Origin of the sequence: Candidatus Pelagibacter sp. HIMB1483, assembly GCF_052048135.1 — a bacterium.
Taxonomy (GTDB): domain Bacteria; phylum Pseudomonadota; class Alphaproteobacteria; order Pelagibacterales; family Pelagibacteraceae; genus Pelagibacter.
The window spans coordinates 461374-517684 of the sequence record NZ_JBNAIM010000002.1 but is presented as its reverse complement, the minus strand read 5'-3'; the positions used below and the strand labels follow the sequence as shown (position 1 = coordinate 517684).

Sequence of the window (56311 nt, the reverse complement as noted above, 5' to 3'; positions counted from 1 at the left end):
ATATAAAAGAGGATAATGAATGATAATCCCATTGAAGATCCAAAGGGAATTTCAAAATTTTTGATGTTTCTACCTAAAATAGCATAATAAACAATCCCAATTACGGAAGATAAAACTAGAAAGTATAGTAATTTTTCAAAACCTAGCCAAGATCCAAATCCAGCAATTAAATACACATCACCCAAACCTAGAGCCTCAATATCTTTTAATTTCTTAAAGATAAACCTTAAACTAAAAAATAATATAAATCCTATCAATGATGAGATTAATGAATTTTTAATTGTGATTTCAAGTGGATTTAAGTGATTAAATAATAATGCAACAACTATCCCGGATATAATTATAGAATAATTAAATACATCAAAAATAATTCTTTCATTAAGATCTATAAAAATAATTAATATAGTTATAAAAAATAAAATATTTAAAATAATAGCTTGAGCAATATTAAAATTTAAATAGTTAAGTAAAAAAATTAAGGCAGTAAAAATTTCTACTATTATATATTGTGGATTTAGATTTTTGTTACAACATTTTGTTTTACCAAAAAGAAATAAAGATGAAACAATTGGTATATTCAAATGCCAAGGAATTTGTTTTTTGCATTTAAAGCAATAGGATCTTGGTGACACTATGTTTTGATTTTTTGGAAGCCTTAGAATTAAAACATTAGCAAAGCTTCCAAATAATGCTCCTAAAATAAAAAAGATTACTCCAAGCATTAAAGCTTAATAAAAAAACATTTTAAAAATACTGTCTAAATATAAATCAATTATTTTTAATCTATCAAGAATAACTAATCCTGTAAGAGTCATTATTAATCCAATAAGGATTAAATACAAAATATTTTGTCTTTTTTTATCTTTGTCTGTTAAACTATTATTTGAAATATCTATTTTTTCCTCATCATCAACATACTCAAGATGAATATCTTTTTCCATTTCTTCAAATCTTGATACAGTTTCTTCAATTTTTTCAAATCTTTTATTATAAGTATTTGTAGCAGCATTAAGTTTTTGGACACTATTTAGTAAATCATTAATACTCGTTTGAATTTCATCACTTACTCCATCACCAGAATTATTTTGAATTTTATTTTCTAGTTCTTCAACTCTATTTAACAAATCACCTGCGTTAGGTAAATTGTGACCTGTAGAAGGAGATGAGCTAGTGGATTGCATTAATGAGTTTTCATTTATTTTTTGTATTTCAGTTTTAATATCATCTAAAACATCTAGCTTTTTTAATTGTTCAGTCTCTTTATCAATTTTATCTTCTATTTTATTAAGCGTACTTTTTAATTCTCCAAAATTATGCTTGTTAAATGGATCTGGGTCACCAGTTAAAAGAGAAGCATTAGCTTCTGCTGTATCTTCAGCAGTAAACCTTTCTTGATTATCATTTTTTGTATTTGCTTCATCTTCATCTAATAAACTTGAATTATCACCTATTAACAAACTATTATCTTCCTCACTTGTTTCGCTCATTTCATCATTTTTAATATAAGATTCTAAATCTTTTGATTCTAAATCTGTCATATTTTTATCTTAATATAAAATTGAATTAATGTTTATTAAAAAAATTGTCTTATCCCCATTACACAATAATTCATTTATTGACTGTTAGAGATCTCAGAATATATTGTGGTTATGAGTTATCCTGAAAAAAATGAAAATAATATTCAAATAATTACTATAAAAGGTGATGTGGACCTTGAAAACTCTGATGGTTTAAGAGATCAAGTATCTGCTGCATTAGATATCAATACAGCTGTTGCTTTAGATATGAGTGAAGTGAGTTACATTGATAGTTCAGGTATTGCAGCTTTAATAGAAAATAGACAAAAAGCTGATGAAGCTGGAAAAGAGTTTAAATTATTTAAACCTAGTGAGTCTGTAATTTCGGTTTTAAAGATGGCTAAACTAGATACATTTTTTGTCATTGAAAATTAAAATCATTTTTTAATGAAATCCCAGAAATTTGACGCAACGATAGAAAATTTAAAACATATTAGAAATTTTGTTGAACAAATTTTAATCGATTTGAAGATCAATTCTAAAACAGTTTTAGAGATAAAATTAGCAGTCGGTGAGTCAATTGCCAATATTATTAAGTATGGTTATAAGGAGTCTGATTCTAAGAATAAAATTTTTGTTGAAGTAGATTTTAAAGATAATCTTTTTGAAATTCACATTTATGATAATGGAATTAAAGTAACAAAAGATATGATTAAGCACCGTGACATTGATGATGTTAAACCAGGCCAAATTGGAACTTATTTTATTAAAAATATAATGGATTATTTTGATTGGTCAGAAGAAAAAAGTGATTGGGTAAATCATTTAGTTCTCAAGAAAAAGATTCATTAAATTTTAATGAAAATCTTTAAAAAAATTATATTCATTTTTTTTGTTTTTTTTTCATCAAAAACATTTTCTGAAATTACTTTCGAACAGATTTTACAAGATCCTAATAATTTAGAATTGAATTTACAATATGCTAAAGAGCAAGAAGCATTAGGCAATTATAAACCAGTTATCGCAACGTTAGAGAGATTATCAGATATATATTCTGATAACTTAGATTTAAAATTATATTTATTATCTATTTCTTTAAAGATAGATTCAAAAGAGAGAACTAAAGATATTATTGATCAGATAAAGAGAAGTCCTGTTTTAACTAACGCTATAAGACAACGATTAGATGAAATTGTTAAAACACTTGAAGCTCAAGATAAGCAACAAAAAAATGAATGGGTACAGTTTATTGATATTGGTTATAACTCAACTTTAGATAATAATGTAAATACTAAAAGTGATAGTAGCACTCTTTATATAAGTGACAGTCTAAGTAATTATGCAGCTGACACTATTGATGATGATGATTTTCAAAATATTGTTATTAAATATGGAGCCTATAAACAGTTATCAAATACCTCGAATATAAATTTTAATGTTGGAAAAGGATTTACAAGACAAAATAGAGATAAAAATAAAGAAAACGATGCTCATTCATTATTTATAAATTACAATAAACAAATTAATAAGAATTATATCTCAACCTTTTACTCATTAAATGAAAATAATAATCTTCATGAAAGTGATTATGTGGTTCATTCATTCATTTTAGAAAATAGATATGGGTTTAGACCTAATCAAAATATTGTTTTATCTGGAAATTATAGCTTAACTGATTACAGAACAGATAGCGTGTTTACAGCTGCAGAAGATAAAAATAATGAAGCTCAAGGTCTAGCAGTTGGCTATGAGTATTTTATTAATCAAAATAATAATATCAAATTTAAATATGGTTTTAATGACTATAATGCAAAATTAGATAGCTACGGATATGATAATGAATATCGAAGAATAAGCTATTTTACACGTATTAAAAATATTAATTTTAACTTATCTCAAACAATTAATTATAATACATATGATAAAGCAGATACTTTTGTTAAAAGTGACGCCATTAGAGATGATAAAATTAAAACTAATTCTATTTCTATGAGTGGAAGTTTAGATCAACTTTTAAAGCTTGAATTTTTAAAGAATATCTTTTATTCAGTCTCATATTCTGACATAAAATCTAAGTCTAATATTTTAAATTATGATTATCACAAAGATATTTATAAATTTGGATTAACAAAAAGGATTACATTTTGAAAAAGATTGTTTCATTTTTAATATTTATTAGCTTTATAAATTTTTCTAATGCTTCAGAAATTATTGTGGGCAATATTGGACTTGCAATTGGAAATATCACTAATCAAAAAGGTGAGGTATTAAAAGCAGGAGATAAGATTTATTTTGGTGATATTATTAAAGCTGAAGATCAATCAAAATCACAAATATTACTATTAGACCAAACAGTAATAACTATTGGCGCAAAAACTTCAGTTACTTTAGATGAATTTGTTTATGATCCAAATAGTCAAAAGGGTAAAATTACAACTAACATCATTGAAGGTAGTGTTAAAGTTTTAAGTGGTAAGATTAGTGAAAAAAATCCTGATAATTTAATTGTTAAAACTCCAGCAGGTTCAATTGGCACAAGAGGAACAGAGTTTCAGGCAATTGTAGATCAAGATGAAGAAGTTAGTAAAGTATTATTGATAGGTCCTGGTCAAAATAATACTTTAGGTTTAAGACCAGGTGCAGTTGAAGTTTTTAATGATCAAGGATCTGTATTGTTAGACACTCCTTTTGCATTTACTGAATTTACAGCTAATCAAATACCAGCACCTCCTGTTACAATTACCAATGAACAGTTACAAGAATTTCAAAATTTTTTAGATGTAAGAGAAGCTGGACTTGAAAATGAAGAAGTTCAAACAGCTATTAAAGAAGGCTTATTTGATGACAATCAAATTCAAGGGAATGAAATAATAGGTGAAATTGTTCAAACAGCTCTTGATACTGCTGGAGGTGGATTAACATTTGATCAACTTGCAACAGTATTAGGAGTTTCACTTGAACAATTAATTGGTGAAGAGGGTGTTGAAGAAATAGAAAATGAAAGTGCAGAAAATCAAATTGCAATGGCAAATGCGGAAGGTGGTGACGGTTTAGCTTATATTTTAAGATATGGTGGAGAAAATTTAGGTGAAACAACTTATGGTGATTTTCAAGGAATAACTGCTGGCACTTACACTTACACAGCCAATGGAGTGAATATGGCTGCAACCACAGGAACCGGCTCAGGAACATTTGACGGTCAAACAATTGTAAATTTTGCAACTAAAGAAATTTCGAACACTTTTTCTGGAACAATTTCTTTAGATGGTAAAGATACAGTTGATTTTTCACATTCATTTTCGGTCGATTATTCAGGGGGTGGTGCTTCAACAAGTTTAGACAATGTAAACTTAGATCAATTTAGTATCAATAATGGAACAGGAGCAACAACCTCTGTTACTTTAAATTTACCTGCAGATTATGCAAATTATCAACCAGCTGACTCATTATATCTTGGAGAAGCTGCTACTAACTTTTTCAATGTTAAAATGAACGGATCATCAAATTCACCTACTGGCTCAGTTGGAACTTTAAGTTTTACAGCAACCCAATATGTTGATATAGGTGGTGATATTGCTAATAGCATCAATGGTCAGAGAACTGGGGTAATGCCAGCTAGAAACTAACAATAAATATTCTTTATATAAATTTTAAAAAAATTTGAATATCTCTTTCTAGAAGTTGAATTTAATTTATTGAATGCTTGATGAGGGGTATCTGATTTTAAAATTTTTTGTTTTTTAGATGATAAAATTATTATCAAATTAAATAACAATCTAAGCAAGTTTCTTTTATTGATTAACAATATCAATTTGAATAACTGGAATATTATAAAAGGTGCAAATATTAATAAGAGGTATTTATAATTAATTTTATTAATAAATTCGTCTCTAGTTTTTTTATCATACTCAATAAAACTAGTAGTCCATTTATAATCTAAATAAGTGAAATAATTTCTAGCATAATTATAAATTTTAAATGAAAATTGCTTATTCATATTTTCATTATTTTGATCTAAAAATTGATTAATTGAATTTTTAATTCTTGAAGGTGGAATAGCCGTTGTTGGATCAAAACGAACCCAACCTAAATCATCTAGCCAAACTTCAGTCCAAGCATGAGAGTCGCTTTGAGTAAATTCATAAAAATCACCAAATTCATTTTCTGTTCCACCATAATAACCAGATACAATTCTCGAAGGAATATTTGCTAATCTTGTAAGAATAACAAACATTCCAGCATAATATTCACAGTATCCTTCTTTAGAGTTAAAGAAAAAATCTGCATAATCATTTTTGGAAGTAACTTTTGGACTTAAGCTATAATAAAACTGATTTTGATTAAAATAATTCATCAAAAAAGTTAAGTACTCTTTATCAGATTTATTTTGTTTGTTTGCTTTAACCCAGTTTACCAAATCATTAGAGATAGAGTTTGGTAATTGAGTGTAAAATTTTTTTAAATCATCTCCAATATAATTAAGTTGCTCAAACTTTGTAAATTTTATAATTTTTTTCTTTTCTATTTCAATATAGTTTTGATGAGTTTGGTTAAAGAAACTATAGTAATGATTATTCAATCCATTAGTTACAGTATAATTTCTTAAACTTGGAACCCATTTTTTATTATGGTTCTCTAAGATAATATCATAACTATCATCTAGTAATTTAGGTTTTGATAATGTTAATTGTTGCTTAAAGTTTTTTAGTAAAAAATCTTCTTTTGAAGAAATCCAGGTTTTATCTACCGTTAAATAATCAAATGTTTTAACTCTAAAATATAAATCTTTTTGCTCAAATTTTTTAGTGTTTAAGGTGAATACTTTTTTGGTGCTATCAGCAAAGCTTTGAAAAGAACCAAGTCCAATTTCATCTGGAATTCCAAGATTAGTATTTGAGCTTTCTAAAATTTTAATATTGATCTCTGTTCTTGGAAAAATTAGATAAATAATAATTATTATTGGAAATATTAGAAAAGAGACACTTAATACTTTGATTAGATTTTTGATGTTTAAATCAATAATTTTATTTTGATTAATAAGATAAAAATTAATGATCGTTAGCGTTAAGATTGTTAATGAAAGAATGGAGCTTATGATATCTTGTGAATTAATAAGACTTACTACAGAAATAACTAATGCAATTAGTGAAAAGGAAAACAATTTCTTTTTTTGATTAAGATCTGAAAATCTTAATATTAATAATAATCCTAAAATATTAATGAAATAATCTTTTGAAAATATATAGTTTTCAATAACCAACTGCACATACAGCACTATCAATGAGATTATTGATAAAAATACTGCTTTAAATCTAAATTCTATTTTATTGAGATAAAAACAAATAAATATAATACCTAAGAAGAATGTTTTATTGATTAAATTTAATTCAGCCTGAAGAGACAGTGCTCCTAATAGCATAATTATTAAACATCTAAATTTTTTATCTAATAGATTAATTTTGAACATGACTTAGATATATAAGAATTTTGTTTAAAGAAGGTTTTTCAGTTGTTAATTTAAATAATTGATCTTTATGTTTTAGGGAAATCTCTTTTTTTAACTTAAAATGTTCCAAAAAAATAAATGTGACAGTGCTTAATAATTCCTCAAAATCAATATTTGGGTATTCATTTAAATCTAATATTTTTTGTTTTGAGTGATTGCTTTTAAATGATTTAATATATTTCTTATTTTTACCAATCGATTGTTTCCAGGCAATTTTACTTAAATTATCTCCAATTTTATACTGATCTATACCATTAAACTCTTCTTGATTTTGTAAACTATTATCAAGGTTAAACTTAGCAAGGAGCTCTAAATTTTGTTTTTTTGGTTTTGGGTAAACATAAATAGTATTATTTAATTTGAATTTTCTAATAGTATTTATGATACCAAATGGAAAATCTGATTTTAATTGTAAATCATTTATTGGAATTGAACCTCTTGTTTGTTTAAAAAGGTTTAAATTGATTGAATTGTTATTTAGTTCAAGATCAAAGTTGCCTTTAAATTTTTTATCAATATAAAAATCAATATTTAACTTTTGAATCTGAGAATTGTTAAATATATTTAATTGTATTGAACTTTCTCTGTTTGCTTCAATCAGTAATTCATTTGAAGAAACGTAATCAATATTAGTTAAATTTTGATTAGAAATAATAATTGAAATAAAAAAGATAAAAAAAATGATAATAGAAATTAAAAGAGCAAAGTTATTTTCATAAAAAACAGAAATTAAAAAACAAAAGAAAACAAACGCTCCAAGAATAAATCCTGATAAATTAGGATATATGATTATTTTCTCTCTTTTAAAATTATTGAAAAAAGGAATTAATTTATTTTGCAGGACTCCATTTAACATTATTTAGGAATTTTAATTTTATCTAAAATTTCTTTATTGATAAAATTTATCTTTTCTTTTTCATTATTTAAAAATCTAATTCTATGGCGTAAAATTGAAGGTAGGATTTCTTTGATATCTTGATGAGTAATATAATCTCTTTCATCAATCAAAGCCCAACCTTTAGCAAGTTCAGAGATTTGTTTTAAACATCTAGGAGAAATATAAAAATCTTTATTCAATTGATTAATAAAACTCTCAATATCTAAAATATATTCATATACATTTTCATTTACTTTTATTTGATCTTTTTGTTGTTTAATTTTGCTCCAATCAATGCTTGATTTATCAATTTTTTCAAAAGAAATATCATTCTTTAAAACTTGTTTCTTTTGATCACTATTTAATTCTGCTAATGAAAATGAGATCATAAATCGATCTAATTGTGAGTCTGGTAGTAAGAATGTCCCTGAACTATCCATTGGGTTTTGAGTGGCAATAACAAAAAAAGGTTCAGGTAATTTGTAAGTTTCACCGTCAATTGTTACATTTTTCTCTTCCATAGCCTCTAAAAAGGCACTTTGTGATTTTGCACTACCTCTGTTTAATTCATCAGCTAAAACAACATTTGTAAAAATAGGACCTCTTTGTAATAAACTTTGTTCTCCTTTAAAGAAATTGTAACCTAAAATATCTGCTGGTAATAAATCAGAGGTAAATTGAATTCTTTTAAAATTTAAGCCTAAATTATAAGTAATTGTTTTTGCAAAAGTGGTTTTGCCTGTTCCAGGATAATCTTCGATTAATATAGAGCCTTCAGAAAAGATAGCACTGATCGAAAGTTTGATATTTTTTTGATTGCCTACAATGGTTTTTGAGCAATTATCAAAAAAATTCTTTAAATTCATATGTAAGTTATAATTTAAAAAGTTGTTTTATATAAGCATTATAATTAGTACATTGTTTATAATTAATTATCATGATGAAAAATCAAAAATTACTATTTTTTTTTAGTCATTTATTTGTTTTAGCTGTTGGCTTTGGTCTTGGTGTTTATTTACTACCAATTCTCACAGCACCAAAGTCTTTAGAGATTTCAAAAATTGATAATTTGCAAAAAGAAGCTTTATATAAAACTGAATTTGTTAAAGATTTAAGAGGCAGTGACTTATTACACTGGGGAGAAGCAGAGGTGACTATATCTAATCAAATAATAACAATTAAAGGTTCTATAGCACCTGGACCTGATTACAAATTATATTTAACAAATGAATTTGTTGAACACGAAGATGAGTTTCTAGATATAAAAAATGATGCAAAATATATTGCAGAGGTCAAAACTTTTAAGAATTTTGTAATTGATATCCCCTCAAATATTGATATTAACAATTATAATACTGTCGTAATATGGTGTGAACGATTTGAGGAGTTTATTACTGCTGCAAAATATCAATAAGTTTATGAATGATTTAAAAAGTTTTTAAAATAAAAACACCTGGATTTTCTTTTATAAAAGCTTCTGTCTCTTTTAAATTTCGAATTGGTTTAGCCACTTTTTTTATGCCTTCGAATTCAAATCCTGTTTCTAATACAACATTCATAAAATCTTCCTCTGTAATTTTTCCTTTGGTAGGCACGCTGACAACAGCCAATCCTTGTTCCCACGATACAGTAATTGTTGCATCTGTTCCAAATTTTTCACTGAAGGCTTTCGACAATTTTTCTTGGCAAGCTATGCAAAACATACCATTTACACCAGCAACTATAGACTCTGCAGCTTTTAAAGCTGTAGTGTTAAATAGAATAAAGATGAAAAAAATAAAAAATTTGATATTATTCATCTTAAAAGTATATCTTTTATAAGATTAAAATCAATTAACAATTAACTAAAGATTTAATTTCTTAATTTGTTTAAAATTTTTATCAATATTAGAAATATTTAAATATTTTTGATACCCTTTTTTAATCTTTTTCCAATCTTTATCTATAATTGCATACCAAGAAGTATCTCTATTTCTTTTTTTATAGATTGTTGCTTGTCTAAATATACCTTCAAATTTAAAACCTAGTCTTAATGCAGCTTTATTAGATCTTTTGTTTAAGCTATCACATTTCCACTCATATCTTCGATAACCTAAATTCTCAAAAACATTTTTCATCATAAGATACATTGCCTCTGTTGCCTCAAATGTCCTTTGAAGATTTTTAGCATAAGTAATCCAACCTACTTCAATCGTTCCAATTTCCGGTTTAATTCTAAGATAACTTGCCAAACCACAATAAGTTTTAAGTCTTTTTGAATAAATTGAGTAAAAAAAAGGATTGCCTGATAACTTTTCTGTAGTTAAGTATTTTTTAAATGAACTAAAGGTTTTGTATGGTCCTGTTGGCATGTAAATCCAATCAATTCCTTTTTTGTCTAATGAAAAGTTTTTATACAAATCTTTAGCATGCTTTTTGGCATTAACTGGTTCTAAAAAACAATATTTACCAATTAATTTTTTTTTTGAAGGAAATTTTGCTTTTGTAAATTTTACAGTTGAGCCAATTTTCATTATTTTTTGTAAGTTTCTGAGACCAGTTGAGCAATTATTGATAAAGCTATCTCTGGTGCAGATCTCCCACCTAATTTAATTCCGATTGGTCCATGAATTGATTTAATCTGTTCGTCACTGAAGCCAGCTTCCTTTAACCTTTGACATCTGTTCTCATGAGTCTTTTTACTTCCAAGTGCTCCAATGTAATAAAAATTTTTTTTTAAGGCATGTTGTAATGCTGGGTCATCAATTTTTGGATCATGCGTTAAAGCAATTAAAGCCGTGTTTTCATTTGTGTCTATTTCTTTAAAAGCTTCATCTGGCCACTTATTGATTATTTTCATATCAGGAAATCTTTGTTCAGATGCAAAATAACCTCTGGGATCTATAATTGAAATTTCAAAGTTTAAACTTTTTGCAAAATCTACTAAGTATTGAGCAATGTGAACTGCTCCAACTATAATTACTTTTATTGGCAATATATAAGTTTCAACAAATATTTCAGAATTTTCAATAACACCATTTTTTTTAGATTTAAAAAATTCATTAATTTGATTGGAATAAATTTCCATTTCTTTACTTAAAGGTTTATCTTTTTCAAAAATTTCACTCTCCCCTGTTTTAAGATTGGTGATTATTGCAAATTCAGATTTATTTTTCTTTTTTTCAATAATTGATTTTAGTGTTTGTAATTTCATTAATTAACTTGTTCTAAATAGACAGCGATTTCTCCACCACAAGCAAGTCCAACTTCCCAAGCACTTTCATTTGAAACTTTAAATTCTATCTTTTTACAAGGTTTATTATCTTTGATAAGACCAATACATTCTCTAACAACTGAAGACTCTACACATCCACCTGAAACAGAACCCGAGAAGTCTCCATTTTCATTAACAATCATACGGCTGCCCACTTGTCTTGGAGAGGATCCCCAAGTTTGAATTACTGTTGCTAAAACAACTTTTTGATTAGCATTTACCCAATCCTGGGCTTCTTCTAGGATTTTTTCATCAAATGAGTTTTTCATTTGATGAAATATAAATCTTAACTAACAAGCTTCAACAGCTTTTTTTGCGTATAGTGACACAAGATTTGCTCTATACTCTGCCGATGCATGCATATCAGAGTTCATGCCTGAAGATTTAACATCTGTACCTTCTATTGCAGACACAGAAAAATTAGAGCTTAATTTTTTTGATAATTCTTTATCAATATAAACACAAGATTTTGCTCCTGTTATTGCAACATTCACATCTTTTTTGTGCTTAGCAACAAAAACTCCAACTATTGCATATCTAGATGCTGGATTTGGGTGTTTTTGATAATCAGCTTTTTCTGGAATTTGAAACTCAACTGCTTCTACAAGCTCGCCACTTTTTAAAGCTGTTTCAAACATTCCTGTAAAAAACTTTTCAGCATCTATTTTTCTTTTGTTTGTATGAATAATTGCATTAAGTGCCATACAAGCAGATGGATAACAAGCTGATGGATCATTGTTAGAAATTGATCCACCGATAGTTCCTCTGTTTCTAACTTGAGCATCACCAATGTTGCCAGCTAACTTAGCAAGAGCTGGTATTGCTTTTTTAACATCTTTTGAAGTAGCAACTTCTACATGTTTTGTTGTTGCACCTATAGTTACAGTTTTTCCACTAACCTTGATGCCTGATAGTTTTTTAATGTTTTTGATATCAATAACATCTTTATAACTTGCTAATCCAAGCTTCATTGAAGGAATTGTCGTCATTCCTCCGGCTAAAAAAGCTGAGCTAGAGGAAGCTAGTTTAGTGGCATCTTTAACATCTTTTGGTGCGTGATAATTAAATGATTTCATATTTTCCTCCTATGCTGCTTTAGCGTTAGATTTTTTCATTGCTTTACAAGCCTTCCAAACTTTTTCAGCTGTAGCTGGCATTGAAATTTCTTGTCCACCTAGTGCATCAATAACTGCATTCATTACCGTTGGTGGCGAAGCAATTGCACCAGCTTCTCCACAACCCTTAACTCCCAAAGGATTTGAAGTTGCATGAGTACAAGTAAATCCTAAATTAAATTCAGGAAAGTTATCAGCCCTTGGCATTGTATAATCCATATATGAAGCGGTCATCAACTGTCCTGTTTCATCATATTGAGTATTTTCGTGTAAAGCCTGCCCTATTCCTTGAGCAATTCCTCCATGAACTTGTCCTTCAACAATCATTGGATTTACTATTCTTCCAAAATCATCAACAGCAGTATATTTCTCAACTTTTACATTTCCAGTATCAGGATCAATTTCTACTTCACAAATATGTGAACCAGCTGGAAATGAGAAGTTTGCAGGATCAAAAAATGAAGATTCAATTAAACCTGGTTCATCACCCTCTGGAATTGGTGATTTCATTTCATCTCTTTGTCCTGGTAAATAACAAGCAAAAGCAACCTCACCTATTGTTTTCTTCTTATTAGATTTAAGAGCTACAAACTCTCCATCCTTGAATTCAATTTCATCTTCATTAACTTCAAGCATTTTAGCTGCAACTCTTTTGCCTTTAGCAACAATCTTCTTACAAGCATTAACGATTGCAATACCACCAACAGTTAATGATCTGGAACCATAAGTACCCATTCCAAATGTTCCTTTATCAGTATCACCATGAACCACATCAATATTTTCCATTGGCACACCTAACTCGTCTGCAGCTATTTGTGCAAATGTAGTATCATGACTTTGTCCGTGACTGTGAGCTCCTGTAAATACTGAAATTTGACCTGTTGGATTAAATCTGACTTCAGCAGACTCCCAAAGACCAACTCCACAACCTAAAGACATAACAGCAGCTGATGGTGCTATACCACAAGCTTCAAAATAAGATGAAACACCTATTCCTCTTAATTTACCATTAGCTTCTGATTTTTTTCTTCTAGCTTCAAAGCCTGCATAATCAGCCATTTGTTTTGCTTTTTCTAATCCAGCTACATAGTCACCAGAGTCAACTGTGTGAACTAATGTTTGCTTGAATGGAAACTGAGTTGGAAAGTTTTTCATTCTGATTTCAGTTTTATCCATTCCTAGTTCCATTGCTGCTTTTTCAACTAATCTTTCAATTGTATAAGTTGCCTCTGGTCTTCCAGCACCTCTATAAGCATCGACTGGTGCAGTGTTAGTATACACAGCTTTTACATTAGAGTAAGCAGCAGGAATTACATAAACTCCTGTAGCGCAAGGTCCAAATAAATATGTTGGAGTGACTGTTCCAAACACTCTTGCATATGCTCCTAAGTTTGCAATTGTTTCATTTTTGAAACCTAAAAACTTACCATCATTTGTAACCGCAAGCTCTGCATGAGTAACATGATCTCTTCCATGAGTATCTGTTAAGAATGACTCTGTTCTTTCAGCAACCCATTTAATTGGTCTTTCAATTTTTTTTGAAGCCCAGCTACAAACTATTTCTTCATTATAAACATTAATTTTAGATCCAAATCCACCACCAACATCAGGTGCAACAACTCTTAATTTGTTTTCTGGTGCCACATTACCAAATGCTGACATCACTAATCTTGATAAGTGAGGATTTTGACTTGTAGTATATAAAGTAATTTCTTCTGAGGCTAAGTTGTAGTCAACTACACAAGCTCTTGGTTCCATTGCGTTGGGAACTAATCTATTATTAATTAAATCAACTTTAATAATTTTATCAGCTTTAGCAAAAGCTTCATCAACTGCTTTTCTATCACCTAATAACCAATCATAACAAAGATTTTTATCTACACCGTCATGAATAGCCTCACTTTTCATTGCATCAGCTGGATCTACTACAGCTTTTAAAACTTTATAATCAACTTTTACTTTTTCAGCTCCTTCTTTAGCCTCATCTAAAGTTTCTGCAAAAACAACTGCTATTGGCTCACCAACAAAGTTAGCAACATCTTTTGCCAAAGGTGGATTTGCTGGAACTTTCATTTCAGATCCATCTTCACTTCTAATTGCCCAACCAGCAATTAAACCACCAATTTTATCTTCTGCTATTTCTTTTCCTGTTAGAACTCCAACTACACCCGATGACTTTAATGCTTTTGAAGTATCAACACTTTTAATCTTTGCTCTTGCATGAGGAGATCTTACAAATACTGCGTAAGTTTGATTTGCTATATTGATATCTGCCGTATATCTCCCTTTTCCTTGTAAAAATCTTCCATCTTCTTTTCTTTCAACTCTAGATCCAACTAAACTTGCCATTTTTTATTTTCTCCTTTTTTTTAAATTACATTTTTGTTGCAGCTTCTTTAACTGCAGCCACTATATTTTGGTAACCTGTACATCTACAAATGTTGCCTTCTAACCATTCTCTAATTTCTTGATCACTAGGATTTTTTTTAGTTTGTAGCAGATCTACTGCACTCATAACCATTCCTGGTGTGCAATATCCACATTGTAATCCATGTGTCTTTTTAAATGCTGCTTGCATAGGATGGAGTTTTCCATCTTTTGCTAAACCTTCAATTGTTGTTACTTTTGATCCCTCAACGTCTGCTGCTAAGGTAGAACAACTTTTTATTGATTTGCCATTAACGTGAACTACACAAGCTCCACATTGACTAGTATCACATCCAACGTGCGTGCCTGTTAAATTTAAATTATCTCTTAAAAAAACTGATAAAAGTGTGTGGTCTGGAACCTCTTTGCTGACCTTTTTACCATTTACTTCTAATGTTACTTTTGTCATCAAGCGTCTCCTTCGTGAATAATAATAAGTACATCATATGTAAAACTGAGAAGCAATTGTTAATTTTGTATAGTTTCTACTTCCACTAGAACTTAAGATATTATTTTTAAGATATTTCTTAATTTTTTAAAAAAATGAATATATCAAAATAGCAACAGCTACAGCGACAGCAGCATAAATTAAAATTTTTTGATTTTGTTTTTTTGACTTTGGTTGATCTTGTTTATCAATTTTTTCATTGCTTGAAATTTTATCAGATGAGACTTCTTCAGATGATATTAATTCTGAAAATTTACCAAAAAATATATCTGCCATTTTCTTAGCTGTCATATCTATCAATCTAGATCCAACTTGTGCAATCTTTCCTCCAACATTGGCCTCAACCTCATAAATTAGTTTAGTTCCATTTTCATTATCTTCTAATTTCACTGTTGCCTCTCCTGAAGCAAAACCAACTGGGGAATTGCCAGAGCCAGTTATTTTGTAACTGTTTGGTGGATTAAGATCTTTAAGTTCGACATCACCTGTAAAACTAGCATTGAAAGGACCAATTTTATTTGTAGCTTTTGCAGTAAACTCGGTATCAGAATTTTTAGTAAATTCCTCGCATCCTGGAATAGCTTGTTTTAAAATTTCAGGATCATTTAGTGCTTCCCATACTTTTTCTTTTGATAAATTAATTTGATAGGATCCAGAAAGTTTCATAATATATTTATATATAAAATTTTATGGATGATAAAACAAAAAAAGAATTACAATCTGCAGCTTTTGAAAGACTATTACAACATTTAAGAGAAAGAAAAGATGTTCAAAATTTAGACTTAATGAATCTTGCAGGCTTTTGCAGAAATTGTTTATCAAAATGGTATAGAGAGGAAGCTGAAAAAAAAGGAATCACTATTTCAGATCCTGATGCAAGAGAACATGTATATGGGATGCCTTATTCAGAATGGAAAGAAAAATATCAAAAATAATTATTTTTCTTTTAATCTAGGAAATAATTCTACAAAATTACAAGGCTTGTGGTTAACATCTAATTGATGTTTTAAAATTCCATCCCAAGCATCAGTAACACCACCTGATGAACCTGGTAAGGCAAAAACATATTTACCATTAGCTAGTACAGCACATGCTCTAGATTGAATAGCTGAAGTTCCTACGGTTTTTAAACTTATATTTCTGAATACTTCGCCAAATCCAGGAATATGTTTATCTGCAATTTCATCTAAAGCCTCTGGAGTTATATCTCTTCCAGTTAAACCTGTTCCACCAGTTGTTATAATGGCATCAATTTTTTCATTATTAAGCCAATCTTTAAGTATTAAAACTATTTCGTCTTTATTGTCCTTGCATATTTTTCTATCGATTAAATTGTGATCGGCCTCTTTAATTTTATTAACTAAAATTCCACCAGATTTATCATTATCAATAGTTCTGGTATCTGTTACAGTTAATAGTGCTATATTTACTTTCATAAAAAAATTTTTATATGATTATATTACCAATATTATTTTTTATAACAGCTATTTTATATTCTAGTGTTGGTTTCGGTGGAGGATCTACTTATCTAGCTCTTTTATTAATTTGGGATATTCCTTATTATATTTTTCCAGTTGTTGCTCTTGTTTGTAATATTATAGTAGTCTCAGGAAATTCTATTAATTATATACGTGCAGGAAATCACAATTTTAAGTTATTAATTCCTTTTTTAATAGGTTCTGTTCCTTTTGCTTTTTTTGGTGGAACTTTAAAAATTGATAAAGAAATTTTTGAAATTATTTTATTCTTTGTTTTATCTATTGCTGGAACATTGTTATTAATAAATAATAAATCATATCAAAACAATAACTTAGTCATAAAAAAAATAAGTTCTTTTATTAATCTTGTGATTGGTTCTGTGCTAGGCTTTGTTTCAGGAATAGTTGGAATTGGAGGAGGAATTTTTTTAAGCCCTATTCTTTTTTTAATAAAAGCAGAAAAACCAAAAGTAATTACTACAACAGCTTCATTATTTATATTAATCAACTCAATTTCTGGAATATTAGGACAACTTACTAAAGAAAATGTATTAACCGAACTACCAAACTATTTGTCTTTATTTATTTGTGTCCTATTAGGAGGATTAATTGGCAACTACTTAAACTTGAAAATTTTTACTGGAAGAGTGCTTGCAATTTTAACTTCTGTATTAGTGATATTTGTTTCTATCAGAATGGGCTATAAAATTTTATTTTAAATTCTATTTGATTATTTTTACATTTTTTATATAAAGAAATTGCCGATTTGATCCTATTGCGGGCATTAACTGCTAAAACGGAAATCCCCAATAATAAAATCAGCAAGCATTCAAAAAGTGAGATTAAAATGGATATTAATTTTTTTAAAGAAACAAGAATTTTAGATGGTGGAATGGGTCAAGAACTGCTTGCGAGAGGTATGGAGCCTAATGGAACATTGTGGAGCGCAAATGCATTATTAAAAGAAAAATATCATCAACTATTATTAGACACACATATAGATTTTATAAAAGCAGGTGCTGAAGTAATAGTTACAACTACGTTCACCACTAGAAAAATCAGATTAAGAGATAATAAAGTTGAGGATAAATTTGAATATTTAAATACAAAAGCTGGTGAAATTGCCCAAAAAGCAAAAAAACTTTTTCCAAAAACACTTATAGCAGGAGGATTGCCACCACAATACTTAACTTATGAAGCTGATACGAGATCAGAAAATGAAATTAAAGATGATTTTTACAGTCAAGCAAAAATATTAAATCCTTATGTAGATTTTTTTTATTTTGATGTTTTAAGCAGTGTAAGAGAGTTTAAAATTGGTATCGAATGTATTAAGGAGTTTGATAAACCCTATTTAATCGGAGCACATATTTCAGAAGGTACAAAACTACCAAGTGGTGAAAAAATTTCAGAAATAATAACCAAAATAGATCATGATAAATTACTTGGAATAATCCTATCCTGCATTTCACCAGAAAATTATGAATTAAATCTAAATGAGATTAAAAATTTAAATGTTCCGTTTGGATTTAAATTAAATGGTTTTGTTAAAACTAATCCAAAGCCAAATTATACTGGTGCATATAATAAAAGTAAGACAGGAAATCCAAATGAATTTTTAGGTCAACGTAAAGATTTAACTCCAACCAAAATGGCTGAACTGGCTAAAAAATTTAAAGATGCAGGTGCAACTATTATTGGTGGATGTTGTGAGACAAGACCAGCTCACATTGAGGCTTTTTCAAAACTTAAATAGTTTTTTTAAAATCTGCTTTTCTTACAAAGTAAATACCGATGCAAACAGCTATTAAAGAGACTAATACTCTAAAAGTTATTAATTCTTTTAAGAAAATATAACTTAATATTGTACCAAAGATTGGTATTAAATAAGATACTTGTGATTGAAAAATTAATCCATTATTAACTAAAATTCTAAATCTTAATAACCAAGCAATTCCAGTTGAAAATAAACCAAGATAAATAACTGAAATAGTTGAGTCTAATCTAGGGGTTAATTCCCATGGTTGTTCAATAAAACTTACAAAGGGTATTAAAATAATTGTTGCCCAGATTAAAATTGATCCTGTAACATTTTCGTTTTTCTTCTTACTAATTTTTAAAGTTAAAACTCCTCCAATAACATAACAGGTCGATCCTAATAAAATTAATAGAGCTGATGTAAAATTATTTTCATCAATTAAAAGATTGTCAGAAAATAAAAAAACAATGCCTGAAAATCCAATTAATATTCCAATTGTTTTTACAAAGTTAAATTTTTCATTTTTTGTATAAAAATGTGCAAGTACAGTTGAGCTTAAAGGTGTAGTAGACATTAAAATTGCTGCTAAATTACTTTGAACGGATTTAACTCCATAGGCTATTAGAAAAAATGGAGCTACTAAATTTATAAATCCTATCATTGCAAACCAATGCCAATCTTTTGAAAAGGCTTCTATTTTAATATTTTTAAAATAGCAAAGTAACAAAACTGGAATAGCTCCAAAAAAAACTCTTAAAAAAGCTATTGTAACTGGCCCATAAGAATAAGTTGCTATCTTTATATTAAAAAAAGCAGAAGCCCAAATTAGTGCTAATAATGTAAGTAATAAATAATCTAGTAATTTTGGCTGTCTCATTCAGTGATATCGTTAACTAAACCATTTGTAATTTTTTGTAGTTTTGCAAAATCAATTTTAAATACACAATTAGGATGTCCTGCTGCTGCGTATAAATTATCAAACCTTTTAAGTGAATTATCAATGTAGACATTAATTTTATTTAAATGTCCTATTGGTGAAACTCCCCCAATAGTAAATCCTGTTGTATTTTTAACTTCATCTGCTGAAGCCATTGAGGCATCTTTAATGTTTAAGCTTTTTTTAATCTTGTTTAGAGACGCTTTCTTATCTCCAGCAACTAAAAATAAAGTAAATGAATTTTCTGTTTTAAAAAGTAAGCTTTTAACTATAGCTCCTACCTCACATTTTAATGATGAAGCAGCCTCAATGGCTGTTCTTGCCGATGTATCTAATGAAATAATATTTAAATTTGCATCAAATTCTCTCAAATACTTCTCTACTCTCTTAACTGGCTCTTTTTCTAATAAAGACATATTTCAACTTTAAATTGTTTATTTTTATGCCGCAAAATACTCACTTATGTAAAAAATGCATAGGTGTTATTAATTAAAAGAGCATTATTTATCAGTCTTTATTTGATACTACAACCACGGAATTACATAGGAGAAAATATGAGTGCTAAAGATGTTTTAAAATTTATCAAAGATAAAGAAGCTGAGTTTGTTGATCTAAGATTCACAGACCCAAGAGGTAAACTTCAACATTTAACAATGGACGCTACAGCAGTTGATGATAGCATGCTTGAAGAAGGAGTATTTTTTGACGGATCATCTATAGCTGGCTGGAAGGCTATTAACGAATCCGATATGATTTTAAAGCCTGATCTATCAAGATTTTTTTTAGATCCTTTTACATCACATAATACTGTAGTTCTATTCTGTGATATTTTAGATGCTATAAAGAAAACTCCTTATGAAAGAGATCCAAGAGGAGTTGCAAAAAAAGCTGAAGAGTATTTAAAATCTTCTGGTATTGGAGACAAAGCATTCTTTGGTCCTGAACCTGAATTTTTTGTTTTTGATGATGTCAGAATTAAAAATGATATGAATGAGTGTGGATTCAAATTAGATAGTAAAGAAGGTCCTTATAATTCTGGAAAAGAATACGAAAATGGAAATATGGGTCACAGACCTCCGGTTAAAGGTGGTTATTTTCCGGTGCCTCCTGTTGACAGTGAACAAGATATGAGAGGAGAATATTTAAAAAATTTAAAAGAAGTTGGAATTAAAGTTGAAAAACATCACCATGAAGTTGCCCCAAGTCAACATGAGCTTGGAATGTATTTTGGCACTTTAGTAAATCAAGCTGATAACGTTCAATTATATAAATACATAGTACAGATGGTAACTCATTCATTTGGAAAAACTGCTACATTTATGCCTAAACCAGTTGCAGGAGATAATGGATCTGGAATGCATATTCACCAATCAATATGGAAAGGTGATACACCAGTATTTTCTGGTGAAGCTTATGCAGGATTATCTGAAACTGCATTACATTATATTGGTGGAATTTTGAAACATGCAAAAGCAATAAACGCTTTTGCAAATTCTACTACAAATAGTTACAAAAGATTAGTTCCTGGTTTTGAAGCTCCAGTATTGTTAGCTTACTCTGCTAGAAATAGATCTGCATCATGCAGAATTCCAATTACATTAAATAAAAAAGGTGCAAGATGCGAAATTAGATTTCCTGATGCTGCTGGAAACCCTTATTTGACTTTCGCAGCAATGTTAATGGCCGGATTAGATGGAATTAAAAACAAAATTCATCCAGGTGAATCTTTTGATAAAGACCTTTATGATCTTCCTCCAGAAGAAGTTAAAGCTATTCCAACAGTTTGTGGTTCTTTAAGAGAAGCTATGGAAAGTTTAGATAAAGATAGAGAATTCTTAACTCAAGGTGGTGTATTTACCGATGATCAAATAGATGCTTATATTGCCCTAAAGTTTGAGGAAATTCACAAGTTTGAACATGCACCTCATCCTGTAGAGTTTGAGATGTATTACAGTAGTTAATTATTAATTACTGTTTTGTTGTAGCAATTGAATCTTTATTAACGCCTTTTTTAACTACGTAATCTTGTGTGCCGTTAGCACCAGTTTCAACTTCTTTACGTAGATCTTTAAAAAATGTTTTTTCTTTTAAAGAGTCTCTTAGGCCTTTAACAAGATTTTTAAATTCAAACTTATTCATATGAATCTTATACACTAGATATGCATTTAACGCAATACTGCTATGCAACTTATGGGATACTATTATATCTAGCTTATTTTAAAGGATTCTCCGCATCCACAACGCTCTGTTTCATTAGGATTATTGAATACAAAGCTAGATGAAAATTCCTCTTTTTTATAATCCATTTCAGTTCCTAGAAGATACATTACTGCAGCGGAATCTATAAAAACTTTAACACCTTTATCTTCAATTACCTCATCATTTGGATTAATTTCTTTTGAATATTCCATTACGTAAGACATTCCAGCACAACCACCTGATTTAACTGAAACCCTTACACCTAATGCACTTTTCTCTGCACTAGACATAATTTCTTTTATTCTATTTGCAGCATTATCACTTAACTTAATTATAGGATTCATTATAAGTTTAACTCCAATTTAGCTGCATCTGACATCATATCTTTAGTCCAGGGGGGATCCCAAACTAATTGTAAATCGACATCATCTATCTCTTCAACTTGCATTGCACCTTCTTTAACTTCTTTAGGTAAACTTTCAGCAACTGGGCAATTAGGTGTTGTTAATGTCATTTTAATTTCAGCTTTTCTACCAACTATTTTTATATCATAGATTAATCCAAGTTCGTAAATATTTACTGGTAATTCTGGATCGTAAATTTTTCTAATTTCTTCAATAATTTTTTCTTTAATTTCCATAAATATTATTCTTCTGTACTTATTTGTTTCCCATCATTTTGCATTGCTGAAACTAATGTGTGCCATGATAATGTAGCGCACTTAACTCTCATAGGGTATTGTTTAACTCCTGAAAGACACATTAGTTTAGTCTTATCATCATCTTTTAATATTTTATTTTTTAATTCTGGATTTTCTTTTATCATTGCCAAAAAATCTTCAATAATTTCTTTTGCTTCATTATCTGTTTTACCTTTAATTAAATCTGTCATTATTGAAGCTGAAGCCATTGAAATTGCACATCCACTGCCTTCAAAAGATATATCTTCAACTTTTCTTTGATCATTTAATTTTAAATAAACATGAACATTATCTCCACATAATGGATTGTTTCCCTTAGCATCTTTGTTAAAATTTTCTGTCTTCCTTAAGTTTCTAGGGTTTTTTCCATGCTCTAAAATAATTTCTTGATATAATTCTTTTAAGTTCATTTTATTTCAAAAATTTTTTTACATTTATTTATTGACTCATTTAAGTGATCGAAATCTTCTTTAGTATTATAAACTCCTATTGAAGCTCTTGCACTTGCAGATATTCCTAATTTATCATGAAGTATTTGACAACAATGGTGGCCAGCTCTTATCGCAACACCATCTTCATCTAAAATAGTAGCTATATCATGAGGGTGAACTCCTTCAATTGTAAAAGCTAACACTCCACCTTTATTTTTTGGATTACCAATGAGTTTAACTGAATTATTTTTTCTTAGAATTTCTTGACCATATTCAATTAATTCTTTCTCATGTTTGATTATAGTTTCTATACCAATATTCTCTAAAAACTTAATTGATTGATCAAATGCTATAACTTGTGCTGTAGCCATTGTTCCAGCTTCATACTTATTTGGTAAATCTCCATATGTAATTCTATCTTTCTTAACCTCTTTGATCATTCCCCCGCCACCTTGATAAGGAGGAAGTTCTTCTAACCATTTTTTTTTACCAAATAAGATTCCTAAACCTGTAGGTCCATACATTTTATGACAAGAAATAGCATAAAAATCACAGTCAAGATCTTGCACATCAATTTTTAAATGAGGTGCGCCCTGACATCCATCAACTACAACTATAATTCCTTTTGAGTGAGCAAGTTGAGTGATTTCTTTTATTGGTAAAATTGCACCAGTAACATTTGATAAATGATTAACGGAAATTACTTTTGTTTTAGGCGTTATTAATTTTTCAATATTTTCTAATGGTACTTCTCCATCATCATTTATTTCAGCAAAATTAATTTTTATATTTTTTGATTTTCTTAGATAGTGCCAAGGAACATAATTAGAATGGTGTTCTAGTTCAGTTAATATGATTTCATCTCCCTCATTTAAGTATTTTTGACCCAGAGTATTTGCCACTAAATTAAGGGCTTCTGTGGCTCCTTTTGTAAAAACAATCTCATTTTTATCTTTTGCATTTATGTATTTCTGAACCGAAGATCTTGTGTTTTCATATAGATTTGTAGCTGCAACTGCTAAATAATGAACGCTTCTGCCGACATTTGAAAATTGTTTTGTATAAAATTCGTTTATTCGATCAATAACTACTTTTGGTTTTTGAGAAGAATTAGCACTATCCAAATAGACTAAATCATTATTTTGAATTTTATCATCAAATATAGGAAATTCTTTTTTTATATTGTCTATATTCATTCTTTAAATCCTATCATCTTCTTAATTAAATCTTTTATTTCAATATCTGTAATATTTTCAATTACCTCTAATATAAATCCATTAATCAAAAGTTCTTTGGATTGTTGATAGCTCAAACCTCTAGACATCAAATAAAATATTGAGTTTTCATCTAAACTACCAGATGCTGAACCGTGAGAACATTTTACATCATCAGCATAAATTTCTAATTCTGGTTTTGCGTTAAATTCTGAAGTTTCATCTAATAATATTGCCCTACTCAATTGATAACCATCTGTTTTTTGTGCTTTTTGATCAACAAAAATTTTTCCTTGATATGCAGCTTTAGAATTTTTTTCAAGCACGCTTTTGATTAATTGATAACTTTTTGTATTTTCAACTAAATGATTTATTGTAGTTCTAATTTCATGTTGCTGATTGTCTTTTATTGAAAATATACCATTCACAAAAGCTGAGGAATATTTACCATTTAGGTTAGAATTAATTTCATTTTTTAAAAAACTAGATCCAGCAGATAATAAAAAAGTTTCTGAGACACTATTTTCATCTTGATTGATATTATTAAAGGAGTATTGAATGTTTTTATTTTGTAATTTATCAAGTTTATAATTCTTTAAGATTGCATTTTTTTTTAGTTCAAAGTCATAGAAAGTGTTAATGAAGTTTTTTTCAGAGTTATGATTAAAAAAATCAATCAGTTTTAATGAACTATTTTGCTCTAATTGAAATTGTAATCTTAAATTAATATTTTTTGATTGAATTTCATTATTTGTAAGATGATAAACAATCAAAGGTTTTTTTAGAGAATAATCTTTTTTAACTAAAATTTTATAAATTTTGTTTATGAATGCATTGTTTAAATCAATTAATGAATTACTATTTTTAAATTTTTCTTCTAATTTTGAACTCTCGTTTATTTCAATTTTATCTTGATCTTCATATTTAAAATTAATTCTTTCTACCTTGCCATTGATAAAAACAATTTTATTGTGTTCTAAATCTTTTACAAAAACGGATTCATCTACTTTATTAATAGGTGAATAGTCATTAAAAAAACTTAATTCTCCAATATCTTTTTTGATAATTTGGCTAATGTCTAAAAATTTCCAATTTTCAAGTTTTTTGCTTGGGAAACCTTTGGTGATAAAGCTATTTAAAAATTTCTTTTTTAAACTAACATCACCTTCAGACAAATCTGAAGCTTGAATTGTTTTTTCAAAATCTATTTTAATTTGTTCTGTCATTAATTAAAATTTTCATATCCTTTTTTTTCTAGCTCTAATGCTAAATCTGGTCCACCAGATTTAATTATCTTTCCATTTATTAAAACATGTACAAAGTCTGGCTTAATATAATCCAATAATCTTTGATAATGGGTAATTATTAAAAATGAGTTATCTTTATTTCTGAGTGTATTAACTCCATCTGCAACAATCTTTAATGCATCTATATCTAAACCTGAATCTGTCTCATCTAAAATCGATAACTTGGGTGCAAGCATAGACATTTGTAAAATTTCATTTTTCTTTTTTTCACCACCAGAAAAACCAACATTTAATTGTCTGCTTAATTTTTCTTCATCAAATTTCAGTTCTTTAGCTTTTTCTTTTACAAGTTTTAAAAACTCAATTGCATCAAGCTCTTTTTCACCTCGTGCTTTTCTAACTGCATTTAATGAAGTTTTAAGAAAGATATTTGTATTTACACCAGGGATTTCCAAGGGATATTGAAAAGCTAAAAAAATACCTTTGTGTGCTCTTTCTTCGGTTTCTAAATCAAACAAATTATTGTTTTCAAACAATACTTCTCCGGTTACGTCATACCCTTTTTTTCCTGACAAAATATTTGATAAAGTACTTTTTCCAGATCCATTTGGTCCCATTATTGCGTGAACTTCACCCGGATTTACATTTAATGAAAAGCCTTTCAAAATTGATTTATTATCAATATTTGCATTTAAGTTATTAATTTTAAGCATTAACCAACACTCCCTTCTAAACTTATTCCCACAAGTTTTTGAGCCTCTACTGCAAATTCCATAGGCAATTGTTGTAATACCTCTTTACAGAAACCATTCACAATCAAGCCCACTGCTTCTTCTTGATTTAAACCTCTCTGTTGACAATAATGTAATTGTTCCTCACTTATCTTTGATGTTGTTGCCTCATGAGCAATATTGGAGTCAAAATTTTTGTTCTTAATATATGGCACAGTATGAGCTCCACAATTATTTCCCATAAGCAATGAGTCACACTGAGTAAAATTACTTGAATTTTTAGCTTTAGAATTTATGTCAACTAATCCTCTATATGTCATGTCAGAAAATCCAGCGCTAATACCCTTTGATATAATTTTACTTTTAGTATTTTTTCCTAAATGAATCATTTTCGTTCCAGTATCAGCTTTTTGGTGATTGTTTGTTATTGCTATTGAATAAAACTCACCAACTGAATTATCACCTTTTAGAATGCAGCTTGGATACTTCCAGGTTATAGCTGAACCAGTCTCAACTTGTGTCCATGAAATTTTAGAATTTTTTCCTTTACACAATCCTCTTTTGGTAACAAAATTATATATACCACCTTTGCCATTTTCATCTCCAGGATACCAATTTTGTACAGTAGAATATTTTATTTCAGCATCATCTAACGCAATTAATTCAACATTTGCAGCATGTAATTGATTTTCATCTCTCATTGGAGCTGTACACCCTTCAAGATAACTCACATAACTTCCTTTATCAGCAATTATAAGTGTTCTTTCGAACTGTCCTGTTTCAGATGCATTGATTCTAAAATAAGTAGAGAGCTCCATTGGGCATCTCACTCCCTCCGGAATATAAACAAATGATCCATCAGTAAATACTGCAGAATTTAATGTTGCAAAAAAATGATCAGTAGTTGGAATTACTGTTCCTAAATATTTTTTCACAAGTTCAGGATGTTTTTGTATAGCTTCAGACATTGAGCAAAAAATGATTCCTTGTTTCGTGAGCTCTTCTTTAAATGTAGTTGCAACCGATACTGAGTCAAAAACTGCATCTACTGCTATGCCATTTAAACGTGCTTGTTCTTGTAATGGAATTCCAAGTTTTTTATATGTTTCTAAAAGTTTGGGATCTAATTCATCAAGGCTTTTTGGCTTATCTTTCATACTTTTAGGAGCAGAATAATAATATAAATCCTGATAATTAATTTTTGGATATTTTGGTTTTTGCCAATTAGGCTCTTTTAATAATTTAAATCTTTCAAATGCTTTTAATCTAAAATCTAACATCCATTTAGGTTCTTTTTTTATTTTAGAGATAAACTTAATTACTTCTTCATTTAGACCTTTGGGTGCTTTAATGTTTTCTATATCTGTAGTAAAACCGTATTTATAATCTTTTAAATTCTCTATTTCTTTTTCTCTCGTATCCATTTAAATTCTTCTTTCAGAGTTATCTTTAACAAGATCATCTAAACTTTTTTCATCAAAAAAATTATTAATATGGTTTTCAAGTTCATCCCAAAGATTATGAGTTAAACATTTGGTAGACTTACCATTACATCCTTTTTTTGAATCTTTTTTGCACTGGACAGTTTTTACTTTTTCATCTACAGCGTCAAAAATATTTGTAAGTTTTATTTCTTTAGCTTTTTTGTTTAAAACATAACCACCCTGTGTTCCTCTCACACTTTGAACTATTTCTTTTTTTCTTAATTTTGAAAAGATTTGCTCTAAATAATCCAAAGAAATGCCTTGTCTTAGAGAGATATCTCTTAAAGAAACTGGATTAATATTATCAAATCTGGCTAGATCCACTAAAGCCATTACCGCATATCTACCTTTAGATGTAAGTTTCATAAATCCTTATTTTATGAGGGTATATATAAACCTGACTAAAATAGTCAAGTATCGATATAAAAAAAAACTAACATTTTATGACGCAGTTGTGATAAATGTAATTTTTTTTTGAGAATAGTAATCAATACTAATTATGGATAACAAAATATTAGAAATATTTATTCCAGGACCAGCTGGTAGGCTTGAAGCTAAATATTATAAAAGTAAAAAAAATACATCGCCTATTGCATTAGTTTTACAACCTCATCCTCAATATGGTGGAACAATGAACAACAAAGTTGTTGTAGAAACTTTTCACACCTTTATGGATAATGATTTTTCTGTTTGTCGAGTAAACTTTAGGGGAGTTGGTAAAAGTGATGGTGAATTTGATAATGGTCAAGGTGAATTGGCTGATGCAGCAGCTGCTTTAGATTGGCTAGAGAGAGAAAATTTTGACAACTCACAATGTTGGGTTTCTGGATTTTCTTTTGGTTCTTTAATTGCAATGCAATTATTAATGAGACGGCCAGAGATAAATAGATTTATTGCAATATCTCCTCAACCTAATGTTTATGATTTTTCCTTCTTGTCACCTTGTCCAACCTCTGGACTTGTGGTTTATGGAAAAAAAGATGAGCTTGTTCCTGTTGAACATACAAATGAATTAAATAAAAGATTGAGTGCACAAAAAGGAATAAAAGTTGAATTTCAAGCGGTTTCAGATGCAAATCATTTTTTTTCTAAAGCTGAAAGCGCTTTAGCAAAATCTTTAGATAAATATATAAAAAAAGAAACGGCACTTTATTAAAAATTTTTTACTATTTCTCCTCCAGTACAAGGCTCTTTACATCCAGTTGTTAATGGAAATGAAATTGGTAGCTTTAAAAAAGATCTAATTGCCAGATAAGCAAATGCTTGTGACTCTACATAATCGCCATCAATACCATAATCATCAATAGGTTGTATCACTATATTTTTAGGTGTAATGAATTCGATTTTTCGTATTAGAGAAACATTTTTTCTTCCTCCTCCACAAACCAAAACTTTCCAAGACTTTTCTCTTGCTTCATGTATTAAACTAAAAAGACTATCTGCAATTATTCTACCTGTAAAATCTGTTAAAGTTGCTGCTCCATCTTCTAAACTAAGACCTCTTACAAAACCTAGACTGAAATCTTTTGTATCAAAAGATAATATTTTTTTATTTGGTCTATTTTCAAAATTATCTAAAGCTTGATTTAAAATTATATCATTAGTTTTTCCATGTTTTGCGATTTCTCCATTTTTATCAAATTTAAATTTTGTGTTATTTCTAATCCACTCATCAATTAAACAATTTCCTGGTCCTAAATCTGAACTCTTAAAAATATTTTCTCCAATTACTGTAACATTTGCAATACCTCCTATATTTAAAACGATAACTGGCAATTCAATTTTTTTTTGTTTAACAATTAATTTATGAAATAATGGAGCTAATGGCGCACCTTCTCCACCATTTTTAATATCGTTTTGCCTAAAATTATAAATTACTGTTTTTTTAGTTAATTGAGATAGCAAATTACCATCACCTATCTGTTTGGAGATTTTCTCTATTGAATTATGATAAATAGTTTGACCATGAAAACCAATAAAATCAATTTCTTCATCTGCCAATTCTAAAATTTCGTTTACAATTTTTGCATGAAATAATGTTATATCAATCTCCAGACTATTAATTTCATTTTTATTTTTTAAAAGATCATTAGATTTTAAAATTTTATCTCTCAAATTATGAAGATTTTCGTATATTTTTTGGTCATATTTAAAATATTTATTTGAAATTTCCCTATATTGATTGATTCCATCTGAACTAATTATTGAAACATCTACCCCATCTCCAGAAGTACCACTCATCAAGCCTAAGGCTGTATATAACTTTCCCATTATTATTTTTTTTTAATTAAATTTGTATATTGTATTAGTATTATCTTATGAATAAATTTTTAAAAGAATTTAAAGATAGAGGTTATTTCTATCAATGTACAAATGAAGATGAGTTATCTGAATTACTAAATAAAGAAAAAATCAAAGGCTATATTGGTTTCGATTGTACTGCTGAAAGTCTACATGTTGGAAGTTTGCTCCAAATCATGTGTTTACGACTTCTTCAAAAACACGGTCATAAACCAATCGTATTATTAGGTGGAGGTACTACAAGAATTGGAGATCCATCAGGTAAAGACAAAACAAGAAAAATATTATCTGAGCAAGAGATAAATAAAAATATTAAAAGTATTGAAAAAATTTTAAAAAAATTTTTAGATAATGATAATCCAAAAATAAAACCAATATTCGTAAATAATTATTCATGGCTCAAAGATTTAAATTACATTTCTTTTTTAAGAGATATTGGAAAACATTTTACAATTAATAAGATGCTTACCTTTGAAAGTGTAAAAACTAGATTAGATAGAGAACAGTCATTAAGTTATATGGAGTTTAATTATATGATTTTACAAGCTTATGATTTTTTAGAATTGAATAAAAAACAAAATTGCTCTTTACAAATTGGAGGTTCTGACCAATGGGGTAACATAGTTAATGGTACCGAACTTATAAAAAGATATTCAAGCAAACATGCATATGGCTTAACAACGCCACTTATTACATTAGCATCAGGAGCTAAAATGGGAAAAACAGAAACTGGTGCAATTTGGTTAGATGAAAAATTATTATCATCTTACGACTATTGGCAATTCTGGAGGAATGTCGATGACAGAGATGTTATAAAATTTTTAAAGATATTCACAGATTTGAGCATTGAGGAAATCAACCAAATTAAAGATGATAATATTAACCAACTTAAAATTAAACTTGCTAATGAAGCAACTTCTATGCTTCACGGTAAAAAAGCAGCTCAAAACTCAGAACAAGCTGCAAAAGAAGCCTTTTCGGGAACTTCACTTGGTTCTAATTTGCCCTCTGTTAAAATAAAAAAAAAAGATTTTAAAGATAAATTAATGATTATTGATCTTATAATTTTATCTAAATTAGAAAAGTCTAAAAGTGAGATAAGGAGATTAATTCAAGGAAACGCTATTAAATTAAATGATAAAATTATCTCTGATGAAAAACTAATTATAGATAATCAATTTTTTAAAAATGATTATTTAAAACTTTCTGTTGGAAAAAAAAGGCACATTAAAATAGAGCTAGATTAATTTTTTTTAATTTTTTCTAAAGTTCTTGTTATAAATCTCGGTGTTAATGTTTTAATTGGATTTACCGATGTTTCTAAATTTTTTGGAGGACCTTTAATCTTAAAACTCACACCAAATACTCCCTCACCAGTTTTTGATCCTACTAATATTTTACCTAATACTGGTAAAGAACCAATAAACTTATTTATTGTTGTGGCAGGTACTAAGGTTCCTCTCAAGCTAATAAGTTTATTTTTTTCAACGTATCCATCCATTAAAACAGAAATTGCAGGTCCAATTGCATACACTTCTTCAATGGTCATTAAATTTCCTTTATTTCTAAAATTCATCTCAAATTCATTAAAACGTATTCCTTCACCAGATAAAATATCGGCAATACCTTGTAGTGATGCTAAAGTTAAAATTTTTGTTAATAATGGTAGTTTTTTGAGTTTAAAATCGTAAATTTTAAGTTGAGATGCAGACTCACCATTTTTTTTTGAACTATAGAAATCTAGAGATCCTTCCTCGAATCCTTTTATAAAATTATATCGTCTAACTATAGGCTTCGCTTTATCGATATATAAAGTTGTAATTTTTTCATTATCTAAAAAATTAATTGTAAAATTCAACTTCTTATTGTCGGAAAAATTTCCATTTAAATCAGCTTTAAATATTTCTTTATTTTTTATTATTAAATATCCAGAAAAATTTTGTAAATAATGCTCACTATCTAAAAGAATTTTATCAATATCTATATTTATTTTAGAATTGATATTTATATAACTATCTTTATCATTTTCAGATAAAATTTTATCGATTAAATTATTAGCATTTAATACAGAGCCAATTAAATGATATCCATCTTTTTTTTTTGAAAATTTAATTAAATTTTTTTGTTTTTCTTCGTCAGTATATTCTAAATTTAATTCATCCAATTTAGTTATTTCAAATTTTTCATTTATAGATAAGTTTTTTAAACTAATTTTATTTTTATTTTCAATTAAATTTAATGAATTTATAAAAATTTTATTTTTTTTGTCTTTTGATCCTTTGATATCAATTAATATTTTTTCATTTTCATTTTTTTTATAGTTCAAAAATTTAATTGTTAAAGGATTATCATTTATTTTTAAGGAAGTTTCGAAATTTAATTTTTCGTTTTTTTGAGTAAAATTATAATTTAACTCATCTTCTTTGTTCTGATAAATAATGTCTCCTTTTCCATTTACAATTAAAGCATTTTTTTTGTAACTAATATCCACTTTGTTATTTTTTAAAGAAATAATATTATTTATATTGGGAAAAAAATTTTTTAAGTCAAAATCATTCTTTACTGAAAGTTGCTCAATTATCATATTCGAATTTATTTCAAGGTTATCTATTTTAAAACCTTCTTTAATTTGGAGAGAAAAAGTATTTTCAGAGCTAAATACTGTTTTCTCTATACTAAAACCTGGCAAAAAAGGTTTAATAAACTGATCTATATTTTCTTCATTCATGTCAAATTTTTTATGATTTATGTCTCCTCTTATCAGAAAATCATTTTTAGTTTTTTTGACAATAATCTTCTCTGATTTAAAATCTAAATTATTTAAAGATAAAAACATCTCATCAATTTGAAGATCATCTTTTTTATAATTAAAAATAAAATTTACTTTTTGAAGAGAATATTTATTTAAGATATTTACTCTAGCATCCCTTACAAAACCATTAATCTCATAATTATCTTTAATTTTTCCTTTTTCATCAAACTCTAGTTTTATATTAGCAATTAAATAACCTTTTTTTACAGCTTTTTCTAAAATAAATAGCTCAGGCATGTTTCGGAAAGATCTGGAGAATGAAATAAAATTTTTAATTTCCAAAGATTTTGTTGAAATTTCTAAGTTTTCTATTGAAAACCTATTTTTAAAAAAAGAACCAAGTGAAATTAGAGATTTTATACTTTCAATTTCAATTAATTTATTCTGCGTCTTAAAATTTGCACCAACTGTTTTAACATTCAGTTTAAATTTAAATGGGTTTAAAACTAATTTAATTTTTTTTAATTCTACTTCGATGTTTTTATCATTTTCTTTAATCTTGTTTATTATTTGACTATTAAACCTTTCTGTCTCAAATCCAAATATACTTAGGTATGATATTGATATTAATAATAGGAATAATAAGGTGAGAAAAAATTTTGATATTACTCTCATTTAATTTGATACAGTGATTGTTCTAAAAATTCATCAATTTTTCCATCTAAAACTTTATCTGGATTTGTGCTTTCAAAATTAGTCCTATTATCTTTAACTAATCTATAAGGTTGCAATATATAAGATCTAATTTGATGTCCCCACCCTATTTCTGATTTTGACAACTCTTCGTTTTGGTTTTCTTTCTCTTTTTTTTTTATTTCATAATCATAAAGCCTTGCTTTTAACATATTCATACAAGTTTCTTTATTTTTATGTTGTGATCTTTCATTTTGACACTGAACAACAATTTTTGATGGTAAATGAGTAATCCTAACTGCACTGTCAGTAGTGTTAACATGCTGGCCTCCTGCACCACTTGATCGATATGTGTCCACTCTTAAATCCTTATCAAGAATTTCTATATTAATATTTTCATCTACTACTGGGTAAACCCAAATACTTGCAAAACTTGTATGTCTTCTAGCACCAGAGTCAAATGGAGATATTCTTACCAGTCTGTGAATACCTGACTCCTTTTTAAGCCAACCAAAAACATAATCACCTTCTATTTTGATCGTTGAAGATTTAATACCTGCTTCATCACCCTTATGTTCACTTATTAGAGTTGCTTTAAACTTTTTATCATCTGACCACTTTAAATACATTCTTCGCAACATATCGGCCCAATCCTGGCTTTCTGTACCACCAGCACCAGCATGAAATTCTATATAACAATCAAAAGAATCTGACTCATTAGATAAAAAACAATTTATTTCATTTTTTTTTACTTGCGATCTAAGTTCTTTAATATTTTCAAAAATTTCATTTTGTATGTTTGTATTATTTTCATCAATAGCGAGTTGATTTAAATCATCTAAATCATTTAATCTATTTATAGATAACTTATAAGAATTAATTAATTTTTCGTATAATTTTTTTTCTTTTAATATTTTTTGAGACTTAGATTTATTTTGCCAAAAATCACCTTTGAGCATACTTTGATTGTGATTTTGCAACTTTAAAAAAATTTGATTTTTATCAAAGATACTCCTTAACTCTTTGATTTATTTTTTCTATTTCTTTTTTAAAATCTGTATATTTATGATCCATTAGTAAAACTTTAGTATATTATTTGTATCTAATCTATTATTTTTTGAATACAGAATCACACCATCAACAACATTCTTGCTTTTATACGCTTCCAATATTGTATCTTTAGATGAGAATTTTGCTTTTTGTCCTGTTACTGGGTCAACAACCATCATTATAATTCCCTCAGCAACTTTAAAAGGTCTTGCATCAGATTTTTTTATAGCTTTTTCAATAAAGTTTTTAAAAATTGGTAATGCAGTTTTTGAACCTGTTTCAAATTTACCTAAAGGTTGTGGATTGTCCATCCCAACATAAACTCCAATTACTAAATTAGATGTAAAACCAATAAACCAAGCATCAGTATTCTTATTTGTTGTACCTGTTTTTCCAGCTAAATTTAAATTTAAATCTTTCAAATTTTTTCCTGTTCCCCTTTTGACTACCCCTTCTAATAAAGAAGTAATTTGATATGCAGTTTGTGAGGAAAATATTTGTTTATAATTACTTTTTATTTTTGGATAAGAATTGCTAGTAAATGAAATTTGATCGCAATTCATGCAAGTTCGTTTTTCGTTATTTAAAATAGTATTACCTTCACTATCTTGAACTCGATCAATTATAATTGGAGAAACTAATTTTCCTCCATTCACAAAGGCAGAGTATGCTGATGTTAATTTTAACAAAGTAGTTTCAGCAGAACCTAAAGAAATTGATAAAAGTTCCTCAGGATTGTCATATATTTCCAAATCTTTTGAAAAATTAACAACTTTATCAATACCCAGGTTTTGTGCAATTCTTACTGTCATAAGATTTCTAGACTTTTCAAGTCCAACTCTTAAAGTAGAAGGTCCATAAAATTTTTTTCCATAATTTTCGGGCTTCCACATTTTAAGATCAGAGCCTTGATCTAAAACTAACGGAGCATCTAAAACTAATGATGAAGGTGTATAATTATTTTCAAGTGCAAGTGCATAAACAAATGGTTTAAATGCAGAACCAGGCTGTCTTAATGCTTGAGATGCTCTGTTGAACTCACTATTTTTAAAACTAAATCCTCCACTTAAAGCAATGACTCTTCCGGTATAAGGATCCATTACAACAATGCCTCCGTTTATTTTTGGAACTTGCTTTAAACTGAATTTATTATCTTTTATTTTTTTAATATAAATTACATCACCTTCTTTTAACACTTTGTCTATTTCTTTCTTTGTCCAAGAAATATCGCTATAGTCTATAAATCCTTTAACCTTGCTTTTTGTTTCAATTTCTGCAGAAAATTTTGAAATTTTTCTTACAATTCCAATCTCCCAACCTATAGACCTTTCTAAATCATATTTTTCTAAACCTTCATACCAAATTTTTGAGTAAGTTTTGTTCAACAAAGGTCCACGCCATCCTTTTCTTTTATCATATTCAATTAATCCATTTCTTAAAGATTCTGTGGCAATTTTTTGCAGTCCTAAATCTATGGGAGTATTAATATTGAAACCCTGGTTGTATACTTTTTCATAAGACAATATTTCAATTATATTTTTTCTTACATCTTCAATGTAATATTGGGCATCCTCTAAAAAAATTCTTTTTGTCTTTTTTAAATTAATACTTTTTTCCTTTAAATTATTATACTCTTGATTTGTGATAAAATTATTATCAAATAGGTTTTTTAAAACTAAATTTCTTCTAAATTTAGCTAACTCTCTATCTCTGTAAGGATTATACTTGCTTGGTGCTTTAGGTAATGCTGCCAATAAAGCTGCTTCTTCATAATTTAGTTCTTTAATTGATTTGTCAAAATATTCTAAACTAGCAGCTGCAACTCCATAAGCACCACTTCCAAGATAAATTTGATTTAGATATAACTCTAGTATTCTCTCTTTAGATAATGCTCTTTCAATTCTAAAAGCTAAAATTGCTTCTTTGATTTTTCTATTTAAACTTACTTCATTAGTTAACAGAAAATTTTTTGCTACCTGCTGAGTAATTGTTGATGCACCTTCTAATCTTTTTGAGGTCATAATATTTTGAATATTATTGATAATAGCTCTTAGAACACCTTTAGCATCTACTCCAGGATGAGAGAAAAAATTTTTATCCTCAGCAGACAAAAATGCATTAATTACATTTTGAGGTATTGATCTGTAAGGCACAAAAATTCTTTTTTCTCTAGAAAAGTCTGCAACAACTTCCCCATTTCCAGAATAAACTTTACTTGAAACTGGTGGTTTATAATTCTTCAAAAATTTATAGTCAGGTATATTATTTGAAAAATTCCACAAAATAATCAAAACTAATATTATAGAAATCAGTGAAAAACTAATAAAACCAATAAATAAATTTTTAATTATTCTGTTCATTTTGATTCCATTATATATCGGAATTTGTTAAAGATAAGGCATAAGAATATAAACAAAATTTTAACTTTTTATGAAACAATTAAAAACAACATTATGGAAAAAAATTTATACATTGATGCATCGCATCCAAATGAAATTAGAGTTGTACTCAAGTCAGATGATAAAATTGAAGACTACGAATATGAAGGTTTAAAAAACAACCTAATTAAAAATAACATTTATTTAGGAAAAGTAAGTCGTATAGAGCCCTCTTTGCAAGCAGCATTTGTAGATTTTGGAAGGGAAAGACACGGTTTTTTATCTTTTAATGATATTCAGTCTGACTATTATCAAATACCAAAGAGTGATTTAGAAATAATTAAAAAAGAAGAAGAAAAAGCCCGTGAAGAATTGTCAAAAAAAGTTGAGGCTAAAGAAGAGGAAAATCTTGCAGAAGGCAAATTAGAAATAGAAGATCCTTTAGAGAAAGAAGATCCAATAGAAAAAAAAAATACAGAAGAAAAAGAAAATCTTGAATTAGAAAAAGAAAAAAAATATGAAAATAAATTCAAATTTAAAAGATATAAGATTCAAGAAGTAATAAAACCAAATCAAGTAATATTAGTACAAGTGATCAAAGATGAACGTGGACAAAAAGGTGCTGCACTTAGTACATTTATATCGATAGCTGGTAAATATATAGTTTTAATGCCAAACACTCCTAAAGGTGGTGGAATTTCTAGAAAAATATTCAACCCTGCTGACAGAAAAAAAATTAGATCGATATTGAATGAAATTGAAATACCAAAAGAAATGGGACTAATAGTTAGAACTGCAGGCAGTAATAAAACTAAAAATGAAATTAATCATGATTTGAGCACTCTAATAAATAATTGGAATCAAATTAAAGACAATGCTCTTGGATCTATAGCTCCGTCATTAATTCATCAGGAAAGTGATATTATAAAGAGGACTTTAAGAGATATGTATGATGAAAATACCAAAAATATTATAATTGAAGGAAATGAAGGTTATAAAAAAGCACAAAATTTCATGAAAATGATGATCCCTTCACATGTAAAAAAAATAAAAAAGTACAGAGGTAAAAAACCTTTATTTATTGAGGAAGGTATTGAACAAAAACTAAATCAAATTTTTGAATCTGAAATAAAATTAAACTCTGGTGGTTATTTAGTCATTAATCCTACTGAGGCATTAGTTTCAATTGATATAAATTCAGGAAGCTCAATAAAGCAAAAAAATGTAGAAAGTACAGCTCTTGATACTAATCTTGAGGCGGCAGACGAAATTGCAAGACAAATAAAGATCAGAGACTTGTCCGGATTGATCATAATAGACTTTATTGACATGTTAAGTTATGGAAATCGTAAATTAGTAGAAAGAAGATTAAAAGAAAAATGCAGATCTGATCGAGCAAGAATTCAAATTGGAAGAATATCTAATTTTGGACTGTTAGAAATGTCTAGACAACGATTAAGAGAAAGCGCTGTTAAATGGAAGATAAATCTTACAGATGAATCTTTTGCTCTTAAGATTCTTAAATTAGTAGAACTTAAAGCGGTTGAAAATAAAGCAAAATTTGTTGATCTTAAAGTTTGCAAAAAAATTTCTGATTTTTTAAAAGAAAATTTTATAGACGATTTAACTTACTTTGAAAAAAAAAATAAAATGAAAATCGATATAATTTCTGACAATAATTTGATTATTCCTGAATACGTAATTGATATTAAAAATAAGTCAAAAAAAACTTTAGAATTATTGGAGCATTATGAAAAGTTAAAAAATATAGATTTTCAAAATGCTAATAACAACATTGTAGAATTAAAAGATAAAAAAAAATTTAAAAAGAAACCTTATAGAAAAAAGAAATTTTACAAAAAAGCTAAATAATTCCTTTTTTTGGTGAGGATGGATTTCCCATTAAATTTTTTTCAATTCTTCCAGAAAGGTACGATAATCGACCTGCTATTACAGCATTCTTAAAAGCTAAAGCCATATCAAATGGTTTTTTTGCTTTAGCAATAGCTGTATTTACTAGGACACCATCACAACCAAGTTCCATAGCAATTGTGGCATCAGATGCTTGGCCAAGTCCAGCGTCAATGATTAAAGGCAACTTAGTTTGTTTTCTAATAATCTTAATGTTGATTTTATTTTGAATACCTAGACCTGAACCAATCGGAGCTGCTAAAGGCATAATTGCACATGCGCCAGCATTTTCTAATCTCTTAGCCATTAATGGATCGTCATTACAATAAACCATTACTTTAAATCCTTCTTTTGATAAAATCTCTGTTGACTTAAGTGTTTCAATCATTTCAGGAAACAAGTTTTTTTTATCCCCCAAAACTTCTAGCTTTACTAATTTCCAACCTCCTATTTCTCTAGCTAATCTTAAAGTCCTTAAAGCTTCTTTAGAATTAAAGCATCCAGCAGTATTAGGTAAATAAGTTATTTTCTTTGGATCGATAAAATCCATTAATAGAGGTTTTTTCTTATCTGTAATATTCACTCTTCTTACAGCTACTGTGACTATATCTGCACCAGAAAGCATTATTGCTTTTGCGCATTCATTCATATTTTTATATTTTCCAGTTCCAACAATTAATCTAGAATTAAATATCTTATTTGCGACTATAAATTTATCTTTTTTCAAATTAACCACCCCCTATGAAATGGACTATTTCAATTCTATCATCTTTTTTTAATAATATTTTATCTAATTTTTTTTTATCTATTATTTCTTGATTCACTTCGATTGCTACTTTTTTTATTGGTATTTTTAAATTTTTCACAAGATTGCTTAAATTAGTACTAGACTGCAAAGTTTTACTTTTACCATTTAACTTAATTTTTATTTTTTTTATTTTTTTCATCGTATATAAGAGCTGAATGAATAATAAAATTATTATTATCAATGGTCCCAATCTTAATCTATTAGGAGAGAGAGAACAATCACAATATGGGTCTATTACATTTGAAAAATTAAAAAAAAATTGTTTAGATAAATCAAAGGAACTAGGTTTAAATGTTAATTTTACCCAATCTAATATAGAGGGTGAATTAGTAAATATTATTCAAGAGTCCAGAAAAAATTTTGCTGGTATGATAATTAATGCTGCAGCATTTACACACACATCAGTTGCAATAAGAGATGCCTTAAGTCTGTTCAAGAAACCAATAATTGAATTACACATATCAAATATATATAAAAGGGAAGAATTTAGACAAAAATCATTAATAAGTGATATAGTTACTGGCGGTATTTTTGGGTTAGGTGCTGAAGGTTATATTTTAGCCATAATTTCTATGCAAAAGCTTTTAAAAAATGAAAATTGATAAAAAAATAATTAAAGAATTAACTGATTGTTTAGAGGAGTTTAACTTAACTGAATTAGAATATACAGAGAAAGATACAAAAATTAAAGTTTCTAAAAACAATGTATCTATAAATAACCAATCAATACCAATTCAAAATAAATCTACTATAGATGACAATCCTAAGGCTACTACCAGTATTAATTCTGGTATTGAAATTACATCTCCAATAATTGGCACTGCTTATCACGCTCCAGAACCAGGGGCTAAAAAATTTATAGAAGTTGGAAAAAAAATTAAAAAAGGTGACACTATTATGATTGTTGAAGCTATGAAAACAATGAATCATGTTCCATCAACTTCAGATGGTATAGTGAAACAGATTCTTGTCTCAGATGGGCAACCAGTTGAATTTGGTCAAGTCTTAGTTGTTTTAGAGTAATGTTCAAAAAAATTTTAATTGCGAACCGTGGAGAAATTGCAGTTAGAGTAATTAGAGCATGCAAAGAATGGGGCATCTCAACAGTTGCTGTTCATTCTGATGTTGACAGAGAAAGTATGCATGTCAGATTAGCTGATGAAAGTGTTTGCATAGGATCTCATCAACCAGCAAATAGTTATTTAAATATCCCAGCCTTGTTATCAGCAATTGACTTAACAGGAGCTGAAGCTGTTCATCCTGGTTATGGATTTTTATCTGAAAATGCAAACTTTGCAAAAATATTAGAGGAAAATAATATAAAATTTATTGGAGCATCCTCTCAACATATAAAAATGATGGGTGACAAAATTCAAGCAAAAAAAATTGCAAAAGAAAATGGACTGCCTGTAATTGAAGGTTCAGAAGGTGGTGTAAAAGATATTAAGGAAGCAAAAGAACTTTGTAATAAGATTGGCTTTCCAATACTAATCAAGGCCTCAGGAGGTGGAGGAGGAAAAGGAATGAAAATTGTGCATAAAGAGGAAGATTTTGAAACACTTTTTTCAACAGCAAAATCTGAAGCACAAAAATATTTTGGAAATAATGAAGTTTATATTGAAAAATTTTTTCAAAATCCAAGACATATAGAAGTTCAAATTTTAGCAGGGAAAAATAGAACTGTTCATTTGCATGAAAGAGACTGTTCTGTTCAAAGAAGGCATCAGAAATTAATTGAAGAAACACCTAGTCCTGTTCTTACCGATGAAATAAGAAAAGACCTTTTTGAAAAAACTGTCAATATGGTTAGCAAAATTGGTTATGAGGGTGCTGGAACAGTGGAGTTTATTTATGAGGATGGAAAATTTTATTTTTTAGAAATGAATACGAGAGTTCAAGTAGAGCATCCAGTATCAGAAATGGTAACTGGTATTGATATTATTAAAGAACAAATTCATATTGCATATACAGGAGAAACAGCTTTAAAACAGTCCGATATTAATCCAAGAGGACATGCAATTGAATGCAGGATAAATGCAGAGGATGCAAGCAAAAATTTCCAACCATCACCAGGTACAATAGGTATGTGTCACCAACCCTCAGGTTTTAGAACTAGAGTCGATGGTGCTATATTTCAAGGCTATAAAGTGACCCCTTACTACGATAGTATGATTTGCAAACTGATTTGTCATGGAAGAAACAGAGTTGAAGCAATTCAAAGAATGAATAGATCTTTAGATGAATTTGTAATCGAAGGTATAACCACAACTATTCCATTGCACAAAAAGCTATTAAATCACAAAAAATTTATTAATTCAGATTTTAATGTGAGCTGGCTTGATAATGAAAAAATAGTTTAATAACAACCAACTAGCCAAATATCGTAAACAGGATGATCAAAAGGAGCAATTGAAGGACTCGATGAAAACATCCATCCATTAAAAACAAAAACATCGTTTTTATCTTTATTAGTTAAATCACTGACTTGGATATATGCAGTAGTTTCAGGATTATCATCAAATTCTGAGTTTTTACATTTTAAGCTTTTAATTAACAAATCTTTGTATTTTGTATCTTCGCCATTTTTTAATTTTAATAAGATATTTTTTGATGAAATTTTATCTAAAATTTTTATGTCAGTAAAATTACCTTCTAGATTTTCATTAGATTGTAAGCTAGATGAGATAAAAAAAAATAAAATTAAGTAAAATATTTTTAAACTAATTTTTCCAGGTTTTATATTTTTTTTTAATAGCATCTTTGTTTTTATTTGGATAATAAGCTGAGTTTGTGCCTGTCAAATTAGGCTGATGAGGTTTTTGCCAATCATATTTTTTTAAATCATGATTTTTTTCAATTTTATTAGGTGTAAAATGAATCCATGAATACCACTCTACAGGTATCTTTGATGCATCAATTTCTTCTGCATAAATAACCCATCTTTTTCCATTTTTGCTCTCATAATATTTATTGCCAAAATGATCTTTTCCAACAAATTTTCCAAATAAAATAGTTTTAATTTTTGTTCCAAAGGTATCTTGATTCCACCAAATGAAAATTTTTTTTAAAAGTGTCAACATAAAAAGTTAAATTTTTTTCAATTCTAAATTGTATAAATTAAATTAGACTAAAATTTGTTTTTGTATATAAATTAATTGATTCATTATTCAAATTAATTTTAAAATAGTTGGGGTTAAATGGCAAAATATTTAGTAGAAACATATTATACATGCACTTTTAAAGTAAATCATTATTTGGATGATATAAACGAAACTGAACTTAAAAATCTAGAAAAAAGAGATGATGGAAAGTTTGAGATATTGGATGTCAAATTAGATAATAGAAAAACTAAAAGCCTAGATCCAAATAACAAAAAAATTGTTGATAGTAATGAATTAAATATATTGTCAGATAAAAAAGAGACTTCATCACAAAAAATAGAAAACATAATAAATTCTCAAAACAATAATCAAGAAAAAAATGGAAAAAGGCACAGCATGCCTGATAGACGAAAAGGCTATATTCAAAAAGCAACTATTGGAGATCATAAAGTTTATTTACACACTGGTGAATATGAAGATGGAAAAATTGGTGAAATTTTTATAGATACAAGTAAAGAAGGTGAATTAGTTAAAGCTTTAATGAATAATTTCGCAATCGCTGTTTCTCTTGGATTACAATATGGAGTTCCGCTTGATGAATTTATAAGCGCATTTGTTGGCACAAAATTTGAACCTTCAGGAAAAGTTTACGGGAACGATAGAATTCTGAGTGCATCATCAATATTAGACTATATATTTAGAGAACTAGCAATATCTTATCAAAATAGAGAAGATCTTGCTCATACACCTGCAATTGGAACTTCAGAAAACTCACATATAGAAGGACAAAATTCAGAAGATCAAAACCAATTATTAAAAATAGTTAAAGATATTACTAGTAAAGGGTTTGTGAGAAATAATTATAAGAAAAATTTAGTTGATTTATCTGATGTAAAAATCAGCCTTAAAGGAAAAAAATAGACTATTTTTTCACTTTCAAAGATAAGTTTAATTCTTTTAATTGATTTTCACTTACAGTTGATGGAGCATTCATCATCAAATCCTGTGCATTTTGATTCATTGGAAACATCGTCACTTCTCTAATATTTTTTTCATTAGCTAGCAACATTACTATTCTATCAATTCCTGGAGCTATTCCTCCATGAGGTGGAGCACCATAGCTCAATGCATTAATCATTCCACTAAATTTTTCATCAACTTGCTTTTTGTCATAACCAGCTACCGCAAACAATTTATACATTAATTCTGGAATATGATTTCTTATTGCTCCAGAAGATAGTTCTATACCATTACATACAATATCATATTGATAAGCTAGAATATTTAAAGGATTCTCAAAATTTATTTTTTCGATATCTCCTTGTGGCATTGAAAAAGGATTATGGCTAAAACCAATTTTATTTGTTTGATCATCTCTTTCAAACATTGGGTAATCTACAATCCAACAAAAAGCAAAAATATTTTCATCAATCAAATTTAAATCTTTAGCAATTTTATCTCTAGCTAGTGCTGTAATTTTTTCTAATTCTTTTTGTTTACTGCAAGCCAAAAAAATACTATCTCCTACCTTGGAATTTGTTTTATTCATTAGCTCTGTTAATGAATCTTTTGAAAAAAACTTTCCTATAGGGCCCTTGGCAAAAATTTCTTTATCTTTTTCAAACGTAAAATAAGCTAAACCAGATGCACCCTGATCTTTTGCCCATTTATCAATATTATCAAAAAAACTTCTTGGTTTATCTTTTGTGTTTTTAGTAACTATGCATCTTACTCTAGAGCCAGTTTTTACAAGTTTTTTAAAGATTTCAAATGACACGTCATCTCTTGAAAAAACTTCTGTTATATCATGAATTTCTAATGGATTTCTAAGATCTGGTTTATCAGTTCCATATTTTAATAATGCATCAGCATATGTAATTTTAGGAAACTTTTCGTACAATAATTTTTTATTTGAAAATTTTTTAAATGTATTAACTAATAATTTCTCTACTACGTTAAATACATCTTCTTGTTCAACAAATGACATTTCTAAATCTAATTGATAAAATTCACCTGGACTACGATCAGCTCGAGCATCTTCATCTCTGAAACATGGGGCAATTTGAAAATATTTATCAAACCCAGAGACCATTATTAATTGTTTAAATTGCTGAGGTGCCTGTGGTAATGCATAGAATTTTCCTGGATTCAATCTACTAGGAACTAAAAAATCTCTCGCACCCTCAGGACTTGATGAAGTAAGTATTGGAGTTTGAAATTCTAAAAACCCAAATTTATTCATTTCATTTCTTATGAATGAAATAACCTTTGATCTTAAAATTATATTTTCATGTATTTTTTTTCTTCTTAAATCTAAAAATCTATACTTTAATCTAATTTCTTCAGAATATTCTTGATCACTAAAAATAGGCATAGGTAATTCTTTACATGTGCCTAAAACAATAAAATTGTTTATTGAAACTTCTATTTCTCCTGTTTCAATATCTTTATTAATTGTTTCACTTGATCTGTTAACAACTATACCTTCAATTTGTATGACAGTTTCAAGTTGCATTTTTTCTAAATCAATGAAATTTTTATTTTCTTTATCTATAATGCATTGGGTGATTCCATAATTGTCTCTGAGGTCAATGAATAAAAGATTTCCATGGTCCCGTTTTTTATTGATCCATCCTGAAATCAAAACCTTGTTTCCAACATTTTTTTTTCTTAATTCATTACAATTGTGACTTCTATATTTGTTCAATTATTCCCCCAAAACTTCTTTGATTATTTTAAAATCAATTGATTTTTTTTTTTTTAAACTAATCTCATCAATCTTATATATAAAATCAATTATTTTTCCATATGATCTATCAATTCTTTTAATTATAAAATCAATTAACTTTTTATCTAACAATATTTGACGATCAGACAAATTTTTTAAAATTAAAGCAAATATTAAATCATCATCAGGTTTATCAATATTTTGTAAAAGAAAGTTTTTTGATCTTGATTTTAAATCATTTAAATTAAATTCCAAATTCACAATTGGCTGATTTGATGTAACAATTAAATACTTGTTATCCTGTTCAATAATATTACATAGTGTAAAAAAAAGCTCTTCATTAACTGCTGTATTCAAATTTTCCAAAACTATGTTTTGATGAATCTTAATTTTTTTTAAATCTTCATTTTTTAACAAATTTGATTCGATTTTTATGCCTTTAAATTTTTTTAAAAAAATATTAATTAAATGTGTCTTTCCTGAAAAGTTCTCTCCACTTATATTAAGAAAATTTTTTTCCCATTTAGGCCATCTATTTAATAAGTCAAAAATATGTTTATTGCTTTTAGATACATAAAAATCATCATCTTTAAAATTCTGATCATAGTCAAATTTAATTATTTCTTGATTTAAATCTTTCATTTTAAAACCCATGTTTTATTTTGGGTATTTAAATCAAAGCTCTTTTTTTTCATAAATTTTAAAAAATTATCTGGCGTCCCATTAAAAATAATATGGTAATAAATAAAATCTTTATCAAATTTCAAAATATAATAATCATAAATTAAATCAATTTCATTCAAAGTATTCTCAAAATTTGAAACTTTTAGATTATTATTTCCTTTAATCTTAATATAAATTGGAAACTTTAAAGAAGTATTAATTTTATTAAAATTTTTCCAATAATCTTCATACACAATTTTTAAATTACTAATCAAGTTTTCCCTATTTTGTTTGTTATTTAAATCTACATTAGAAAATGACAAATTTTTTAAAACTATATTATCGTTAACAGTAACCCTTGATAATATCCTAATATTATTTTGATTTTTAAAAATTAAAGTAATAATTGAGTCACTTAAGTTATATTTATTTACAATTTCTGCAAAATTGTATTTCTCAATTTCATCATAATTTTTTTTAATTAAATTTATATCCTCTAGATCTTCAGTTGGTAATAAGTAGTCAATAAGATAAAAGCTTTCTTTATAATCATTCCACTCATTAAATATTTTACTATCAGAAAATAAAGCTAAATTTTTTTTATCTTCATCAATTATAATTGGAATAAATAAAAAATTTTTTTTTTTAGGAATCGATGGAAATATATTATTATTTTCTAGATATTTAAAAATTTTTTTTTTATTGAAAGAAACACCTAAATTTACGTAATAAATTTCGTTTATAAATTTTTCTTCCTTAATTGTAAAAGACTCTATCATTCCTTTAATTTGGTTTAATCTTACTTTATTAATTACATTGTGATCTGAGGAAGTGGTTAACCTTAAAATCAGTTCTGAAAAAGCCTTAATAAATCCGTCATCTACAACCTTATTTTTATCAAAATTTATTTCAAAAGGCTTTGAAACTTCAATATTTTCAATATTAAAAGATTTTGCTTCAACTTTATCTGTGGAAAAAAAAAATAAAAATAAAGATAGAGTAATAAAAAAAATATATAAGATTTTTGAATATTTTTTAAATCTAATTACCATGCCTTATAATAATGAATAAAACTAAATTTACATATAAAAAAAGTGGTGTTGATATTGATGCTGCAGATAAATTTGTTAATTTCATATCCTCTATCTCTACAAGAAAAAAAGGCAAAAAAAAGTATAACAATATTGGCGGGTTTGGCTCCATTTCAAGTATACCAAAAAATATAAAAAGACCTAAGATAGTTGCATGTACTGATGGAGTAGGAACCAAAATTGAAATCGCAAACTTAATTAATAAATACGATACTATCGGAATTGATTTAGTTGCAATGAGTGTAAATGATTTGATTGTTCAAGGTGCTAAACCTCTTCTTTTTTTAGATTATGTATCAATAAATAAAATTGATTTACCTAAACTTAAATCAATAATTAGAGGAGTAATAAAAGGATGTAAAATTTCAAATTGCGAATTGGTTGGTGGAGAAACTGCAGAGATGCCAGGGACTTATGAAAAAGGTAAGTTTGATATAGCTGGATTTGCTGTTGGTGTAGTTGATGAACAAAAAATTTTAAATAAAAATAAAATTAGAGAAAACGATTTAATCTTAGCTATCCCATCAAGTGGTCTACATTCTAATGGTTATTCTTTAGTAAGAAATATAATAAAAAAGAAAAAAATAAACATACATAAAAATATTTTTTTAAAAAAAGAATTGATCAAACCAACAAAAATTTATGTAAAAGAAATATTAAATTTACTTAAAAAAAATTTAATTAATGGTTGTGCAAATATCACTGGAGGTGGATTACCAGACAATATAAAAAGAATAATTCCTAAAAATTTTTGTGCAGAGATTGACTTAGATAAAATTAAAGTTCCAAAAATTTTTAAATGGTTAAAAAATAATAATATTAACGATAATGAGATGCTAAGAACTTTTAATTGTGGTGTTGGTTTTTGTTTAATAATTAAACCAAAAAATTTAAATAAAATAAATAGATTTTTTTCAAAAACTTATAAGCCTTATATCATTGGAAAAATATCCAAAGGTAATAAAGAATTTAAATTTAATGGCAAAATTGATTGGTCTTAAAAAAGTAAAAACTGCTATTTTTATTTCAGGTACTGGAAGTAATCTTGAAAGTCTTATAAAATTTTCTTTATCAAAAAACTCCCCTATAAAAATAAATCTAATCGTCTCAAATAATTCAAAAGCAAAAGGACTTGAATTAGCAAAGATATTTAAGATTAAAAAAAAAATTTATAATTTTAAAAACAAGTCTGTTTCAGAAAAATTTATCCTTAAGGACTTAAAGAATAATGAGATTAGATTAATTTGCCTTGCAGGCTTTATGAAAATTTTATCAAAAGATTTTATTAAAAGATTTAAGGGTAAAATTTTAAATATCCATCCCTCATTGTTACCAAAATATAGAGGTTTAGATACTCATGCCCGTGTAATCAACAATAAGGAAAAATACTCAGGTTGTACAGTTCATTATGTTAACTCAAAACTTGATGCTGGAAGAATAATTTTACAAAAAAAAGTAAGAGTTTCAAAAAGAGATAATGCAGAATCTTTAAAGATTAAAATCCTAAAACAGGAACATAAATTATATCCAAAAGCTGTGATAAAAATATTAACTAATCTCTAAAAAAGAAATCGATTTCAATTTTTGCATTTTCAACACTATCTGAGCCATGAACAGAATTTTTATCAATTGAAATACCATATTTTTTTCGAATAGTACCATCTTTTGCATCTTTTGGATTAGTAGCTCCCATAAGATCCCTATTTCCTAAAACAGCATTTTCTTTTTCAAGTATCATTACTACTATTGGACCAGATGAAAGATATGCACATAAATCATTATAAAACGGTTTAGTTTCATGAACTTTATAAAAAGTTTCAGCTTCTGATTTTTCTATTTGTATTTTTTTTTCTTTAATTATTTTAAAACCATTTTCTATAAACATTTTTTTAATTTCATTTTCTAAATTTCTTTCTACCGCATCTGGTTTTATAATTGATAAAGTTCGTTCTAAATTACTCATAATGATCCTCTACTAGTTGATTTAATAATCTCACTCCAAATCCAGTAGCACCTCCAGAATTTAATGCTCCTCCATATTTTGAAAAAGCCATTCCAGCTATATCAAGATGTGCCCATGGTGTTTTATTTAAAATGAATCTTTGTAAAAACTGAGCAGCAGTAGTTGAGCCTGCCCCACCTACGTAGTTTATATTTTGCATGTCGGCATTTTTAGAATTTATTAATTTATCATAATTTTTATGGAGAGGCATTCTCCAAACTTTTTCTCCAACCTTTTGACCAGAGTCAAAAAGTTGTTTAGATAATTTATCGTTATTTGAGAACAATCCTGCATATTCAGAACCTAAAGAAACAATAATTGCACCAGTTAATGTTGCTAGATCAACAATAAATTCTGGTTTAAATTTTTTTTCTGTAAAAGTAAGAGCATCTGCTAAAACTAATCTACCTTCAGCATCTGTATTCAAAACTTCTATTGTTTTGCCACTATAAGATTTTACAATATCTCCAGGTCTTTGAGCATTGCCTCCAGGCATGTTTTCTACTAGACCAACGACACCAACAGCATTTACTTTTGCTTTTCTTATTGCAAGATTTTTCATTAGTCCGACAACAACTGCAGAACCAGCCATATCATAAGTCATATCCTCCATAAATTTTGCTGGTTTTAGAGATATACCTCCAGTATCAAAACATACTCCCTTCCCAACAAAGGCTAATGGTTTTTTTTTAGATTTAATTCCATTCCATTCTAAAGTTACTAAATATGACCCTCTAATACTTCCTTGGCCAACTCCTAATAAAGCATTCATTCCAAGTTTTTTTAATTTTGTTTCGTTATAAATATTTACTTTTAAACCAAATTTTTTAAGTTTTAGTAACCTTTTTGCATATTCATCTGGATGTAGGATGTTTCCAGGTTCAGAAACAAGATCTTTTGTAAAATTAGTTCCTTCAATTAAAGACTTAAATCTTTTATTACTACTAAATTTAAAAGATTTATTTTTATTGATAACATCTATTTCAAATATTTTATTTTCTTTTTTAGACTTATATTTATTGAATTCATAAGACTTTAACTCCAGACCATGAATAAACTCATCAAAAAAATATTGATTATCAGAACTGACATTTCTAATATTAACTTCATAAAATGTTGTTTTAAAAAACGAATTAGATTTTAAATAGCTATAGAAATCAGCACCAATTTTTTCAATATCCAGAGAAGTTTGATTATTCTTAATTTTTATTAATAAGATTTTTTGTGTAGGTCCAATATCAAATGATAAAAAATTCTTATCATCAAATTTATTAGAGCTAATTGATTTTTTTATAAAATTAGAGTGTTTGAACACCGAAAGTTTATTAAATTCAGCGATTTTAAAATCTTGGTTTGTAAAAAAAACATGGTTTTTGACAAGTTTTTCATCAAAACTATTTTTAAGCCTTATTTTTATTGACATTTTTTATATATATGTACTTTGAGTTGTATTTAAATTGTAAACTATTAGTTGAAAATATATATGTATTATTTTGATAGATTTCAATGAAAAAAATATTATTTAGGAAATTATTATTTGACTGTCTAGTCTTTTTTTTAATTACTCTTTTTTCTGTAGGTATAATTATATGGGTATTTCAAGCAGTTAATTTTTTAGACATTATTGTTGAAGGAGGGCGAGACTATTTTGTTTATTTAAATTTCTCATTACTAAATTTTCCAAAAATAATAAGTAAACTTATACCTTTTGTTTTATTTTTCAGTTTTTTATATGTAATAGCTAAATATGAATTAAATAATGAATTAATTATTTTTTGGAATTTTGGAATAAATAAGATTGAATTAATCAATTTTTTTATAAAATTTTCTTTTCTAATTATGCTAATCCAAATATTTTTAACAGTTTTAGTTGTTCCTAAAACTCAAGATTTAGCAAGATCTTTTCTTAGAACTTCTAATATAAATTATTTAGAGGGTTTTGTTAAACCTAGAGTTTTCAATGATGCTGTAAAAGGTTTAACGATTTATAGTAACTCTAAAGATGAAGATGGTAGTTTAAATGAAATATATTTAAAAAAAGGAACAGGAAATACTTTTCAAGTTACATATGCAAAAAAAGGTAAATTTAAACAAATTGGAAAAAATCAATTTTTAGAATTAAACTCTGGCGAAACTATAAGTGTAGTTGATGATAAAATAACTAGTTTTAGATTTTCAAAAACTGATTTTAATCTTAGTAATTTCGAAGATAACACTACTACTTATAAAAAAACGCAAGAAGTTGCCACCCTTGATCTTACTAGATGTTACCATAATTTATTAGAATTAAAATTTTTTAAAATTGATAAAACTTTTCAAGTAGAAAATTGTCGGATAGATAATATTGATAATATTTTAAAAGAGTTATATAAAAGAATGATTATTCCACTGTATATTCCAGTTTTAATTCTGATTTCTTTACTATTAATTTTTAAATCAAAAGAAAACACTAACTACGCAAGATATCGTGTTTTAATATTTTTAATTGGTTTAAGCACAATAATAATTTCTGAGATGACTATCAGACTTATAAATGAAGATATTTTTAATAATATTAAATTCTTTATAATACCGATAATTTTAATTGTAAGTCTTTATCTAATATATTTTTTTAAATTTAAATTTGTGAGATAAAAATATGAAAATACATATACAATTTTTATTAAAAAATTATTTATCGTCATTATTTAATGTTTTTTTTATATTTTTTTCTTTAATATTTATACTTAATTTACTTACAGAACTTGAGTTTTTTAAAAAGAGTGAGGTAAATACTTTTTTTCCACTTTATCTTTCCTTAATAAATACTCCAATGTTTGTATTTGAAATGTTTCCATTTATATTTTTAATATCAACTCAATTTTTTTTTAATAATTTGTTCAATAATAACGAAATTAATATATTTAAATACTCAGGACTTAAAAATTCAAAAATATTTTCTATATTAACGGTTACTACTTTTTTCACAGGTATTTTAATAATTTCAATTTTTTATAATTTGTCATCAAATTTAAAAAATTTGTATTTAGGGTTGAAATCAAACTACACAGAAGACAATAAATATCTTGCTGTAATTACAAATAATGGTTTATGGATTAAAGATATACATGATGAAAAAACTCTTATGATAAATGCCGGTTTAATAAGTCAAAATAAACTTCTAGATGCATACATTTCTGAATTTGATAAAAATTATGAAATAATAAGAAATATTAAAAGCAAAAAAATTGATATTACCAATAAAGAATGGATCATCGAAAATGCTGAAATATACATTCAAAATAATAAACAAATAATTGATGAATTAAAATTCAATACAAATTTTGATTATCAGATAATTCAAAATTTATTTTCAAACATGTCTTCACTCTCTCTTTTAGAACTTCTTGAAATGAGAAAAAATTATAAAAAATTGAGCTATTCTCTTACAGAAATAGATCTTCAATTGTTAAAATTGATCTCATTTCCATTTTATATTTGTTTAATGTTTATTTTTTCCGGGATAATTATGATCAATACAAAAAGTTTTAAAAGTAAATATTTAAAGATAACAATAGGTTTATTCTTATCAGTGGTAATCTATTACATAAATAACTTTTTTTATATATTGGGCACTTCAGAAAAAATCAGTGTTTTGAGCTCAATTTTTATTCCATTATTATTTTTTACTCTAATTAATTTAATCTTCATGAGAAATTTGAATGCTAAATAAAATATCAATTTTTATTATAATAATTTTAAGTAATTTATTTTTTTCTAGTGTTTATGGTAATGATCAATTGAATTTCGATATTTCTCAAATAGAAATTCTTGATAAAGGAAATAAAATTGTTGGAAAAAAAAGAGGAAAAATTACAACAAATGACGGTATTACTATTGATGCCGATCAATTTGAATATGATAAGATCAAAAATATTCTTAAAGCCAGTGGTAATATAAGAATCAAAGACGAAATAAATAATTATGATATATACTCAGAAAATGTTCTTTATTCTAAGAAAAGTGAAAAAATTGAAATTAAAGGTAAATCAAACTCTACAATATACTCAAATTATAACTTCAAAGCAGAAGATATAATAATTTACAGGAATGAAGGAATTATTAGTTCTAATAAAAATGTAACATTTATTGATAAAAAGAATCAAACACTTTTTGAAATAGGTAGATTTAGTTATTCAATTAACGAAGAAGTTTTGAAAGGTGAAGATTTTTTTATAAATACAAAATATAATCAACCATTCAGTGATAAGTATTTTTTTAAAACTGCAATTTTTAATTTAAAAGATCAAAGCTATATTGCCCAAGATATTGATATTAAACTGAAAAAAAACCTTTTTGGAAATAAGGATAATGATCCAAGATTCAAAGGAATCTCCTCAACTAGTAAAAATGACATAACCACAATTAGCAAAGGTATTTTCACAAGTTGTAAAAAAAATGATAGCTGTCCTCCATGGACTATTCAGGCAGATAAAGTAACCTATGATAAGAACAAAAAACAGATATATTATGACAAAGCAGTAGTAAAAGTTTATGATATACCAATTCTATATTTCCCAAAATTTTTTCACCCCGGCCCAACTGTGAAAAGACAATCAGGTTTATTAGTACCACATATTAATAATTCAAACATTTTAGGTTCATCAATTCAAGTGCCCTATTTTCATGTTATTTCTGAAAATAAAGATTTAACATTTAAGCCAACTTTTTTTGATAAGGATATATTAATGCTTCAAAATGAATATAGACAACAAAATAAAAATTCTTTTTTTATAACCGATTTTAATATTGTTAATGGATACAAGGCTGAGACAACTAATAAAAAGAAAACACTTACACACTTTTTTACTAAGTATGATGCAGATTTAAATTTTGAAGATTTTATAGAAAGTTCATTAAATATTTCTGTTCAAAAGGTGAATAATGATACTTATTTAAAGGTTTTTGATACAAATATCGTTGATGCTGATTTGAAGCCTGAAAGCTTTGATACTTTAACTTCAGATATAAAATTAAATTTAGATCATGAAAAATTTGCTTTTGACACAGGCTTTATTTCATATGAAGATCTCTCAAAAGCAGAAACAGATCGTTATCAATATGTTTTGCCTTATTATAACTTTTCAAAAGTTTTTTTTAACGATAGTAATTTCGGTTCATTTAATTTTCTTTCTCACGGAGATAATATTTTAAAAGACACTAATAGTTTAAGATCAAGAATGATTAATAATCTTAATATCCAAAGTTATGATTTTATCACAAAAAATGGTTTTAAGAATAATTTTAATTATTATTTAAAAAATACGATCACAGCTGGTAAGAACAATTTAGAATATGACTCAAGTCCCCATCTAAAAATTATGAATATGCTTGAAATGCAATCGAGTTACCCACTTACTAAAATAGATGAAAACTATGTAAATCTTATAAATACAAGATTATCATTAAGAATTAATCCATCAGAAATGAAAAATTATATTACCGAAAATAGAAGAATAAATAATGATAATATATTTAATATAGATAGATTGGGTTTAATAGACACTATTGAATCAGGGCAAAATCTTACTTTGGGAATAGATTATAAAAAAGAGAAATTAAATGATATCAACAAATATTTTGAATTTAGTCTTGCAACTGTTCTAAGAACTAAGTCAAATAAGAATATTCCGTCAAATAGCACATTAGACCAAAAAAATTCAAATTACTTTGGAAAAGTAACAAATAATTTTAATGAAAATATTAAACTTAATTATGAATTCTCAATAGACAATAATTTAAAACATTTTCAATACAATTCTTTAGGCGCATCAATCTCAAAAAATAATTTTTTAACCACATTTAATTTTATAGAAGAAAATGGAGCTATTGGAAGTTCAAACATTTTAGAAAATACAACAAGTTTTAATTTTGACGATAAAAATTTTATTACATTTAGAACTAGAAAGAATAGAGAAATAGATTTAACTGAATATTATGATTTAATCTATGAATACAAAAACGATTGTTTAGTTGCTGGTATTAAATATAACAAGACATACTATAATGATAGAGATTTAAAACCAACTGAGGATTTTATGTTAAGTATTACCTTAATTCCTCTCACATCCATTGAACAAAAAGTTGCTAATTAATTTTATGAAAATGTTAAATAAATTAAAAAATTTATTAATAATTTGTTTATTTATAATAATTAATTCTAAAAGCTTAGAGTCATTTGAAAATAAAATACTTTTTAAAGTTAATAATGAAATAATTACAACAATTGATATTTATGAGGAGATTAAATTTCTTAAAATTTTTAATCCTGAAATAAATAATCTTAATGAAAAAGATTTATTAGAAATTTCAAAAAACACAATCATAAGAGAAAAAATTAAAAAAATAGAGATAATGAATTATGTTGAGGAGGTTAAAATAGAAGATAAATTTCTCTTGAAATTTATAAAAGATAAATATTCAAAGTTAGGTATAAATTCTCTAGATAGTTTTAATGAATTTTTAAAAAGTAACAATCTTGATGTTAAAAATGCAAAAGAAAAAATTGCTATTGAATTAATTTGGAATGATATAATTTTTCAAAAATTTAATTCAAAAGTAATTATCAATAAAGATCAGATCAGAAAGGAAATATTAAAAAATTCTGAAAAAAAATTGCAAAGAGAATTATCTCTTTCAGAAATTGTTTTTGATATAAATAAAAAATCTGAATTTAATACAAAATATGAAAAAATTATTTTGGATATAGAACAAACAGGATTTAAGAATGCAGCTTTAATCAATAGTATATCTGACACTGCATCAGTTGGTGGATTTATTGGATGGGTAAAAGTAGATAATCTAAATAATGTAATTAAAAATGAAATTAACAAATTAGAAATAGGTCAATATTCTAAACCAATTAGAACATCAGCAGGATTTTTGATTATTAAAGTTGAAGACATAAAAGAATACGAGATTGAATTTGACTTAGATAAAAAAATTCAAGAAGCGATTATGTTTAAAACAAACGAACAACTAAATCAACTTTCTAATAATTATTTTAATAAGATTAAAAAAGACTTAATTTTTGATGACTTATAAGCCAATAATTATTGTAGCGGGTGAACCAAATAGTATTTTTTTTGAAATATATTTTAAAGCTATAAGATATAAAAAATTTAGAAGCCCCATAATTTTAATTGCCTCATTTGAAATACTAAAACTTCAAATGAAAAGATTAAATATAAAAAAAAAAATAAGATTAATAGATTTTTTTAAATTAGATGAGTATAAATTTGATTATAGATACATCAATTTAATTAATGTAAATTATAAACAATCAAAACCATTTGAAAAAATTTCACATAAGTCAAATGATTACATAAAAGAATCTTTTAATTTAGCATTAAAAATTTTAAAAAAAAATTTTTCAAATAAATTTATAAACGGTCCAATTTCTAAAAAATTCTTTTTAAATAAAAAGTTTTTAGGAATAACAGAATATTTAGCTAATAAATCAAAATCTAAA

61 protein-coding genes (2 of these 61 running past the window's edge) are annotated in these 56311 nt (G+C 27.0%); 23 read left to right on the top strand and 38 right to left on the bottom strand.

Translation table 11 applies throughout. From position 1 onward, the window contains the following. Both ACTTAV_RS03385 and ACTTAV_RS03380 read right to left on the bottom strand, forming a co-directional pair. Positions 1-722, bottom strand: the 5' portion of a protein-coding gene (locus tag ACTTAV_RS03385) for a prepilin peptidase (RefSeq protein WP_440670210.1). The gene continues 4 nt to the left of window position 1, outside the view; the window shows 722 of its 726 coding nt (coding positions 1-722); its start codon is at positions 720-722; its stop codon lies off the left edge, out of view. Between the two features lie 6 nt (positions 723-728). Then, positions 729-1538 (bottom strand): hypothetical protein, encoded by an 810-nt coding sequence (locus ACTTAV_RS03380; RefSeq protein ID WP_440670209.1) that lies wholly within the window; start codon positions 1536-1538, stop codon positions 729-731. Positions 1539-1649: 111 nt separating this feature from the next. On the opposite strand from ACTTAV_RS03380, the gene ACTTAV_RS03375 reads away from it, so the two are divergent. Genes ACTTAV_RS03375 through ACTTAV_RS03360 form a run of 4 tightly spaced genes read left to right on the top strand, consistent with a single transcriptional unit; the run spans position 1650 to position 5143 of the window. Then, on the top strand, positions 1650-1952 hold the full coding sequence (locus ACTTAV_RS03375) for an STAS domain-containing protein (protein ID WP_440670208.1): 303 nt from the start codon (positions 1650-1652) through the stop codon (positions 1950-1952). A 12-nt stretch (positions 1953-1964) separates the two neighbouring features. After that, positions 1965-2369: an ATP-binding protein gene (locus tag ACTTAV_RS03370; protein ID WP_440670207.1), complete on the top strand. Its 405-nt coding sequence runs from the start codon at positions 1965-1967 to the stop codon at positions 2367-2369. A gap of 6 nt (positions 2370-2375) precedes the next feature. Further along, on the top strand, positions 2376-3665 hold the full coding sequence (locus ACTTAV_RS03365) for a tetratricopeptide repeat protein (protein WP_440670206.1): 1290 nt from the start codon (positions 2376-2378) through the stop codon (positions 3663-3665). Then, on the top strand, positions 3662-5143 hold the full coding sequence (locus ACTTAV_RS03360; protein WP_440670204.1) for a FecR family protein: 1482 nt from the start codon (positions 3662-3664) through the stop codon (positions 5141-5143). Before ACTTAV_RS03365 ends, ACTTAV_RS03360 begins: the two co-directional genes overlap by 4 nt. Here the strand turns inward: ACTTAV_RS03360 and ACTTAV_RS03355 are convergent. The 3 genes from ACTTAV_RS03355 to ACTTAV_RS03345 are packed head-to-tail and all read right to left on the bottom strand — an operon-like array spanning position 5140 to position 8766. Then, positions 5140-6984, bottom strand: a complete 1845-nt coding sequence (locus ACTTAV_RS03355) for a transglutaminase family protein (RefSeq protein ID WP_440670203.1) — start codon at positions 6982-6984, stop codon at positions 5140-5142. The genes ACTTAV_RS03360 and ACTTAV_RS03355 overlap by 4 nt on opposite strands. Continuing rightward, positions 6971-7879 carry a hypothetical protein gene (locus ACTTAV_RS03350; protein ID WP_440670201.1) on the bottom strand — a complete coding sequence of 303 codons (909 nt, stop codon included), beginning with the start codon at positions 7877-7879 and terminating at the stop codon, positions 6971-6973. The genes ACTTAV_RS03355 and ACTTAV_RS03350 overlap by 14 nt, the downstream gene beginning before the upstream one ends. Further along, complete coding sequence (locus ACTTAV_RS03345) at positions 7879-8766, bottom strand: AAA family ATPase (protein ID WP_440670200.1); 888 nt, start codon at positions 8764-8766, stop codon at positions 7879-7881. Before ACTTAV_RS03345 ends, ACTTAV_RS03350 begins: the two co-directional genes overlap by 1 nt. Positions 8767-8837: 71 nt before the next feature. On the opposite strand from ACTTAV_RS03345, the gene ACTTAV_RS03340 reads away from it, so the two are divergent. Beyond that, positions 8838-9314, top strand: a complete 477-nt coding sequence (locus ACTTAV_RS03340; RefSeq protein ID WP_440670199.1) for a DM13 domain-containing protein — start codon at positions 8838-8840, stop codon at positions 9312-9314. Positions 9315-9327: 13 nt separating this feature from the next. On the opposite strand, the gene ACTTAV_RS03335 is transcribed toward ACTTAV_RS03340, so the two are convergent. From ACTTAV_RS03335 to ACTTAV_RS03300, 8 genes are all read right to left on the bottom strand, one after another. Next, on the bottom strand, positions 9328-9699 hold the full coding sequence (locus tag ACTTAV_RS03335) for a hypothetical protein (RefSeq protein ID WP_440670197.1): 372 nt from the start codon (positions 9697-9699) through the stop codon (positions 9328-9330). Between the two features lie 45 nt (positions 9700-9744). Next, positions 9745-10413 (bottom strand): GNAT family N-acetyltransferase, encoded by a 669-nt coding sequence (locus tag ACTTAV_RS03330; RefSeq protein WP_440670196.1) that lies wholly within the window; start codon positions 10411-10413, stop codon positions 9745-9747. Then, positions 10413-11093 (bottom strand): XdhC family protein, encoded by a 681-nt coding sequence (locus ACTTAV_RS03325; RefSeq protein ID WP_440670194.1) that lies wholly within the window; start codon positions 11091-11093, stop codon positions 10413-10415. The genes ACTTAV_RS03330 and ACTTAV_RS03325 overlap by 1 nt, the downstream gene beginning before the upstream one ends. Further along, positions 11093-11422: an XdhC family protein gene (locus ACTTAV_RS03320; RefSeq protein ID WP_440670192.1), complete on the bottom strand. Its 330-nt coding sequence runs from the start codon at positions 11420-11422 to the stop codon at positions 11093-11095. The genes ACTTAV_RS03325 and ACTTAV_RS03320 overlap by 1 nt, the downstream gene beginning before the upstream one ends. Before the next feature lie 21 nt (positions 11423-11443). Continuing rightward, positions 11444-12229 carry an FAD binding domain-containing protein gene (locus ACTTAV_RS03315; protein ID WP_440670190.1) on the bottom strand — a complete coding sequence of 262 codons (786 nt, stop codon included), beginning with the start codon at positions 12227-12229 and terminating at the stop codon, positions 11444-11446. A gap of 9 nt (positions 12230-12238) precedes the next feature. After that, on the bottom strand, positions 12239-14617 hold the full coding sequence (locus ACTTAV_RS03310) for a xanthine dehydrogenase family protein molybdopterin-binding subunit (RefSeq protein ID WP_440670188.1): 2379 nt from the start codon (positions 14615-14617) through the stop codon (positions 12239-12241). Positions 14618-14642: 25 nt separating this feature from the next. Next, on the bottom strand, positions 14643-15104 hold the full coding sequence (locus ACTTAV_RS03305) for a (2Fe-2S)-binding protein (protein ID WP_075519391.1): 462 nt from the start codon (positions 15102-15104) through the stop codon (positions 14643-14645). A 126-nt stretch (positions 15105-15230) separates the two neighbouring features. Next, complete coding sequence (locus ACTTAV_RS03300; RefSeq protein ID WP_440670187.1) at positions 15231-15809, bottom strand: SRPBCC family protein; 579 nt, start codon at positions 15807-15809, stop codon at positions 15231-15233. A 23-nt stretch (positions 15810-15832) separates the two neighbouring features. Between ACTTAV_RS03300 and ACTTAV_RS03295 the strand changes: the two genes are divergently transcribed. Continuing rightward, on the top strand, positions 15833-16078 hold the full coding sequence (locus ACTTAV_RS03295) for a DUF1244 domain-containing protein (protein WP_440670185.1): 246 nt from the start codon (positions 15833-15835) through the stop codon (positions 16076-16078). Here ACTTAV_RS03295 and ACTTAV_RS03290 read toward each other — a convergent pair whose 3' ends face one another. After that, positions 16079-16579, bottom strand: coding sequence for a molybdenum cofactor synthesis domain-containing protein (locus ACTTAV_RS03290; protein WP_440670184.1), 501 nt, complete (start codon positions 16577-16579; stop codon positions 16079-16081). It abuts the gene before it with no gap. 14 nt (positions 16580-16593) lie between these two features. On the opposite strand from ACTTAV_RS03290, the gene ACTTAV_RS03285 reads away from it, so the two are divergent. Both ACTTAV_RS03285 and ACTTAV_RS03280 read left to right on the top strand, forming a co-directional pair. Beyond that, positions 16594-17340: a sulfite exporter TauE/SafE family protein gene (locus tag ACTTAV_RS03285; RefSeq protein WP_440670183.1), complete on the top strand. Its 747-nt coding sequence runs from the start codon at positions 16594-16596 to the stop codon at positions 17338-17340. A gap of 128 nt (positions 17341-17468) precedes the next feature. Next, complete coding sequence (locus ACTTAV_RS03280; RefSeq protein WP_440670181.1) at positions 17469-18377, top strand: homocysteine S-methyltransferase family protein; 909 nt, start codon at positions 17469-17471, stop codon at positions 18375-18377. Here the strand turns inward: ACTTAV_RS03280 and ACTTAV_RS03275 are convergent. Continuing rightward, on the bottom strand, positions 18370-19257 hold the full coding sequence (locus ACTTAV_RS03275; protein ID WP_440670180.1) for a DMT family transporter: 888 nt from the start codon (positions 19255-19257) through the stop codon (positions 18370-18372). The genes ACTTAV_RS03280 and ACTTAV_RS03275 overlap by 8 nt on opposite strands. Continuing rightward, a complete protein-coding gene (locus ACTTAV_RS03270) occupies positions 19254-19733 on the bottom strand; it encodes a YbaK/EbsC family protein (RefSeq protein ID WP_440670179.1) in 480 nt (159 codons plus the stop codon). Before ACTTAV_RS03270 ends, ACTTAV_RS03275 begins: the two co-directional genes overlap by 4 nt. 138 nt (positions 19734-19871) lie before the next feature. Between ACTTAV_RS03270 and glnA the strand changes: the two genes are divergently transcribed. Then, entirely contained in the window at positions 19872-21278 is a 1407-nt protein-coding gene (glnA, locus tag ACTTAV_RS03265) for a type I glutamate--ammonia ligase (RefSeq protein ID WP_440670178.1), read from the top strand. Between the two features lie 7 nt (positions 21279-21285). On the opposite strand, the gene ACTTAV_RS03260 is transcribed toward glnA, so the two are convergent. The 9 genes from ACTTAV_RS03260 to ACTTAV_RS03220 all read right to left on the bottom strand — a co-directional run bounded on the left by ACTTAV_RS03260 (position 21286) and on the right by ACTTAV_RS03220 (position 27689). Next, the gene (locus ACTTAV_RS03260) at positions 21286-21456 is read right to left on the bottom strand and encodes a hypothetical protein (RefSeq protein ID WP_440670177.1); all 171 of its coding nucleotides are present in this window, start codon (positions 21454-21456) and stop codon (positions 21286-21288) included. Between the two features lie 68 nt (positions 21457-21524). Continuing rightward, the gene (locus ACTTAV_RS03255) at positions 21525-21860 is read right to left on the bottom strand and encodes a HesB/IscA family protein (RefSeq protein ID WP_440670176.1); all 336 of its coding nucleotides are present in this window, start codon (positions 21858-21860) and stop codon (positions 21525-21527) included. Further along, a complete protein-coding gene (locus tag ACTTAV_RS03250) occupies positions 21860-22156 on the bottom strand; it encodes an iron-sulfur cluster assembly protein (protein ID WP_440670175.1) in 297 nt (98 codons plus the stop codon). The genes ACTTAV_RS03255 and ACTTAV_RS03250 overlap by 1 nt, the downstream gene beginning before the upstream one ends. Before the next feature lie 5 nt (positions 22157-22161). Further along, the gene (sufU, locus tag ACTTAV_RS03245; protein ID WP_440670174.1) at positions 22162-22626 is read right to left on the bottom strand and encodes a Fe-S cluster assembly sulfur transfer protein SufU; all 465 of its coding nucleotides are present in this window, start codon (positions 22624-22626) and stop codon (positions 22162-22164) included. After that, positions 22623-23843 (bottom strand): aminotransferase class V-fold PLP-dependent enzyme, encoded by a 1221-nt coding sequence (locus ACTTAV_RS03240; protein ID WP_440670173.1) that lies wholly within the window; start codon positions 23841-23843, stop codon positions 22623-22625. The genes sufU and ACTTAV_RS03240 overlap by 4 nt, the downstream gene beginning before the upstream one ends. Then, complete coding sequence (gene sufD / locus ACTTAV_RS03235) at positions 23840-25087, bottom strand: Fe-S cluster assembly protein SufD (protein ID WP_440670171.1); 1248 nt, start codon at positions 25085-25087, stop codon at positions 23840-23842. Before sufD ends, ACTTAV_RS03240 begins: the two co-directional genes overlap by 4 nt. After that, entirely contained in the window at positions 25087-25821 is a 735-nt protein-coding gene (sufC, locus tag ACTTAV_RS03230) for a Fe-S cluster assembly ATPase SufC (RefSeq protein WP_440670169.1), read from the bottom strand. The genes sufD and sufC overlap by 1 nt, the downstream gene beginning before the upstream one ends. Beyond that, positions 25821-27263: a Fe-S cluster assembly protein SufB gene (sufB, locus tag ACTTAV_RS03225; protein WP_440670167.1), complete on the bottom strand. Its 1443-nt coding sequence runs from the start codon at positions 27261-27263 to the stop codon at positions 25821-25823. Before sufB ends, sufC begins: the two co-directional genes overlap by 1 nt. Next, complete coding sequence (locus ACTTAV_RS03220; protein ID WP_440670166.1) at positions 27264-27689, bottom strand: Rrf2 family transcriptional regulator; 426 nt, start codon at positions 27687-27689, stop codon at positions 27264-27266. It lies immediately after the preceding gene. Between the two features lie 133 nt (positions 27690-27822). On the opposite strand from ACTTAV_RS03220, the gene ACTTAV_RS03215 reads away from it, so the two are divergent. Next, positions 27823-28479, top strand: a complete 657-nt coding sequence (locus ACTTAV_RS03215; RefSeq protein ID WP_440670165.1) for an alpha/beta hydrolase — start codon at positions 27823-27825, stop codon at positions 28477-28479. Here ACTTAV_RS03215 and ACTTAV_RS03210 read toward each other — a convergent pair. Then, positions 28476-29594 (bottom strand): anhydro-N-acetylmuramic acid kinase, encoded by a 1119-nt coding sequence (locus ACTTAV_RS03210; RefSeq protein WP_440670163.1) that lies wholly within the window; start codon positions 29592-29594, stop codon positions 28476-28478. The two genes, ACTTAV_RS03215 and ACTTAV_RS03210, sit on opposite strands and share 4 nt — an antisense overlap. A 47-nt stretch (positions 29595-29641) precedes the next feature. Here ACTTAV_RS03210 and tyrS point away from each other — a divergent pair, with 47 nt between their 5' ends. Next, a complete protein-coding gene (gene tyrS / locus ACTTAV_RS03205) occupies positions 29642-30871 on the top strand; it encodes a tyrosine--tRNA ligase (protein ID WP_440670161.1) in 1230 nt (409 codons plus the stop codon). Here the strand turns inward: tyrS and ACTTAV_RS03200 are convergent. Genes ACTTAV_RS03200 through ACTTAV_RS03190 form a run of 3 tightly spaced genes read right to left on the bottom strand, consistent with a single transcriptional unit; the run spans position 30868 to position 36479 of the window. Then, on the bottom strand, positions 30868-33051 hold the full coding sequence (locus ACTTAV_RS03200; RefSeq protein ID WP_440670159.1) for a hypothetical protein: 2184 nt from the start codon (positions 33049-33051) through the stop codon (positions 30868-30870). The genes tyrS and ACTTAV_RS03200 overlap by 4 nt on opposite strands. After that, positions 33048-34097 (bottom strand): peptide chain release factor 2, encoded by a 1050-nt coding sequence (gene prfB, locus ACTTAV_RS03195; RefSeq protein WP_440671027.1) that lies wholly within the window; start codon positions 34095-34097, stop codon positions 33048-33050. The genes ACTTAV_RS03200 and prfB overlap by 4 nt, the downstream gene beginning before the upstream one ends. A 45-nt stretch (positions 34098-34142) precedes the next feature. Beyond that, positions 34143-36479, bottom strand: coding sequence for a penicillin-binding protein 1A (locus ACTTAV_RS03190; RefSeq protein ID WP_440670158.1), 2337 nt, complete (start codon positions 36477-36479; stop codon positions 34143-34145). 93 nt (positions 36480-36572) lie between these two features. Between ACTTAV_RS03190 and ACTTAV_RS03185 the strand changes: the two genes are divergently transcribed. After that, positions 36573-38369: an Rne/Rng family ribonuclease gene (locus tag ACTTAV_RS03185; protein ID WP_440670156.1), complete on the top strand. Its 1797-nt coding sequence runs from the start codon at positions 36573-36575 to the stop codon at positions 38367-38369. Here the strand turns inward: ACTTAV_RS03185 and ACTTAV_RS03180 are convergent. Both ACTTAV_RS03180 and thiS read right to left on the bottom strand, forming a co-directional pair. Next, the gene (locus ACTTAV_RS03180) at positions 38362-39135 is read right to left on the bottom strand and encodes a thiazole synthase (RefSeq protein WP_440670154.1); all 774 of its coding nucleotides are present in this window, start codon (positions 39133-39135) and stop codon (positions 38362-38364) included. The genes ACTTAV_RS03185 and ACTTAV_RS03180 overlap by 8 nt on opposite strands. Before the next feature lies 1 nt (position 39136). Further along, entirely contained in the window at positions 39137-39355 is a 219-nt protein-coding gene (gene thiS / locus ACTTAV_RS03175) for a sulfur carrier protein ThiS (RefSeq protein ID WP_440670153.1), read from the bottom strand. A gap of 16 nt (positions 39356-39371) precedes the next feature. On the opposite strand from thiS, the gene aroQ reads away from it, so the two are divergent. From aroQ to accC, 3 genes are read left to right on the top strand one after another with little or no spacing between them, the layout of a single operon-like run. Next, positions 39372-39818: a type II 3-dehydroquinate dehydratase gene (aroQ, locus tag ACTTAV_RS03170; RefSeq protein ID WP_440670152.1), complete on the top strand. Its 447-nt coding sequence runs from the start codon at positions 39372-39374 to the stop codon at positions 39816-39818. Continuing rightward, on the top strand, positions 39808-40239 hold the full coding sequence (locus tag ACTTAV_RS03165; RefSeq protein ID WP_440670150.1) for an acetyl-CoA carboxylase biotin carboxyl carrier protein: 432 nt from the start codon (positions 39808-39810) through the stop codon (positions 40237-40239). The genes aroQ and ACTTAV_RS03165 overlap by 11 nt, the downstream gene beginning before the upstream one ends. Continuing rightward, complete coding sequence (gene accC, locus ACTTAV_RS03160; protein ID WP_440670148.1) at positions 40239-41576, top strand: acetyl-CoA carboxylase biotin carboxylase subunit; 1338 nt, start codon at positions 40239-40241, stop codon at positions 41574-41576. Before ACTTAV_RS03165 ends, accC begins: the two co-directional genes overlap by 1 nt. On the opposite strand, the gene ACTTAV_RS03155 is transcribed toward accC, so the two are convergent. After that, positions 41573-41974: a DUF2155 domain-containing protein gene (locus ACTTAV_RS03155; RefSeq protein WP_440670147.1), complete on the bottom strand. Its 402-nt coding sequence runs from the start codon at positions 41972-41974 to the stop codon at positions 41573-41575. The two genes, accC and ACTTAV_RS03155, sit on opposite strands and share 4 nt — an antisense overlap. Then, complete coding sequence (locus tag ACTTAV_RS03150) at positions 41937-42296, bottom strand: NADH-ubiquinone oxidoreductase subunit NDUFA12 family protein (protein ID WP_440670145.1); 360 nt, start codon at positions 42294-42296, stop codon at positions 41937-41939. The genes ACTTAV_RS03155 and ACTTAV_RS03150 overlap by 38 nt, the downstream gene beginning before the upstream one ends. 117 nt (positions 42297-42413) lie before the next feature. Between ACTTAV_RS03150 and ACTTAV_RS03145 the strand changes: the two genes are divergently transcribed. Further along, positions 42414-43238 (top strand): TSCPD domain-containing protein, encoded by an 825-nt coding sequence (locus ACTTAV_RS03145; RefSeq protein ID WP_440670144.1) that lies wholly within the window; start codon positions 42414-42416, stop codon positions 43236-43238. Position 43239: 1 nt separating this feature from the next. Here ACTTAV_RS03145 and aspS read toward each other — a convergent pair whose 3' ends face one another. The 3 genes from aspS to ACTTAV_RS03130 are packed head-to-tail and all read right to left on the bottom strand — an operon-like array spanning position 43240 to position 46760. Next, positions 43240-45024 carry an aspartate--tRNA ligase gene (aspS, locus tag ACTTAV_RS03140; protein ID WP_440670143.1) on the bottom strand — a complete coding sequence of 595 codons (1785 nt, stop codon included), beginning with the start codon at positions 45022-45024 and terminating at the stop codon, positions 43240-43242. Continuing rightward, a complete protein-coding gene (locus ACTTAV_RS03135) occupies positions 45025-45687 on the bottom strand; it encodes a DNA replication protein (protein ID WP_440670142.1) in 663 nt (220 codons plus the stop codon). Next, positions 45684-46760, bottom strand: a complete 1077-nt coding sequence (locus tag ACTTAV_RS03130) for a hypothetical protein (protein WP_440670141.1) — start codon at positions 46758-46760, stop codon at positions 45684-45686. Before ACTTAV_RS03130 ends, ACTTAV_RS03135 begins: the two co-directional genes overlap by 4 nt. Before the next feature lie 11 nt (positions 46761-46771). Here ACTTAV_RS03130 and purM point away from each other — a divergent pair, with 11 nt between their 5' ends. Both purM and purN read left to right on the top strand, forming a co-directional pair. Further along, positions 46772-47800 carry a phosphoribosylformylglycinamidine cyclo-ligase gene (gene purM, locus ACTTAV_RS03125; protein ID WP_440670139.1) on the top strand — a complete coding sequence of 343 codons (1029 nt, stop codon included), beginning with the start codon at positions 46772-46774 and terminating at the stop codon, positions 47798-47800. Continuing rightward, positions 47778-48362: a phosphoribosylglycinamide formyltransferase gene (gene purN / locus ACTTAV_RS03120; protein ID WP_440670138.1), complete on the top strand. Its 585-nt coding sequence runs from the start codon at positions 47778-47780 to the stop codon at positions 48360-48362. Before purM ends, purN begins: the two co-directional genes overlap by 23 nt. Here purN and ndk read toward each other — a convergent pair. Both ndk and ACTTAV_RS03110 read right to left on the bottom strand, forming a co-directional pair. Then, positions 48352-48762, bottom strand: a complete 411-nt coding sequence (gene ndk / locus ACTTAV_RS03115) for a nucleoside-diphosphate kinase (protein ID WP_440670137.1) — start codon at positions 48760-48762, stop codon at positions 48352-48354. The genes purN and ndk overlap by 11 nt on opposite strands. Beyond that, entirely contained in the window at positions 48755-50224 is a 1470-nt protein-coding gene (locus ACTTAV_RS03110; protein WP_440670135.1) for a leucyl aminopeptidase, read from the bottom strand. Before ACTTAV_RS03110 ends, ndk begins: the two co-directional genes overlap by 8 nt. Before the next feature lie 83 nt (positions 50225-50307). Between ACTTAV_RS03110 and ACTTAV_RS03105 the strand changes: the two genes are divergently transcribed. The 5 genes in view from ACTTAV_RS03105 to ACTTAV_RS03085 are tightly spaced (at most 4 nt apart) and all read left to right on the top strand, a layout consistent with a single transcriptional unit that may run on beyond the window. After that, positions 50308-51435: an LptF/LptG family permease gene (locus ACTTAV_RS03105; protein WP_440670134.1), complete on the top strand. Its 1128-nt coding sequence runs from the start codon at positions 50308-50310 to the stop codon at positions 51433-51435. Between the two features lie 4 nt (positions 51436-51439). Beyond that, positions 51440-52513 (top strand): LptF/LptG family permease, encoded by a 1074-nt coding sequence (locus ACTTAV_RS03100; protein WP_440670133.1) that lies wholly within the window; start codon positions 51440-51442, stop codon positions 52511-52513. After that, positions 52503-54935 carry an LPS-assembly protein LptD gene (locus tag ACTTAV_RS03095; RefSeq protein WP_440670131.1) on the top strand — a complete coding sequence of 811 codons (2433 nt, stop codon included), beginning with the start codon at positions 52503-52505 and terminating at the stop codon, positions 54933-54935. The genes ACTTAV_RS03100 and ACTTAV_RS03095 overlap by 11 nt, the downstream gene beginning before the upstream one ends. 4 nt (positions 54936-54939) lie before the next feature. Then, a complete protein-coding gene (locus ACTTAV_RS03090) occupies positions 54940-55884 on the top strand; it encodes a peptidylprolyl isomerase (RefSeq protein ID WP_440670130.1) in 945 nt (314 codons plus the stop codon). Next, positions 55874-56311 carry the beginning of a 4-hydroxythreonine-4-phosphate dehydrogenase PdxA gene (locus ACTTAV_RS03085; protein ID WP_440670129.1) on the top strand. Its footprint extends 531 nt past the window's final position, so 438 of the gene's 969 nt are visible here — the first part of the coding sequence; its start codon is at positions 55874-55876; its stop codon lies off the right edge, out of view. The genes ACTTAV_RS03090 and ACTTAV_RS03085 overlap by 11 nt, the downstream gene beginning before the upstream one ends.

What these genes read in the sequence shown, in the direction of transcription:
- ACTTAV_RS03280 (WP_440670181.1), top strand. Translation starts at nt 17,469, where the DNA reads ATGGATATTAATTTTTTTAAAGAAACAAGAATTTTAGATGGTGGAATG.
- ACTTAV_RS03335 (WP_440670197.1), bottom strand. Translation starts at nt 9,699, where the DNA reads ATGAATAATATCAAATTTTTTATTTTTTTCATCTTTATTCTATTTAAC.
- ACTTAV_RS03345 (WP_440670200.1), bottom strand. Translation starts at nt 8,766, where the DNA reads ATGAATTTAAAGAATTTTTTTGATAATTGCTCAAAAACCATTGTAGGC.
- thiS (WP_440670153.1), bottom strand. Translation starts at nt 39,355, where the DNA reads ATGAAAAAAATAAAAAAAATAAAAATTAAGTTAAATGGTAAAAGTAAA.
- ACTTAV_RS03095 (WP_440670131.1), top strand. Translation starts at nt 52,503, where the DNA reads ATGCTAAATAAAATATCAATTTTTATTATAATAATTTTAAGTAATTTA.
- sufU (WP_440670174.1), bottom strand. Translation starts at nt 22,626, where the DNA reads ATGAACTTAAAAGAATTATATCAAGAAATTATTTTAGAGCATGGAAAA.
- purN (WP_440670138.1), top strand. Translation starts at nt 47,778, where the DNA reads ATGGCAAAATTGATTGGTCTTAAAAAAGTAAAAACTGCTATTTTTATT.
- ACTTAV_RS03210 (WP_440670163.1), bottom strand. Translation starts at nt 29,594, where the DNA reads ATGGGAAAGTTATATACAGCCTTAGGCTTGATGAGTGGTACTTCTGGA.
- ACTTAV_RS03215 (WP_440670165.1), top strand. Translation starts at nt 27,823, where the DNA reads ATGGATAACAAAATATTAGAAATATTTATTCCAGGACCAGCTGGTAGG.
- tyrS (WP_440670161.1), top strand. Translation starts at nt 29,642, where the DNA reads ATGAATAAATTTTTAAAAGAATTTAAAGATAGAGGTTATTTCTATCAA.
- ACTTAV_RS03155 (WP_440670147.1), bottom strand. Translation starts at nt 41,974, where the DNA reads ATGCTATTAAAAAAAAATATAAAACCTGGAAAAATTAGTTTAAAAATA.
- ACTTAV_RS03290 (WP_440670184.1), bottom strand. Translation starts at nt 16,579, where the DNA reads ATGAAAGTAAATATAGCACTATTAACTGTAACAGATACCAGAACTATT.
- ACTTAV_RS03260 (WP_440670177.1), bottom strand. Translation starts at nt 21,456, where the DNA reads ATGAATAAGTTTGAATTTAAAAATCTTGTTAAAGGCCTAAGAGACTCT.
- ACTTAV_RS03375 (WP_440670208.1), top strand. Translation starts at nt 1,650, where the DNA reads ATGAGTTATCCTGAAAAAAATGAAAATAATATTCAAATAATTACTATA.
- ACTTAV_RS03150 (WP_440670145.1), bottom strand. Translation starts at nt 42,296, where the DNA reads ATGTTGACACTTTTAAAAAAAATTTTCATTTGGTGGAATCAAGATACC.
- ACTTAV_RS03130 (WP_440670141.1), bottom strand. Translation starts at nt 46,760, where the DNA reads ATGGTAATTAGATTTAAAAAATATTCAAAAATCTTATATATTTTTTTT.
- ACTTAV_RS03220 (WP_440670166.1), bottom strand. Translation starts at nt 27,689, where the DNA reads ATGAAACTTACATCTAAAGGTAGATATGCGGTAATGGCTTTAGTGGAT.
- purM (WP_440670139.1), top strand. Translation starts at nt 46,772, where the DNA reads ATGAATAAAACTAAATTTACATATAAAAAAAGTGGTGTTGATATTGAT.
- sufC (WP_440670169.1), bottom strand. Translation starts at nt 25,821, where the DNA reads ATGCTTAAAATTAATAACTTAAATGCAAATATTGATAATAAATCAATT.
- ACTTAV_RS03340 (WP_440670199.1), top strand. Translation starts at nt 8,838, where the DNA reads ATGATGAAAAATCAAAAATTACTATTTTTTTTTAGTCATTTATTTGTT.
- ACTTAV_RS03100 (WP_440670133.1), top strand. Translation starts at nt 51,440, where the DNA reads ATGAAAATACATATACAATTTTTATTAAAAAATTATTTATCGTCATTA.
- ACTTAV_RS03295 (WP_440670185.1), top strand. Translation starts at nt 15,833, where the DNA reads ATGGATGATAAAACAAAAAAAGAATTACAATCTGCAGCTTTTGAAAGA.
- ACTTAV_RS03370 (WP_440670207.1), top strand. Translation starts at nt 1,965, where the DNA reads ATGAAATCCCAGAAATTTGACGCAACGATAGAAAATTTAAAACATATT.
- ACTTAV_RS03355 (WP_440670203.1), bottom strand. Translation starts at nt 6,984, where the DNA reads ATGTTCAAAATTAATCTATTAGATAAAAAATTTAGATGTTTAATAATT.
- ACTTAV_RS03090 (WP_440670130.1), top strand. Translation starts at nt 54,940, where the DNA reads ATGAAAATGTTAAATAAATTAAAAAATTTATTAATAATTTGTTTATTT.
- glnA (WP_440670178.1), top strand. Translation starts at nt 19,872, where the DNA reads ATGAGTGCTAAAGATGTTTTAAAATTTATCAAAGATAAAGAAGCTGAG.
- ACTTAV_RS03110 (WP_440670135.1), bottom strand. Translation starts at nt 50,224, where the DNA reads ATGTCAATAAAAATAAGGCTTAAAAATAGTTTTGATGAAAAACTTGTC.
- ACTTAV_RS03365 (WP_440670206.1), top strand. Translation starts at nt 2,376, where the DNA reads ATGAAAATCTTTAAAAAAATTATATTCATTTTTTTTGTTTTTTTTTCA.
- ACTTAV_RS03300 (WP_440670187.1), bottom strand. Translation starts at nt 15,809, where the DNA reads ATGAAACTTTCTGGATCCTATCAAATTAATTTATCAAAAGAAAAAGTA.
- ACTTAV_RS03200 (WP_440670159.1), bottom strand. Translation starts at nt 33,051, where the DNA reads ATGAGAGTAATATCAAAATTTTTTCTCACCTTATTATTCCTATTATTA.
- ACTTAV_RS03325 (WP_440670194.1), bottom strand. Translation starts at nt 11,093, where the DNA reads ATGAAATTACAAACACTAAAATCAATTATTGAAAAAAAGAAAAATAAA.
- ACTTAV_RS03145 (WP_440670144.1), top strand. Translation starts at nt 42,414, where the DNA reads ATGGCAAAATATTTAGTAGAAACATATTATACATGCACTTTTAAAGTA.
- ACTTAV_RS03320 (WP_440670192.1), bottom strand. Translation starts at nt 11,422, where the DNA reads ATGAAAAACTCATTTGATGAAAAAATCCTAGAAGAAGCCCAGGATTGG.
- ACTTAV_RS03380 (WP_440670209.1), bottom strand. Translation starts at nt 1,538, where the DNA reads ATGACAGATTTAGAATCAAAAGATTTAGAATCTTATATTAAAAATGAT.
- ACTTAV_RS03310 (WP_440670188.1), bottom strand. Translation starts at nt 14,617, where the DNA reads ATGGCAAGTTTAGTTGGATCTAGAGTTGAAAGAAAAGAAGATGGAAGA.
- ndk (WP_440670137.1), bottom strand. Translation starts at nt 48,762, where the DNA reads ATGAGTAATTTAGAACGAACTTTATCAATTATAAAACCAGATGCGGTA.
- ACTTAV_RS03135 (WP_440670142.1), bottom strand. Translation starts at nt 45,687, where the DNA reads ATGAAAGATTTAAATCAAGAAATAATTAAATTTGACTATGATCAGAAT.
- ACTTAV_RS03105 (WP_440670134.1), top strand. Translation starts at nt 50,308, where the DNA reads ATGAAAAAAATATTATTTAGGAAATTATTATTTGACTGTCTAGTCTTT.
- aroQ (WP_440670152.1), top strand. Translation starts at nt 39,372, where the DNA reads ATGAATAATAAAATTATTATTATCAATGGTCCCAATCTTAATCTATTA.
- ACTTAV_RS03255 (WP_440670176.1), bottom strand. Translation starts at nt 21,860, where the DNA reads ATGAATCCTATAATTAAGTTAAGTGATAATGCTGCAAATAGAATAAAA.
- ACTTAV_RS03350 (WP_440670201.1), bottom strand. Translation starts at nt 7,879, where the DNA reads ATGTTAAATGGAGTCCTGCAAAATAAATTAATTCCTTTTTTCAATAAT.
- accC (WP_440670148.1), top strand. Translation starts at nt 40,239, where the DNA reads ATGTTCAAAAAAATTTTAATTGCGAACCGTGGAGAAATTGCAGTTAGA.
- ACTTAV_RS03315 (WP_440670190.1), bottom strand. Translation starts at nt 12,229, where the DNA reads ATGAAATCATTTAATTATCACGCACCAAAAGATGTTAAAGATGCCACT.
- sufD (WP_440670171.1), bottom strand. Translation starts at nt 25,087, where the DNA reads ATGACAGAACAAATTAAAATAGATTTTGAAAAAACAATTCAAGCTTCA.
- ACTTAV_RS03185 (WP_440670156.1), top strand. Translation starts at nt 36,573, where the DNA reads ATGGAAAAAAATTTATACATTGATGCATCGCATCCAAATGAAATTAGA.
- ACTTAV_RS03285 (WP_440670183.1), top strand. Translation starts at nt 16,594, where the DNA reads ATGATTATATTACCAATATTATTTTTTATAACAGCTATTTTATATTCT.
- ACTTAV_RS03305 (WP_075519391.1), bottom strand. Translation starts at nt 15,104, where the DNA reads ATGACAAAAGTAACATTAGAAGTAAATGGTAAAAAGGTCAGCAAAGAG.
- sufB (WP_440670167.1), bottom strand. Translation starts at nt 27,263, where the DNA reads ATGGATACGAGAGAAAAAGAAATAGAGAATTTAAAAGATTATAAATAC.
- ACTTAV_RS03275 (WP_440670180.1), bottom strand. Translation starts at nt 19,257, where the DNA reads ATGAGACAGCCAAAATTACTAGATTATTTATTACTTACATTATTAGCA.
- ACTTAV_RS03270 (WP_440670179.1), bottom strand. Translation starts at nt 19,733, where the DNA reads ATGTCTTTATTAGAAAAAGAGCCAGTTAAGAGAGTAGAGAAGTATTTG.
- ACTTAV_RS03165 (WP_440670150.1), top strand. Translation starts at nt 39,808, where the DNA reads ATGAAAATTGATAAAAAAATAATTAAAGAATTAACTGATTGTTTAGAG.
- ACTTAV_RS03190 (WP_440670158.1), bottom strand. Translation starts at nt 36,479, where the DNA reads ATGAACAGAATAATTAAAAATTTATTTATTGGTTTTATTAGTTTTTCA.
- ACTTAV_RS03240 (WP_440670173.1), bottom strand. Translation starts at nt 23,843, where the DNA reads ATGAATATAGACAATATAAAAAAAGAATTTCCTATATTTGATGATAAA.
- ACTTAV_RS03250 (WP_440670175.1), bottom strand. Translation starts at nt 22,156, where the DNA reads ATGGAAATTAAAGAAAAAATTATTGAAGAAATTAGAAAAATTTACGAT.
- ACTTAV_RS03330 (WP_440670196.1), bottom strand. Translation starts at nt 10,413, where the DNA reads ATGAAAATTGGCTCAACTGTAAAATTTACAAAAGCAAAATTTCCTTCA.